At 70.0% G+C, this 56,035-nt stretch carries 55 protein-coding genes and 1 pseudogene (1 of these 56 only partly in view); 33 read left to right on the plus strand and 23 right to left on the minus strand.

All coding sequences use genetic code 11. The annotated features are described in order from the left end of the window. Nucleotides 1–38: 38 nt before the first annotated feature. The 5 genes from AB0D18_RS12400 to AB0D18_RS12420 are packed head-to-tail and all read right to left on the minus strand — an operon-like array spanning nt 39 to nt 6,564. Entirely contained in the window at nt 39–659 is a 621-nt protein-coding gene (locus AB0D18_RS12400) for an RraA family protein (protein WP_362415778.1), read from the minus strand. Continuing rightward, on the minus strand, nt 656–3,382 hold the full coding sequence (locus AB0D18_RS12405; protein WP_362415780.1) for a YCF48-related protein: 2,727 nt from the start codon (nt 3,380–3,382) through the stop codon (nt 656–658). The genes AB0D18_RS12400 and AB0D18_RS12405 overlap by 4 nt, the downstream gene beginning before the upstream one ends. 55 nt (nt 3,383–3,437) lie before the next feature. Then, on the minus strand, nt 3,438–5,102 hold the full coding sequence (locus AB0D18_RS12410) for an MFS transporter (RefSeq protein ID WP_362415782.1): 1,665 nt from the start codon (nt 5,100–5,102) through the stop codon (nt 3,438–3,440). Continuing rightward, on the minus strand, nt 5,102–5,779 hold the full coding sequence (locus AB0D18_RS12415) for a response regulator (protein WP_362415784.1): 678 nt from the start codon (nt 5,777–5,779) through the stop codon (nt 5,102–5,104). Before AB0D18_RS12415 ends, AB0D18_RS12410 begins: the two co-directional genes overlap by 1 nt. Then, on the minus strand, nt 5,776–6,564 hold the full coding sequence (locus AB0D18_RS12420) for an ATP-binding protein (RefSeq protein ID WP_362415786.1): 789 nt from the start codon (nt 6,562–6,564) through the stop codon (nt 5,776–5,778). Before AB0D18_RS12420 ends, AB0D18_RS12415 begins: the two co-directional genes overlap by 4 nt. Nucleotides 6,565–6,896: 332 nt before the next feature. On the opposite strand from AB0D18_RS12420, the gene AB0D18_RS12425 reads away from it, so the two are divergent. Next, nucleotides 6,897–7,607, plus strand: coding sequence for a lysophospholipid acyltransferase family protein (locus AB0D18_RS12425; RefSeq protein ID WP_362415788.1), 711 nt, complete (start codon nt 6,897–6,899; stop codon nt 7,605–7,607). A gap of 107 nt (nt 7,608–7,714) precedes the next feature. Here the strand turns inward: AB0D18_RS12425 and AB0D18_RS12430 are convergent, their stop codons facing one another. From AB0D18_RS12430 to AB0D18_RS12465, 8 genes are all read right to left on the minus strand, one after another. Continuing rightward, complete coding sequence (locus tag AB0D18_RS12430) at nt 7,715–9,322, minus strand: alpha/beta hydrolase (protein ID WP_362415790.1); 1,608 nt, start codon at nt 9,320–9,322, stop codon at nt 7,715–7,717. A gap of 150 nt (nt 9,323–9,472) precedes the next feature. Beyond that, nucleotides 9,473–10,237, minus strand: a complete 765-nt coding sequence (locus AB0D18_RS12435; RefSeq protein ID WP_362415792.1) for an urease accessory protein UreD — start codon at nt 10,235–10,237, stop codon at nt 9,473–9,475. Continuing rightward, nucleotides 10,234–10,956 (minus strand): urease accessory protein UreG, encoded by a 723-nt coding sequence (gene ureG / locus AB0D18_RS12440; RefSeq protein ID WP_362415794.1) that lies wholly within the window; start codon nt 10,954–10,956, stop codon nt 10,234–10,236. Before ureG ends, AB0D18_RS12435 begins: the two co-directional genes overlap by 4 nt. 72 nt (nt 10,957–11,028) lie before the next feature. Beyond that, nucleotides 11,029–11,676 (minus strand): urease accessory UreF family protein, encoded by a 648-nt coding sequence (locus AB0D18_RS12445; RefSeq protein WP_362415964.1) that lies wholly within the window; start codon nt 11,674–11,676, stop codon nt 11,029–11,031. Between the two features lie 514 nt (nt 11,677–12,190). Further along, the gene (locus tag AB0D18_RS12450; protein WP_362415796.1) at nt 12,191–13,957 is read right to left on the minus strand and encodes an urease subunit alpha; all 1,767 of its coding nucleotides are present in this window, start codon (nt 13,955–13,957) and stop codon (nt 12,191–12,193) included. After that, on the minus strand, nt 13,950–14,261 hold the full coding sequence (locus AB0D18_RS12455; RefSeq protein ID WP_362415797.1) for an urease subunit beta: 312 nt from the start codon (nt 14,259–14,261) through the stop codon (nt 13,950–13,952). Before AB0D18_RS12455 ends, AB0D18_RS12450 begins: the two co-directional genes overlap by 8 nt. Before the next feature lie 17 nt (nt 14,262–14,278). Further along, nucleotides 14,279–14,581 carry an urease subunit gamma gene (locus AB0D18_RS12460; RefSeq protein ID WP_362415799.1) on the minus strand — a complete coding sequence of 101 codons (303 nt, stop codon included), beginning with the start codon at nt 14,579–14,581 and terminating at the stop codon, nt 14,279–14,281. Nucleotides 14,582–14,736: 155 nt separating this feature from the next. Next, on the minus strand, nt 14,737–15,048 hold the full coding sequence (locus AB0D18_RS12465; protein WP_362415801.1) for a type II toxin-antitoxin system Phd/YefM family antitoxin: 312 nt from the start codon (nt 15,046–15,048) through the stop codon (nt 14,737–14,739). A gap of 85 nt (nt 15,049–15,133) precedes the next feature. Here AB0D18_RS12465 and AB0D18_RS12470 point away from each other — a divergent pair, with 85 nt between their 5' ends. From AB0D18_RS12470 to AB0D18_RS12480, 3 genes are all read left to right on the plus strand, one after another. Further along, the gene (locus tag AB0D18_RS12470; RefSeq protein ID WP_362415803.1) at nt 15,134–15,766 is read left to right on the plus strand and encodes an ATP-dependent Clp protease proteolytic subunit; all 633 of its coding nucleotides are present in this window, start codon (nt 15,134–15,136) and stop codon (nt 15,764–15,766) included. Nucleotides 15,767–15,774: 8 nt separating this feature from the next. Continuing rightward, entirely contained in the window at nt 15,775–16,080 is a 306-nt protein-coding gene (locus tag AB0D18_RS12475) for a hypothetical protein (protein ID WP_362415805.1), read from the plus strand. A gap of 365 nt (nt 16,081–16,445) precedes the next feature. After that, entirely contained in the window at nt 16,446–16,925 is a 480-nt protein-coding gene (locus AB0D18_RS12480) for a C40 family peptidase (RefSeq protein WP_362415807.1), read from the plus strand. 74 nt (nt 16,926–16,999) lie between these two features. Here AB0D18_RS12480 and AB0D18_RS12485 read toward each other — a convergent pair whose 3' ends face one another. Further along, complete coding sequence (locus AB0D18_RS12485; protein ID WP_362415809.1) at nt 17,000–17,431, minus strand: ATP-binding protein; 432 nt, start codon at nt 17,429–17,431, stop codon at nt 17,000–17,002. A gap of 238 nt (nt 17,432–17,669) precedes the next feature. On the opposite strand from AB0D18_RS12485, the gene AB0D18_RS12490 reads away from it, so the two are divergent. After that, complete coding sequence (locus tag AB0D18_RS12490) at nt 17,670–18,518, plus strand: helix-turn-helix transcriptional regulator (protein WP_362415811.1); 849 nt, start codon at nt 17,670–17,672, stop codon at nt 18,516–18,518. A gap of 34 nt (nt 18,519–18,552) precedes the next feature. Then, entirely contained in the window at nt 18,553–18,777 is a 225-nt protein-coding gene (locus AB0D18_RS12495) for a DUF397 domain-containing protein (RefSeq protein WP_362415813.1), read from the plus strand. Nucleotides 18,778–18,827: 50 nt separating this feature from the next. Here AB0D18_RS12495 and AB0D18_RS12500 read toward each other — a convergent pair whose 3' ends face one another. Next, nucleotides 18,828–20,045 (minus strand): 8-amino-7-oxononanoate synthase, encoded by a 1,218-nt coding sequence (locus AB0D18_RS12500; protein WP_362415815.1) that lies wholly within the window; start codon nt 20,043–20,045, stop codon nt 18,828–18,830. Between the two features lie 158 nt (nt 20,046–20,203). On the opposite strand from AB0D18_RS12500, the gene bioB reads away from it, so the two are divergent. From bioB to AB0D18_RS12525, 5 genes are all read left to right on the plus strand, one after another. Next, nucleotides 20,204–21,361: a biotin synthase BioB gene (gene bioB / locus AB0D18_RS12505; protein ID WP_362415817.1), complete on the plus strand. Its 1,158-nt coding sequence runs from the start codon at nt 20,204–20,206 to the stop codon at nt 21,359–21,361. Then, nucleotides 21,354–22,661, plus strand: coding sequence for an adenosylmethionine--8-amino-7-oxononanoate transaminase (locus AB0D18_RS12510; protein WP_362415819.1), 1,308 nt, complete (start codon nt 21,354–21,356; stop codon nt 22,659–22,661). Before bioB ends, AB0D18_RS12510 begins: the two co-directional genes overlap by 8 nt. 120 nt (nt 22,662–22,781) lie before the next feature. Beyond that, complete coding sequence (gene bioD, locus AB0D18_RS12515) at nt 22,782–23,546, plus strand: dethiobiotin synthase (RefSeq protein ID WP_362415821.1); 765 nt, start codon at nt 22,782–22,784, stop codon at nt 23,544–23,546. A 5-nt stretch (nt 23,547–23,551) separates the two neighbouring features. Next, nucleotides 23,552–23,917, plus strand: a complete 366-nt coding sequence (locus AB0D18_RS12520; RefSeq protein ID WP_362415823.1) for a VOC family protein — start codon at nt 23,552–23,554, stop codon at nt 23,915–23,917. A 69-nt stretch (nt 23,918–23,986) separates the two neighbouring features. Further along, nucleotides 23,987–24,670 (plus strand): class I SAM-dependent methyltransferase, encoded by a 684-nt coding sequence (locus AB0D18_RS12525; protein ID WP_362415825.1) that lies wholly within the window; start codon nt 23,987–23,989, stop codon nt 24,668–24,670. Between the two features lie 36 nt (nt 24,671–24,706). Here AB0D18_RS12525 and AB0D18_RS12530 read toward each other — a convergent pair whose 3' ends face one another. Together AB0D18_RS12530 and AB0D18_RS12535 are read right to left on the minus strand one after the other, a co-directional pair. Further along, nucleotides 24,707–25,078 (minus strand): fic family toxin-antitoxin system, toxin component, encoded by a 372-nt coding sequence (locus AB0D18_RS12530; protein ID WP_362415827.1) that lies wholly within the window; start codon nt 25,076–25,078, stop codon nt 24,707–24,709. Next, nucleotides 25,075–25,311 (minus strand): antitoxin, encoded by a 237-nt coding sequence (locus AB0D18_RS12535; protein WP_362415829.1) that lies wholly within the window; start codon nt 25,309–25,311, stop codon nt 25,075–25,077. The genes AB0D18_RS12530 and AB0D18_RS12535 overlap by 4 nt, the downstream gene beginning before the upstream one ends. Before the next feature lie 177 nt (nt 25,312–25,488). Between AB0D18_RS12535 and AB0D18_RS12540 the strand changes: the two genes are divergently transcribed. From AB0D18_RS12540 to AB0D18_RS12575, 8 genes are all read left to right on the plus strand, one after another. Beyond that, on the plus strand, nt 25,489–26,283 hold the full coding sequence (locus tag AB0D18_RS12540; protein WP_362415831.1) for an ABC transporter ATP-binding protein: 795 nt from the start codon (nt 25,489–25,491) through the stop codon (nt 26,281–26,283). Between the two features lie 54 nt (nt 26,284–26,337). After that, complete coding sequence (locus tag AB0D18_RS12545) at nt 26,338–26,772, plus strand: GNAT family N-acetyltransferase (protein WP_362415833.1); 435 nt, start codon at nt 26,338–26,340, stop codon at nt 26,770–26,772. 207 nt (nt 26,773–26,979) lie between these two features. Continuing rightward, nucleotides 26,980–28,326 carry a hemolysin family protein gene (locus AB0D18_RS12550; RefSeq protein ID WP_362415835.1) on the plus strand — a complete coding sequence of 449 codons (1,347 nt, stop codon included), beginning with the start codon at nt 26,980–26,982 and terminating at the stop codon, nt 28,324–28,326. After that, nucleotides 28,323–29,342, plus strand: coding sequence for a hemolysin family protein (locus tag AB0D18_RS12555; RefSeq protein WP_362415837.1), 1,020 nt, complete (start codon nt 28,323–28,325; stop codon nt 29,340–29,342). Before AB0D18_RS12550 ends, AB0D18_RS12555 begins: the two co-directional genes overlap by 4 nt. A gap of 91 nt (nt 29,343–29,433) precedes the next feature. Next, the gene (locus AB0D18_RS12560) at nt 29,434–30,213 is read left to right on the plus strand and encodes an SGNH/GDSL hydrolase family protein (RefSeq protein WP_362415839.1); all 780 of its coding nucleotides are present in this window, start codon (nt 29,434–29,436) and stop codon (nt 30,211–30,213) included. Between the two features lie 59 nt (nt 30,214–30,272). After that, entirely contained in the window at nt 30,273–31,715 is a 1,443-nt protein-coding gene (purB, locus tag AB0D18_RS12565; RefSeq protein WP_362415841.1) for an adenylosuccinate lyase, read from the plus strand. 19 nt (nt 31,716–31,734) lie between these two features. Continuing rightward, entirely contained in the window at nt 31,735–32,322 is a 588-nt protein-coding gene (gene mug / locus AB0D18_RS12570; protein WP_362415966.1) for a G/U mismatch-specific DNA glycosylase, read from the plus strand. A 102-nt stretch (nt 32,323–32,424) separates the two neighbouring features. Then, nucleotides 32,425–33,591, plus strand: a complete 1,167-nt coding sequence (locus tag AB0D18_RS12575) for an ROK family protein (RefSeq protein WP_362415843.1) — start codon at nt 32,425–32,427, stop codon at nt 33,589–33,591. A 154-nt stretch (nt 33,592–33,745) separates the two neighbouring features. Here AB0D18_RS12575 and AB0D18_RS12580 read toward each other — a convergent pair whose 3' ends face one another. Both AB0D18_RS12580 and AB0D18_RS12585 read right to left on the minus strand, forming a co-directional pair. Further along, the gene (locus AB0D18_RS12580; RefSeq protein ID WP_362415845.1) at nt 33,746–34,510 is read right to left on the minus strand and encodes a GntR family transcriptional regulator; all 765 of its coding nucleotides are present in this window, start codon (nt 34,508–34,510) and stop codon (nt 33,746–33,748) included. A gap of 203 nt (nt 34,511–34,713) precedes the next feature. After that, complete coding sequence (locus AB0D18_RS12585; RefSeq protein WP_362415847.1) at nt 34,714–35,616, minus strand: RNA polymerase sigma-70 factor; 903 nt, start codon at nt 35,614–35,616, stop codon at nt 34,714–34,716. Between the two features lie 149 nt (nt 35,617–35,765). Between AB0D18_RS12585 and AB0D18_RS12590 the strand changes: the two genes are divergently transcribed. From AB0D18_RS12590 to AB0D18_RS12605, 4 genes are all read left to right on the plus strand, one after another. Beyond that, nucleotides 35,766–36,596: an alpha/beta fold hydrolase gene (locus AB0D18_RS12590; protein WP_362415849.1), complete on the plus strand. Its 831-nt coding sequence runs from the start codon at nt 35,766–35,768 to the stop codon at nt 36,594–36,596. A 116-nt stretch (nt 36,597–36,712) separates the two neighbouring features. After that, nucleotides 36,713–37,132, plus strand: a complete 420-nt coding sequence (locus AB0D18_RS12595) for a hypothetical protein (RefSeq protein WP_362415851.1) — start codon at nt 36,713–36,715, stop codon at nt 37,130–37,132. Further along, complete coding sequence (locus AB0D18_RS12600; protein ID WP_362415853.1) at nt 37,129–37,461, plus strand: transcriptional regulator; 333 nt, start codon at nt 37,129–37,131, stop codon at nt 37,459–37,461. Before AB0D18_RS12595 ends, AB0D18_RS12600 begins: the two co-directional genes overlap by 4 nt. 144 nt (nt 37,462–37,605) lie before the next feature. Continuing rightward, nucleotides 37,606–39,063, plus strand: coding sequence for a GNAT family N-acetyltransferase (locus tag AB0D18_RS12605; protein WP_362415855.1), 1,458 nt, complete (start codon nt 37,606–37,608; stop codon nt 39,061–39,063). On the opposite strand, the gene AB0D18_RS12610 is transcribed toward AB0D18_RS12605, so the two are convergent. Continuing rightward, nucleotides 38,981–40,240 (minus strand): PLP-dependent transferase, encoded by a 1,260-nt coding sequence (locus AB0D18_RS12610; protein ID WP_362415857.1) that lies wholly within the window; start codon nt 40,238–40,240, stop codon nt 38,981–38,983. The genes AB0D18_RS12605 and AB0D18_RS12610 overlap by 83 nt on opposite strands. A 59-nt stretch (nt 40,241–40,299) precedes the next feature. Here AB0D18_RS12610 and AB0D18_RS12615 point away from each other — a divergent pair, with 59 nt between their 5' ends. The 3 genes from AB0D18_RS12615 to AB0D18_RS12625 all read left to right on the plus strand — a co-directional run bounded on the left by AB0D18_RS12615 (nt 40,300) and on the right by AB0D18_RS12625 (nt 43,643). Beyond that, nucleotides 40,300–40,899 (plus strand): Lrp/AsnC family transcriptional regulator, encoded by a 600-nt coding sequence (locus AB0D18_RS12615; protein ID WP_362415859.1) that lies wholly within the window; start codon nt 40,300–40,302, stop codon nt 40,897–40,899. 35 nt (nt 40,900–40,934) lie between these two features. Next, nucleotides 40,935–42,617, plus strand: a complete 1,683-nt coding sequence (locus tag AB0D18_RS12620) for a DUF885 domain-containing protein (protein WP_362415861.1) — start codon at nt 40,935–40,937, stop codon at nt 42,615–42,617. A 129-nt stretch (nt 42,618–42,746) separates the two neighbouring features. After that, nucleotides 42,747–43,643, plus strand: a complete 897-nt coding sequence (locus AB0D18_RS12625; RefSeq protein WP_362415863.1) for an ATP-grasp domain-containing protein — start codon at nt 42,747–42,749, stop codon at nt 43,641–43,643. 26 nt (nt 43,644–43,669) lie between these two features. On the opposite strand, the gene AB0D18_RS12630 is transcribed toward AB0D18_RS12625, so the two are convergent. Beyond that, a complete protein-coding gene (locus tag AB0D18_RS12630; RefSeq protein ID WP_362415865.1) occupies nt 43,670–44,203 on the minus strand; it encodes a rhodanese-like domain-containing protein in 534 nt (177 codons plus the stop codon). Between the two features lie 93 nt (nt 44,204–44,296). On the opposite strand from AB0D18_RS12630, the gene AB0D18_RS12635 reads away from it, so the two are divergent. The 7 genes and pseudogenes from AB0D18_RS12635 to AB0D18_RS12665 all read left to right on the plus strand — a co-directional run bounded on the left by AB0D18_RS12635 (nt 44,297) and on the right by AB0D18_RS12665 (nt 48,865). Then, nucleotides 44,297–44,743: an Lrp/AsnC family transcriptional regulator gene (locus AB0D18_RS12635; protein WP_362415867.1), complete on the plus strand. Its 447-nt coding sequence runs from the start codon at nt 44,297–44,299 to the stop codon at nt 44,741–44,743. Between the two features lie 43 nt (nt 44,744–44,786). Then, nucleotides 44,787–45,638 carry an MBL fold metallo-hydrolase gene (locus tag AB0D18_RS12640; protein WP_362415869.1) on the plus strand — a complete coding sequence of 284 codons (852 nt, stop codon included), beginning with the start codon at nt 44,787–44,789 and terminating at the stop codon, nt 45,636–45,638. Continuing rightward, nucleotides 45,571–45,864, plus strand: a complete 294-nt coding sequence (locus AB0D18_RS12645) for a VRR-NUC domain-containing protein (protein ID WP_362415968.1) — start codon at nt 45,571–45,573, stop codon at nt 45,862–45,864. Before AB0D18_RS12640 ends, AB0D18_RS12645 begins: the two co-directional genes overlap by 68 nt. A gap of 133 nt (nt 45,865–45,997) precedes the next feature. After that, nucleotides 45,998–46,177 carry a hypothetical protein gene (locus AB0D18_RS12650; RefSeq protein ID WP_362415871.1) on the plus strand — a complete coding sequence of 60 codons (180 nt, stop codon included), beginning with the start codon at nt 45,998–46,000 and terminating at the stop codon, nt 46,175–46,177. A gap of 542 nt (nt 46,178–46,719) precedes the next feature. After that, a pseudogene (locus AB0D18_RS12655) lies at nt 46,720–47,258 on the plus strand (winged helix-turn-helix domain-containing protein). Further along, nucleotides 47,255–47,818 carry a transposase gene (locus AB0D18_RS12660; RefSeq protein WP_362415873.1) on the plus strand — a complete coding sequence of 188 codons (564 nt, stop codon included), beginning with the start codon at nt 47,255–47,257 and terminating at the stop codon, nt 47,816–47,818. The pseudogene AB0D18_RS12655 and the gene AB0D18_RS12660 overlap by 4 nt, the downstream one beginning before the upstream one ends. A gap of 117 nt (nt 47,819–47,935) precedes the next feature. Beyond that, nucleotides 47,936–48,865: a ParB N-terminal domain-containing protein gene (locus AB0D18_RS12665; RefSeq protein WP_362415875.1), complete on the plus strand. Its 930-nt coding sequence runs from the start codon at nt 47,936–47,938 to the stop codon at nt 48,863–48,865. Nucleotides 48,866–49,073: 208 nt separating this feature from the next. On the opposite strand, the gene AB0D18_RS12670 is transcribed toward AB0D18_RS12665, so the two are convergent. Next, complete coding sequence (locus AB0D18_RS12670; protein ID WP_362415877.1) at nt 49,074–49,514, minus strand: DUF5959 family protein; 441 nt, start codon at nt 49,512–49,514, stop codon at nt 49,074–49,076. A 201-nt stretch (nt 49,515–49,715) separates the two neighbouring features. Further along, on the minus strand, nt 49,716–56,035 hold the 3' portion of the coding sequence (locus AB0D18_RS12675; RefSeq protein ID WP_362415879.1) for a DNRLRE domain-containing protein. It continues 2,239 nt past the right edge of the window; only the last 6,320 of its 8,559 coding nucleotides appear in the window; the start codon falls outside the window, past its right edge; the stop codon is at nt 49,716–49,718.

The following is a 56,035-nucleotide window of genomic DNA, read 5'->3' on the forward strand; positions in this document are numbered from 1 at the left end:
CGGCCGCCCGTTCGCGGCTCGTCGGCTCGCTGCGGGCCTCAGCCCGTGAAGCCCTGTTCGCCCAGTGCCTTCTCGATCCGTGCCCGGTGGTTCTCCCCCCAGGCGTCCAGCGTCTCTCCGGCCTCCTTCACGAGCTTCGCCCGCGCCGCTTCGAGTACCTTCTGCGCGTCGGCGGACGGTGTGACGACCACGCCCTCCTCGTCCGCGACCACCACGTCACCCGGGTGGATCAGCACCCCGCCCACCCGTACGGCGGTCCCCAGTTCGCCCAGCTTCTTCTTCGTACCGGGGATCGGGATCACCCCGCGTGAGAACACCGGGAAGCCCGCCTCGCGGACCTCCGCGAGGTCGCGGATCACTCCCTCCACCACGAACCCCACGATGCCCCGGCGCTGCGCCACCGCGCACACGTTGCCGCCGGCCAGCGCGTGGTCCAGGTCTCCCGATTCGACGACGATGACCGCGCCGGGCTCCGCCCGGTAGATCGCCGCGTGCAGCATCAGGTTGTCGCCGGGCACGCACTTCACCGTGTAGGCGGGGCCCGCGATCCGGGGCGAGTCCCACAGCGGGCGGATTCCCGTGTCCATCACCTGGGCCCGGCCCAGCAGGTCCGCCAGGGTGGTGGGGGGAACGTCCTCGAACGTCTTGATCTCGGTCATCGTCTGTCCTTCTCCGGGCTGTAGAAGTGCTGGTTCCATGTCGTGCCGCCGTCCACGGTCGAGAGCACATGGCCCTCGTCACCGACGATCCAGAATTCCAGGCCGGTGAACACCTGGACGTTCCACAGGGACATTCCCGAGCCGGTGAAGGCCGTCCGCCACGTGTCGCCGCCGTCCCGGGTCGTGATCACCGTGTCGCTGCGGCCCACCGCACTGCCGGTCGTGCCGTCCGGCGTGAAGTGGACCGCGGTGAAGTTCTGGCTGGTGGGGCTCGTGCAGCGGTGCCAGTTGCGGCCGCCGTCGCGGGTCCGCAGGATCGTGCCGCGGTGTCCCACCGCCCAGGCCGTCCGGGTGTCGACGGCGTGCACGTCGATCAGGTCGTCCTCGCCTCCGCTGTCCTGGGTCCGCCAGGTCCTACCGCCGTCGGTGGTGGCGAACACGGTGCCGCCGGTGCCCACCGCCCAGCCCGTGGAAGCGTCCGCGAAGTCCACCGCCCACAGGCCGCAGTCCGGGTAAGGGCTCGGCTGGTGCTGCCAGGTCGCGCCGCCGTCGGTGGTCGCGAGGATCGTGCCCCGGTCGCCCACCGCCCAGGCCGTCAACGCGTCCGGGCGTACGTGGACTTCGAGGAGATCCTTGGTGCTGCCGCTGTCCTGCTGGCGCCACGTGGTGCCCGCGTCGCGGGTGTGGAGGATCGTACCGGCCCGGCCCACCGCCCAGGCGACGCAGGAGCCGGCCGGTGAGACCGAATACAGGTTTGCCGGTGTGCCGCTCGGCTGCGGTGCGAAGCGGCCGCCGTCGCGGAGGGCGAGCACGGTGCCGCCGTCGCCCACCACCCAGCCGTTCATGCCGCCGGGGAAGCTCTCCTCCCCGGCGGGAGTGTGGTCGGGGGCACGGGCCGGGACTCCGTCGGGGGCGCCGCCCTGCCCGCCGGGGAAGAGGTGGACCCCGTACAGGTTGCGGCCGGTGCTCGCCACCTCCAGGGACCAGGTCTCGCCCTGGTCGCGGGTGGCGACGACCGAACTGCCGTCCCCGACCGCATGGACCTGTCGGCCGTCCGGGTGCACCCAGACCGCCTTCAGGTTGTCGACGACTCCGCTGTCCTGGGCGGACCAGGAGCGGCCGCCGTCCCGCGTCGCCAGGACCGTACCGCCGTCGCCCACCGCCCAGCCCCGCTCGCCCCGTTCCGCGAAGGCGACGCCCCACAGGCTGACGGCGGTGCCGCTGTCCCGAGGGGCCCAGGTCGTACCGCCGTCCCGCGTGACGAGCAGGGTGCCGGCCCGGCCCACCGCGGTGGCACGGCCTGCGGGGCCTGCGTGGACGTGGCTCAACGTCTCCCGGATTGTGGCCTGTTGGCGCTGCCAGGTGGTGCCGCCGTCGTCGGTGGCCAGGACGGTTCCTTCACTGCCGACCGCCCAGCCCTGCTTACCCTCAGCCTCGAAGTGAACACCGAACAGGGGCAGTTGTACGCCGCTGTCCCGAGGTGTCCAGGTGGTGCCGCCGTCCTGTGTGGCCAGCAGCGTGCCGGCTTCGCCCACCGCCCAGCCCCGCTCGCCGCCCGACTCGAAGTGCACGCCGAAGAGCGGGAGTCCGACCCCGCTGTCCGCCGGTGTCCAGTGCGTACCGCCGTCTCTGGTGCGCAGGACGGTGCCCGCGTCTCCGACCGCCCAGCCGTGCTTGCCACCCGCCGCGAAGTGGACGTCCCAGATCAGCGCGCCGGTGCCGGTGGCGCCGATCTGCCAGGTCCTACCTCCGTCCGCACTGGTGGCCAGTACACCGTCCTGGCCGACCGCCCAGCGGGAGTCGCCTTCGCCGTACACCCCGGTCAAGTCCTTGTGGATTCCGGCAAGTTGAGGGGTCCAGGTCTCGCCGCCGTCCCCGGTGCGCAGGACGAGGCCGTTGTCGCCGACCGTCCAGCCGTGCCGGGCGTCCGGCATCAGCGCCAGGGAGACCACGTCCGCCGTAGTACCGCTGGACTGCGGCGTCCAGGTGCGGCCGCCGTCCTGCGAGGCGAAGATGGCGCCGTCGTCGCCCGACGTGCGGAGCACCAGGCCGTCCGGCGCCGCCCACAGTCCGTACAGGTCGAGACCGGTCCCCGCGTCCTCACGGAACCACGTGCCGCCGCCGTCCGCGGAGCGCAGTACGGTGCCCGCCCGGCCCACCGCCCAGCACAGTTCGCGGGAGACCGCGTAGATGCCGCGCAGGTCGACCTCCGCGTTGCTCCGCTGGACGGTCCAGGTCGCGCCGCCGTCGACGGTGGCGTGGATGTTTCCGTGCTTGCCGATCGCCCAGACCGTCTTCGCGTCGAGCGTGAAGCAGCGGGTGAAGTGGGTGTCGTCGGAGTACTGGCGCTGCCAGGTGAGGCCGCCGTCCACGGTCGCGAGGATCACGCCGCTGTCGCCGACCGCCCAGCCGGCCAGGCCCGAGGGCTCGAAGGAGATGCCGTACAGATTGCGGTCGGTGCCCGGCTCGCGCCGCTCCCAGGTCCGGCCGCCGTCCGTGGTGTGCAGGAGGGTGCCGTCCCGGCCGGCCGTCCAGCCGCGCCGGGTGTCGGCGAAGCAGACGGCGCGCAGGTCCTTGTCGGTGTCGCCCTGGGACTCCCAGCGCCGGCCGCCGTCGACGGTCGCGAGGATCATGCCTCCGTCGCCGACGGCCCAGCCGTGCGCCTCGTCCACCAGGCAGACGCCCTGGAGGTTCACGCTCCGTGGGGCGATGGTGCAGTTCATGGGTACCTCGTCGATTCTGTGGATCGGTGGGGGTCGGGCCAAGGCGGCCCTGAGGTCACCCGGCGGTGGCTGCCGCCGGATCCTTGCCTGCGGCCGCTGCCCGCGCGCGGCTGCGGGTGCCGCGCGCCACGACCGCCGGCATCGCGGCGCCCAGGACCGCGTACGACACCCCGAGGACGACCCAGCCGCCGGCGCCGTGGTCGACGATCAGCCAGGCGAAGAGCGCGGGGGCGAACATCTTGCCGATGTCGCCGCCCATCTTGTACGTGCCCTGGTACTGGCCCTGGGCGTGATCGGGAGCGAGATCGAAGGCGATGGTCCAGCTGCCCGCCGCCTGCCGGATCTCCCCCAGCGCGTGCAGCAGTGCGCCGACGACCAGCAGGAGGCACGCTTCGAGCAGTCCCCTGCCGCCGGACATGGCGAACACCAGGCAGGCCACCGCGACGCAGCAGGCGCCCTGCAGGCTCGCCCACGAGGCGGCCCTGGGGGTGTCGGTGCCGCGCGCCGCCCTCGTCTGGAAGGCCACCACGAACCCGGTGTTGACCAGCAGGATGACCGCGCTCATCCAGCGCGGCGCCTCCGTGCGGTGGATCACCCACAGCGGCAGTACGAGATCGAGCAGCAGAGCATGGGTGACGAGCAGCCCGTCCAGGGCGGTGAACAGCAGGAACGGCATGTCGCGAAGGACCGCGAACGCGGCGCCCGCGGAGGCCGGCACCGGCGGAACAGGAGGCTCCTTCAGCGTGAGCAGCCCCGTCGCGAGGAAGCAGAGGGCGGTGAACACAACGGCGGCCTGATAGCCCTCGCGCGCCCCCCAGGCGAGTACGAGACCGGACAGACAGGCGCCGATCGCCATCGTCGCGTTGAGGGATGCGCGGATGTACGCCATCACGTGCGCACGGTTCTCCCGCGGCACGTTCGCCGCGATCATCGCCTTGCGGGCGTTGTTGCCGGCCCGGTAGGCGAAGCCCTGGACGGACGTGACGATCAGATACGACCAGAAGCCGTCCACGAACAGCAGGGCGGCCGTCAGCGGCGCCAGCGCCAGGAAGGACCACATCTGTACGGTCCGGGGTCCGGCCCGGTCCGCGAGGTGCCCGAGCGGGATGCTCGACACCAGTACGAGCGCGGCCGATATTCCTATGCTGAGGCCGAGTTGCCCCGGCGTGAGACGGATCACCGTCACCGCGTAGATCGCGTTGATGGCCATCCACAGGCCCTGTCCGAGGGCCATCACCATGGTGATGACGGTGAGCATCCGGGCAGGTCCTGGCGGAGGGAGGATACGGGTCAGCACGATGGTCTTCCTGTCCTGGCGGATTCCCTGCGGGTGCCTGGCTGTTGGTGTGGAGGCTAGGTGCCCGGCGGGCTCGCGCGATCGCTTGTGGGCGCAAACCGACTTGACGGCGAAAAGCCCGCTCTGCTCATAAATCCAGTACGTCCGACGGTGCGTGCTGCGGCCGGCCGTGCGTGCCGGGTTCCGGTGGGAGCCGTGCCCCGCCGGGGGTCCGGGAGGTCGTGGCGTCCCGCGCGGGCGGCTGAGCCGCAGCGCGCCCGCGATCAGCAGCGGTGGGCAGAAGATGCCGACCAGCCCGATGCCGACGCCGAAGAGCAGCGCGGGGGCCGCCCGGTGGCGCCCGGTGGCCACGATGTCCTGCCGGAACCAGGCCTCGCACCAGACGGGGAGCCGGAGGGGCAGCCCGTATCTGTCCGGCTCCATCAGCCGCTCGTGTACAGGTGCTCGGGGCGTCCGCTGTCGCCGTAGCGCAGCGAGAGCCTCAACTTTCCCGCTTCGGCGAGGTACTTGAGGTAGCGCTGCGCGGTGGACCGGCTGATCCGGGCCCGTTCGGCCACTTCCTGGGCGGAGATCTGCCGGCCCGTCCCGTGCTCCCCGACGATCCGCTTGACCAGCTCGGCGGTGCGCTCCGAGAAGCCCTTCGGCAGCGCGTGCTCGCTCTCGGGGGTGCGCAGTGCGCCCAGCATGCGGTCGATGCGGGCCTGGTCCATCTCGGCGCCGTCCTCGATGATGCTGCGCAGCTGGACGTACGCCTCCAGTTTGGCGCGCAGCCCTTCGCAGGTGAACGGTTTGACGATGTACTGCAGGACGCCGACGCGCAGGGCTTCGCGCACGGAGGCGGCGCGGCGGTCCGCGGTGACCATGATGACGTCGATGTCGTACCCGAGCCCGCGCATCCTGCGGACGAGGGACAGTCCGCTCTCATGGGGCAGATGCTGGTCGAGCAGGATCAGATCGATGCCGCCGCGCTCCACGGCGGCGAGCGCGGGCGCGGCGTCGTGAGCGATGCCGGCGACGCGGAAGCCCGGCACTTCCGACACGTAATGGGCGTTGATCTTCGCCACGTAGAAGTCGTCGTCCACGACCAGGACTTCGATCACCGAAGGCTCCCGACGGCTCCCCGCGGGGCTGCTTCTCGCACAGCGGCTCCTCGTGCGGCCGCTCCTCGTGCGGCGGGTCTTCGCAGGGCGTCTCCTCGCGGCCCGGCCGCCATGCGTACGGTGAACACCGCACCGCGCCCGCCGTCGTCCCGGTCGGCGACGGTGACCGTCCCGCCGCCCTGCAGCGTGACGGCCCGTATCAGCGCGAGGCCAAGTCCCCTGGCCCGTACGCCAGTTCGGGGCTTGGTGGAGAACCCCGGAACGAAGATCCGCCGGCGCAGGTCCGGGGGGACACCGGGGCCGTTGTCGGCGACCGCGAGTTCGACGCACTCCTCGTCCTCGCGCAGCGAGATCTCGACGCGGGGGTCCACGATCCCGCCGCCCGTCACGGCGTCGAGGGCGTTGTCGACGAGGTTGCCGAGCACGGTGACGATGTCCTCGGCCTGGCCGGGCCGCCCGCTCAGCACGGACTGCGGGCTCAGCCTGAGGGCCACCCCCCGCTGTTCGGCGACCATGGCCTTGCCGATCAACTGGGCCAGTACCAGGGGTACTTCGATGCGGCTCCCAGCATCCAGGATCTCGGCGAACGGCGGCCCCGGCGAGGCCGCGCCCGACCCGGGGTGCCTCTTCGCGTGCTCGGCGAGCTCCATCAGGCCGTACAGGATGTGCAGGGCATTGCGCCGCTCGTGACTGCGGACCGCGAGGGTGTCCCGACTGCACCGCGCAGCTTGTGACTGCGGGGCGTCCGACGGCCGCAGGACATCCGGAAGTGTGCGAGGAATCACGGGTAACAGCCCTCCTGTGGCATGCACCTGGTGGGTGCAGCTCATTGGAACCAAGAGGCTCCCCAAGCAACAGGATCGACAGGGCAAAGAGATTCCTTGACCAGACCACGCACGACCCGAAACCTGCGAAGAAGTATGAATTTTCCACATCCGCACCCCGCCCGGCGAGATCGATCCGGCACCGGATCAGGACTGATCGTCGAGCGGGCACCGGCACGGCCGGGCGTGGTTACGCGGGACGGGGCCTGCCCCTACACTGAGCGCCCCCGAAACAAGCCCTGACCAGCAGAGGACAGCTCACGAGGCGGTCCGCCACCAAAGGGAGCAGCCGGGTGTTCTACTACATCCTCAAACACGTCGTCCTGGGACCGCTGTTGAGACTTCTGTTCCGGCCCCGGATCGAAGGGCTGAGCCACATTCCGGCGGACGGGGCGGCGATCGTCGCGGGCAATCACCTGTCGTTCTCGGACCACTTCCTGATGCCCGCCGTACTGAAGCGGAGGATCACCTTCCTGGCCAAGGCGGAGTACTTCACCGGGCCCGGGGTGAAGGGGCGGCTGACGGCCGCGTTCTTCCGCAGTGCGGGCCAGATTCCGGTGGACCGCTCAGGCAAGGAGGCCGGGAAGGCGGCCGTGCGGGAGGGGCTCGGGGTGCTCGCGAAGGACGAGCTGCTGGGCATCTACCCGGAGGGGACGCGGTCGCACGACGGGCGGCTGTACAAGGGCAAGGTCGGGGTCGCGGTGATGGCGATCAGGGCGGGCGCGCCGGTGGTGCCGTGCGCGATGGTCGGGACGTTCGAGATCCAGCCGCCGGGGCGGAAGATCCCGAAGGTCAAGCGGGTGACGATCCGGTTCGGGGAGCCGCTGGACTTCTCGCGGTTCGCCGGCATGGAGGACGAGAAGGCGGCTCTGCGGGCCGTCACCGACGAGATCATGTACGCGATCCTGAACCTGTCGGGGCAGGAGTACGTCGACCGGTACGCGGCCGACGTGAAGGCCGAACAGGCCGCTCAGGGGCGGAAGTTCCCGCGGCTTCGGCACTGAGCAGGAGCGCGCCGACGTACCCGGGCAGGTGCGTACGGACGGGCAGGGGCGGCCGGTGGGAGAGCACCGGCCGCCCCCGGTTCGAGCGGCAAATCGCCTGCCGTCGGTTACGGCTTGGGCGTGGCGTGCGGGGCGCACGTCACGTCACGGCTGTCCAGCTTGCCGCTGAGCAGGTAGGCCTCGACCTTGCCGTTGAGGCAGGGGTTCTCCAGGTTGGTGATGCCGTGCGAGCCCGCGTCGCGCTCGGTGATCAGGCGCGAGCCCTTGAACCGCTTGTGCAGCTCCACCGCACCGGCGTACGGCGTGGCCGCGTCCCGGGTGGACTGGGTGATCAGCACCGGCGGCAGCCCCTTGCCGGTCTTCACCTCCATGGCGTGCTGCTGCGGGGCGCCCCAGGTGGCACAGGGCAGGTTCATCCAGGCGTTGGACCAGGTGAAGAAGGGGTACTTCTCGTGCAGCCGGGTGTTGTCCCGGTCCCACTTGTTCCAACTGGTCGGCCACTTGGCGTCCGCGCACTCGACCGCCGTGTAGACGGCGTTGAAGTTCTCCGAGGCGATGTTGCCCGCGGTGTCCTCCGGGTGCGGACCGGCCTTGTCGACGAGGGGCGCGGCGTCACCCGCGACGTACTTGCTCCAGACGCCGGCGACCGTCGGCCAGTAGGAGTCGTAGTACGGCGCGTTCTGGAAGTAGTTGTTCAGTTCCTGCGGGCCGACCACCTTGCCGATGGGGTTCTTCTTGGCGGTGGCGCGCAGCTCGGCCCACTGCTTCTGGACCTTCTCGACGGTGTCGCCGAGGTGGTAGGTCGCGTCGTTCTTGGCGACCCACTTCATCCAGTCCTTCCAGCGGCCCTCGAAGGCGATGTCCTGGTCGACGTTGACCTCGTACCAGATCTTCTTCGTGGACGGGTTGACGACGCTGTCCAGGACCATGCGGCGCACGTGCGACGGGAAGAGCGTGCCGTAGACGGCGCCCAGGTAGGTGCCGTACGAGACGCCCAGGTAGTTGAGCAACTTGTCGCCCAGCGCGGCCCGGAGGACGTCCAGGTCACGTGCCGTGTTGGGGGTGGTCATGTGCGGCAGCATCCAGCCGCTGCGCTCCTTGCAGCCGGCCGCGTATTCGGCGGCGAGCTTGCGCTGGGCGCGCTTGTCGGCCTCGCCGTCGGGCACCGGGTCGGCCTTCGGGGCCTTGACGAACTCCTGCGGGTCGACGCAGGAGATCGGGGTCGACCTTCCGACTCCGCGCGGGTCAAAGCCCACCAGGTCGTACGCCTTGGCGGCGCCTGCCCAGATGGCGTTCTTGGTGACGACCCGGCGCGGGAACTTGAGGCCGGAGCCGCCGGGACCGCCCGGGTTGTAGAGCAGGGAGCCCTGCCGGTCCTTCGGGGAGCCGGTGTGGGCGATTTTGTCGACGGCAATCCGGATCTGCTTGCCGTACGGCTTCTTGTAGTCCAGCGGGACCGTGACGTAGCCGCACTTGATGGGCTTCTCCAGGCCCCAGTCGGCCGGGCAGTCCTGCCAGTCGATGCCGCGCGCGGCGGCCAGGCCGGCCGCCACCTGCACCCCGTGGGCCTCCGAACCTCCGCCCTGGTACCGGCTGTTGGAGCTCTGCTTCGGCTGTGCCGCGTCGGCGGTCGCGGCCGGTGCGGCCATCGCGCCGGCTATGAGCGTGCCCGCGAGCAGCGTGCCGGCCGAGCCGAGCACTGCGGTGCGTCGCAAGTGGACCTCCCCCTGTGAGTTTCCTTCACGTCCCCGGAAACGGGTGTGGGCGGCATCCTTCCGCCCGGAGGGATGCCGCGACCAGACCGTACTGGTGTTTCTTTGCCGAACCAATAACCGGTGCAGGATGTCCCGCTCAGCGGTACGGCTTCAGCAGGCGGTCGGGCAGAGGGCCGTCTGCGACTCCAGTACGTCGTCCAGGATCAGGCGCAGTTCCCTGGCATCCGCCGCCACCGCCGTCACGAGGACGGCGGGCCCCGCGAGCGGCGTCAGCACCGCGGTCGGGCCGAGCAGCCGGGCCTGTGCTGCGGAGTGAGCCAACTGCTCGTCCACCACCAGGAGTTGGCCGACCGCCCGGTGTCCGCCGAGGACCGCGCCGCCGTCCCAGCCACCCGGTGCGCCCGGACCGTACGAGAGCTCCTGGTCGAAGAGGGGGCGTCCGCCGCGGTGGACGGTGAGGCGGGTGGTGAGGGTGCCGGTGGACTCGCCGTGCCGGCCCAGGACCTGTTCCTCGCGGAGCACCAGGCGGGCGGTGGGGGCCAGTTCGACCCGGGTGGTCATCCGCAGGTCGCTGCCGCACGCGGAGATCAGCTGCTCCGGCAACCAGCGCAGCTCCGCTCCCTGACCCACCGTCAGCCGGACGTCGTAGTGGGCGGGTTCCGGGGTGCGTCCGGGCAGCGCGACGGTGGCGGCCGCCGCGTCGACGGTGAGCCGGGCGCCGTCCAGCACCTCGGCCTCGATGGCGAGGCGGTCACCGCCGAGCGGTGCGCTCATGGCGCCGACGACGGTGACCCTGCTGCTGCCGGGTCCTTCGGCGGATCTCGTACGGCGCAGGGCGAGCGGGCCGTCGCTCTCCAGGACCGGGAGCCGGCCCCCGGGGGCGGCGACGATCCGGGCGGTGGCGCGCAGGCTCATACCGTACGGGCGGCTGCGGCGCCGGCGGGTGCCGTACGGGCGGACCCGGTCCAGGCGGCGAGCTCAGCGCGCACCCAGTCCGCGATCGGCTTGACACCCTCGCCGGAGGTCAACGACGTGAACGCGACGGGGAGTTCACCGCGCTGCTCCTTCGCGTCGCGGGCCATCCGCTCCAGGTCGGAGCCGACGTACGGCGCGAGGTCCGTCTTGTTGATGACGAGGAGGTCGGCGGTGGTGACGCCGGGCCCGCCCTTGCGGGGGATGTCGTCGCCGCCCGCCACGTCGATGACGAAGACCTGTGCGTCGACGAGGCCCTTGGAGAAGGTGGCGGTGAGGTTGTCGCCGCCGGACTCGACGAGGATCAGGTCGAGCGGCCCGACCGCGTCCTCCAGGTCCTCCACGGCTTCGAGGTTCGCGGAGATGTCGTCGCGGATCGCGGTGTGCGGGCAGGCTCCGGTCTCGACGGCCTGGATGCGCTCGGGCGGCAACACCGCGTTGCGCAGCAGGAATTCGGCGTCCTCGCGGGTGTAGATGTCGTTGGTGACGACGGCCAGGGAGAACATGTCGCGCAGCTCGCGGCAGAGCGCGGCGACGGTCGCCGTCTTGCCGGACCCGACGGGCCCGCCGAGCCCGATACGCAGGGCACGCCGGGTGCCGTCGGGGCGGTGGGCGTCGGCGCTGACGGCGGTGGCGGCGGAGTGGTCGTGGTCGAGATGCATGGTCCGGCTCCTAGTTTTCTTGCGTTCTTGCGTTCCTGCGGTTCCTGCGATTCCTGCAAGCGGGTACGAGTGCTACGACGCGAAGAGGCGTACGGGCCAGGCCGCGTGTGCCTCCGCCGTGATGTCGAGCAGGGGGGCCGAGGCGGCGGGCAGGGCGTCGATGCCCTCGTACGCCGCCAGCGCCGCCCGCTCGGCGACCAGGTCGAGCTCGGGGGCGAGCCGCGCGAGAACGCCCGTCGCTTCGAAGGGGTCCAGGCTCAGCAGCCGTACGACCGCGGTCGCGGCCCCGCTGACGCTTTCGTACGCGGCACAGTGCGCGGCGTCCTCGGGCCCGAGTCCGGCGGAACGGGCGGCGAGACCGAGCACGACGGGCTGGTGCGCGCCGCGCGGCCGGGCGGCGGCGAGCGCGTCCAGTTCGGGGCAGGGCCAGGCGGCGCGGGCGGCCCGCATCATCTGCCGGCCGAGCTTGCGGGCGGTGGTCCGCAGCGCGGGCGACGGAGTCCGGGCGTCGGCGGCCTCGTCGAGGGCGAGCGGGTCGAGCCCGAGCGCGGCCGCTGCCGCCAGAGCGGCGGCGGTGAGTCCCGCGGTGTGCAGCCGCCCGCGACAGAACGCGGCAAGGTCCCGGTGGTCCCGGATCCGCCCGGCCTTGACCGCGGCCTCCGCCCCACCGGAGTGCGCATGCCCCCCGGCGGGAAACCGCCCGTCGGCCAGCACGAGCAGCGCGGCACGGGCCCCGGGAACGGGACGACGGGAAGCGGCGGCCCCACTGACGCCGGGCCCGCCCTGCACCTGCGCAGTGCCGTGATCCACCACGTCGCGACCACCACCCACAGGCCCAACCTGCACGGTGCCGTACTCCTCCACCCCAAGGCCGCTCCCTACAGCCCCACCCCGCGCAACGCTGCGGCCCGTCACCCCGGCAGCCGGGGCACCCCCGGGCCGCCCCGTCGCCGGACCGACCGGCTGAGGCCGACCGGTCACAGGCTTACCCGGCCCCGGCCCGGTGTCCGCACCGGGGGCAACACCGGAACCCGGCACACCCTCCACACACGGACCAGCGGTCGCCGCAGCTGGGAGTCCGACGGACGCCAGGGCCTCCGCAGGGGAGGCAGGGCCGGAGCCCCGTACGCCCTCCCTGCGCGGCCCCTCGGTCGCCGGGGCGGCCTCAGCCGGGAGTACGGTCCCGCCCGGGGGCGTACGCACAGACGTCAGTCGGTCCATTTTCTGACGCCCCTCAGAAGAGGAAGTAGCGCTGGGCCATGGGCAGTTCGGCCGCCGGGGCCGGGTCCACCGGGTCGCCGTCGATGGTCACCGTGAAGGTGTCCGCGTCGACCTCGACGCGCGGCATCGCGTCGTTCTCCCGCATGTCCGCCTTGGTGACCCCCCGCGTGCTGGTGATCGGCACGAAGGACTTCCCGATGCCGAACCGGCTCCCGAGTCGCTCGGCGATCTTGTCCTCGATCGCCGCCTCGGCCACGAAGTTGAAGGAGTTCGCGGCCGGGGCGCGGCCGATCGCGCCGAACATCGGCCGGGGCAGGATCGGCTGCGGGGTGGGGATCGACGCGTTGGCGTCGCCCATCTGCGCGTACGCGATCTGGCCACCCTTGATCACGAGCAGCGGCTTGACGCCGAAGAAGGCGGGCTCCCAGAGGACGAGGTCGGCGAGTTTGCCGGTCTCGACCGAGCCGATCTCGTGGGCGAGACCCTGTGCGACGGCCGGGTTGATCGTGTACTTGGCGACATAGCGACGTGCCCGGTGGTTGTCGGCGCGCCCGTCGCCCGGCAGCGAGCCGCGGCGCTTCTTCATCACGTGGGCGGTCTGCCAGGTCCGCAGGATCACCTCGCCGACCCGGCCCATCGCCTGCGAGTCCGAGGAGATGATCGAGATCGCGCCGAGGTCGTGCAGGATGTCCTCGGCCGCGATGGTGGAGGGCCGGATGCGGGATTCCGCGAACGCCAGGTCCTCCGGCACCGCCGGGTTGAGGTGGTGGCAGACCATCAGCATGTCGAGGTGTTCGTCGAGGGTGTTGAGGGTGTGCGGCCGGGTGGGGTTGGTCGAGCTGGGCAGGACGTACGGCTCGGAGACGACCGTGATGATGTCCGGTGCGTGCCCGCCGCCCGCGCCCTCGGTGTGGTACGCGTGGATGGTGCGGCCCGCGATGGCGGCGAGGGTGTCGCCGACGAACCCGGCCTCGTTCAACGTGTCGGTGTGGATGGCGAGTTGGGCACCGGTCTCGTCGCAGACGCTCAGGCATGCGTCGATGACGGCGGGGGTCGCGCCCCAGTCCTCGTGGATCTTGAACCCGAGCGCGCCGCCCCTGAGCTGGGCGTGCATGGCCTCGCGGGACATGGTGTTGCCCTTGCCGAGCAGCCCGATGTTCACCGGGTAGTGCTCCAGCGCGGCGAACATCCGGGCCAGGTGCCAGCCGCCGGGTGTGACGGTGGTGGCCTTGGAGCCCTCGGCGGGTCCGGTGCCGCCGCCGACAAGGGTGGTGATGCCGGAGGAGAGCGCCGACTCGACGACGGTCGGCGAGATGAAGTGGACGTGCGCGTCGATGGCGCCGGCGGTGACGATCCGGCCGTTGCCGGCGATGATCTCGGTCTCGGGGCCGATGACGAGGTCGGGGTGGACGCCGTCCATCGTGTCCGGGTTTCCGGCCTTGCCGATGCCGGTGATGCGGCCGTCGCGGATACCGAGGTCGGCCTTGACGATGCCCCAGTGGTCGAGGATGACGACGCCGGTGATGACGGTGTCGGGTGCGCCTTCGGCCCTGGTCGTACGGGCCTGGCCCATGGATTCGCGGATGACCTTGCCGCCGCCGAACACCGCCTCGTCGCCCGCGAGTCCCGGCCCGCCGGAGCGGTCCTCCTCGATCTCTACGAGCAGATCGGTGTCGGCGAGCCGGATGCGGTCGCCGGTGGTGGGGCCGAAGAGGTCGGCGTACACGGCGCGGGAGATCCCGGGGTGCGCGGAGCCCCCGGTGCGTACGGACTCAGCCATCGAGGGCACCTCCGGTCTCCCCGCGCAGTCCGGCGACGATGCGCAGGCCGCCGATGGGAACGAGTTCGACGTCGACGGGGATGCCGGGCTCGAAGCGCACGGCCGTACCGGCGGCGATGTTCAGCCGCAGGCCACGGGCTGCGACTCGGTCGAAGTCAAGACCGGGGTTGGCCTCGGCGAAGTGGTAGTGGGAGCCGACCTGGACGGGCCGGTCGGCGGCGTTGAGGACGCGGAGGCGGGTGACGGGGCGGCCCTCGTTGAGGAGGACGGGCGCGTCTGCGAAGAGAATCTCGCCGGGGATCATCGGTGTCCGTGTCCCCGCTACTGGATCGGCTCGTGGACGGTGACGAGCTTGGTGCCGTCCGGGAAGGTCGCCTCGACCTGTACGTCGTGGATCATCTCGGGGATGCCGTCCATGACCTCGTCGCGGTGCAGCACCTTGCGGCCCGAGGACATGAGCTGGGCGACGGTGTGACCGTCGCGGGCGCCTTCGAGGATGTGCGAGGTGATGAGGGCGACCGCCTCTGGGTGGTTGAGCCTCACCCCGCGCGCCCTGCGCTTCTCGGCCACGTCCGCGGCCACATGGATGAGTAGCCGTTCCTGCTCGTGCGGGGTCAGTTGCACGGGTCCACACCTCACAGTCCTCGCGCCGGGCCGCCCGGCCCGGCTGTCGCGGTCACCACGACGGACATAGGTGTACCACCCACCCAGCAAAGGGCATGCAAAGCCTCGGTAAGGGGTGTCACCAGGACTTTCCGTCAGGTGCCGTCATCACGAGGCTAGTTGTGCGGGGTTTCCGTCGCGTTAACTCCACCGTCCCCGTGCTCGCCCCGGTATTCGGCGGCGATGCCGAACCGGCGGCGTTCGCCCGGAGCGGACGTGATCGAGCCGACCGACGAGAGAGAACTGATCACCTGCTCCTCCGCCACCTCCGGCTCGTTCTCCAATCGCTCCAGGTCAGCGGCGGAGACCAGCGCGACGAGCGGCTTCCCGTGACGCGTCACGACCACCCGCTCCCCGCCGTACACGACGCGGTTGATCAGGTCGGCGAGCTCTGCACGGGCTTGCGTCACCGGAATCTCGTAGGTCATGCTCACCATCGTACTGAACGTACGTCCTGTACATTTTTTACAGAGGCGGCAGCGCTTCCGCTGCCGCGGTCAGAGGGAGCGCGCCATGATCCAGCCGTCCGCCCGATACGTTCTGCCCCAGTTCCACGAGCGCACCAGCACCGGGACCCGCACGCTCGATCCGTACTCGAAGCTGCTCGCCGAGCGGATCGTGTTCCTCGGGACGCCCGTCGACGACGCCGCGGCCAACGACATCGCCGCGCAGTTCATGTACCTGGAGCACGACGCCCCCGACCGGGACATCTCGCTCTACATCAACTCCCCCGGCGGCTCGTACACCGCGATGGCGGCGATCTACGACACGCTCCAGTTCGTCACCTGCGACGTGGAGACGACCTGTCTCGGCCAGGCCCTCGACGCCGCGGCCGTACTGCTCGCCGCCGGCACCCCCGGCAAGCGGCTCGCACTGCCAGGCGCCCGGATCGCCCTCAGCCAGCCCTCGCTGGACGAGCCCGCCCAGGGGCAGCCGTCCGACCTGGAGATCCAGGCGCAGGAGCTGGTGCGGCTGCGCACGATGACGGCGGGGATGCTGGCCCGGCACACGGGCAGGACCGCCGAGCAGGTCGAGACCGACTTCGACCGCACTCAGGTCCTCGACGCCGAGGCCGCCCTCGCGTACGGACTGGTGGACCAGATCGTCGCGAGCCGCAAGGGCGGCACCACCCCCGCGCCCCGGTGAGCGGGCGGATGCTGCCCGAGCTGCCGCCGCTGCCCGCGCTGACCCGGGCCGAGTGCGACTTCCTGGACAGCTATCTGGAGGTCGTCGACTCGCTGGGACGCATCAACCCGTCCCGCAGCACGGACACTTACGGCGCTCTGCGCGCCGCACAGGCACTCGTCGGCCGGGCGAGCGCACTGCGCGACGCACTGACCCTGATGTACGAGCGGGGCGAGACCGGTATCCACCCGGCCACGCTCGCACAGGCGCTGCGCGTGCTGGACGGGGAGCGGCGGGCCAAACGCCTCACCGTGCCGCCGGAACAGGCGAGTTGATCACCGGGCACTGCCACCCGGGGTGGGCACACCGGCACCAGGACTCCTCCCCCGTTCGGCCCAGTCACGTCTACCCCGTCCGCACTGATCGAGTTGCACAGTTCGTCCGGAGCAAGATCGGAATGATCTGTTCCGGTGCTGGTGCGGGCCTCCTCGGGGGCCGACACCTTGGAGCGGAACCGCCCTTGTCCACCCGAACGGGTCAGTGGTGAGGAGCCTCACAAACACCCCTCTCCGCTCGGAAACCAGACGTTCACCGGGTCAAGATCCCTGGGACGACAAGCCCCCGCCGTCGTGGCGGGGCGGTCCTGACGGGCGCCGCACCTCGGGCGCCGCCGGGACGTCTGGTCGACGAAGGGTTGCGCATGACTGCGCACGTTCACGCACTTGTCCCGTCGCTGATCGCCAGGGCCTCCATCGCATCGGCCCTCACCCTCGCCGTGGCGGGCGCCCCGCTCCTGATCCCCGGAGCCGCGCCCGAGGCCGAGGCCGCGACGCTCGCGACGAAGGCGCTGCAGATCGCCGCCTCGAAGCGCGGTTCGCCGTACAAGTACGGGGCCAGCGGACCGAACCGCTTCGACTGCTCGGGCCTGACGCTGTACTCGTATCGGAAGGCGGGCAAGAATCTGCCGCGCTCGGCCCAGTCGCAGTACAACAAGACCCGGCACATCTCCGCCTCGGTGCGCAAGCGCGGGGACCTGGTCTTCTTCCACCAGGGACGCAGCGTCTACCACGTCGGCATCTACGCGGGCAGCAACAAGATCTGGCACTCGCCGAGGCGGGGCACGGTGGTGCGGCTGGAGCGGATCTGGTCGAAGAGCGTGTGGTACGGGCGGGTGAACTGACGGCCAGTCACTTCACCTCTTCCGGCGGCGCGTTGGGCAACTCTCCGGCACGCCGCCGCCTTCACCCCGTACGCCTACCTCTGCACCGGCACGACCCAGGGCAGCGCGATCCACACCGTCTTGCCGCCCTCCGCGGTGGGCGTGACCGACAGCCGGCCCCCGCACTCCGCGGTGAGGGAACGGATGATGACCATGCCGCGCCCGTTGTCCTGCTGGACGGCGGCGGGCAGCCGCTGGGGCCAGCGCGGATGGCTGTCGGTGACGCCGATGCGCAACTGCTCGTCCCGGTCCAGCTGGACGTCCACCGTGAAGGTGGGGGACTGGCCGAAGGTGTGCTGTACGGCGTTGGTCGCCAGCTCCGAGACGATCAGCCGGATGACGTCGGCCGCCTCCGAATCCGCCGGAAGCCCCCATTCGGCCAGTACTTCGGCCACGTATCTCCTGGCGGCGGGCACCGAAGCTGGATCGCTCGGCAGGGTGACGGATACTTCCTGGTGGTCAGCCATGGCGACGTTGTCCCTTTCCCACCGGGGCCGAATCGGAACTCGGACGCGGATCCGTGCGGGAGCGGCCCCGGACTCGTTCCGCGCCAGAGTGCCACTCATCGTGCCGCCACCTACGACGTTCCTCCCAGACATACATATATCTACCACTCGAAGTAGTGAACTCTGGTACGCGGAAAGGCAAGTGACGGGCAGACTGGCCCTCGGCGGGGAGGCCTGGAACGCGCGAGAGGAGTCGGTAATGCGACACGGCCCCGCGGTACGCCGGCGCAAGCTCGGAGAAGAATTGCGCAGACTGCGCGACAGGGCAGGGCTCACCAGCCCGGAGGCCGCGCGTCTGGTCGGCTGGCACCAGTCGAAGGTCAGCCGGATCGAAACCGGACACAGCGGCGCGAAGCCCGAGGACGTGGCACTGCTGCTCTCGGTGTACGACGTCCAGGAGCCCCAACTGCGGCTGCTCCTGGAGGCGTTGGCGGAGACGTCCGGGGAGTCGGGCACCCAGTGGTGGCACGCCTACCGGGGTCTGCTGCCGCCCCAGTACCGGGACTTCATCAGTCTGGAGTCGCAGGCGTGCACGGCGCGCACGCTCGAAACCTCTGTGGTTCCAGGGCTGTTGCAGACGCCGGACTACGCACGGACGGTCACGAGGGCAACGTTGTCCGGGCTGCCTGTGCGGAAGATCGACTCACTGGTGGAGGTGCGCCTCGCCCGGCAGGAGGTCCTGCGGGCTGCCTCACCGCTGACCCTGAGTGCCGTACTGGACGAGGCGGTACTGCACAGGGCGGTGGGCGGCGAGCGGGTGATGAAGGAGCAGATGCGGCATCTGCTGGAGATGGCGGAGCTGCCTCATGTGCAGTTACAGGTGTTGCCATTTGGGGCGGGTGCGCACACGGGTCTCACCGGGGCTTTCGTTATTTTCTCCTTTCCGAACATTGCAGATCTGGATGTGGTTGTTATTGACCACCTGGCGAGTAGCCTCTATCTGGAACGGAAAGAAGACCTTGCCCAGTACTCGGCCGCTTTCCAGCGGATCCAGGCACAGGCCCTTCCGCACGGGGACTCCCTGGATCTGATCGCGGGCGTCCGGTGAATCCCCCATTGGTGACGACGCGCAGGGAGGAACCATGTCCCCACACCTCGCGAACGTACCTTCCAGCCTGCAGTTGCACGGCGCAGCGTGGCGCCGCAGCAGCCGCAGCACCGGCATGAACAACTGCGTCGAGACGGCAACGGCCCTCGGTGGCCTGCTGGCCGTCCGTGACTCGAAGCGCGTGAGCCGCCCCGCCCTCCTCTTCAGCGCCGACGCCTGGTCCCGCTTCGTCGGCGCGGTACGCACGGAGGCACTGTGACGCACCACCGCACCATGAACCGCACCACCGCACCATGAACTGACAGATCATCAAGACGCGGGTGCGGTACGGACAATGACGTCCACCGCACCCGCGATCTGTGCGTCCGTGAGGTCTGCCCTGGCCGTCAGCCGCAGCCGGGAGATGCCGTCCGGGACGGACGGCGGCCGGAAGCAGCCGACACCAAGGCCCTCGGTGCGGCAGTCGGCCGCCCACTGCAGGGCCGCCTCCGCCGACGGGGCGCGGACGGAGACCACGGCCGCGTCCGGGCGTACCGCGGCGAGTCCGGCAGCGGTCAACTGCCGGTGCAGGGCGGCCGATACGTCGCGCGCACGGGCGGCGCGGCCCGGCTCGCGGCGCAGCAGCCGCAGGCTCGCGAGGGCAGCTCCGGCGGCTGCGGGGGCGAGTCCGGTGTCGAAGATGAACGTACGAGCCGCGTTGACCAGGTGGTCGATGACGTGTGCCGGGCCGAGGACCGCACCGCCCTGGCTGCCGAGGGACTTCGACAGGGTGACCGTCGCGACGACGTCCGGCGCACCCGCGAGGCCCGCGGCGTGCAGGGCGCCGCGCCCGCCGTCACCGAGGACACCGAGGCCGTGTGCGTCGTCGACGACCAGTCCCGCACCGAACTCCCTTGCCACGGCTGCGAGTTCGGCGAGCGGGGCGGCGTCTCCGTCGACCGAGAAGACGGAGTCCGTGACCACGAGCGCCCGTCCGTCGCGCCCGTCGGGGGCGTGCCCGTCAGGGGCATGTCCGCGGGGGACGTGTCCGTGGGGGACGTACCCGTCCAAAACCTTGCGCACTGCCTGCGGGTCGGCGTGCGGGACCACGGCCGTCTCGGCGCGGGACAGCCGGCAGCCGTCGACGATCGAGGCGTGGTTGCCGGCGTCGGAAACGATCAGGGAGCCGCGGGCGGTCAGTGCGGTGAGTGCGGCCAGGTTGGCCGCGTAGCCGGAGGACAGTACGAGGGCGGCCTCGAAGCCGGTGAAATCGGCGAGTTCCCGCTCCAGTTCGGCGTGCAGGGCGGTGCTGCCGGTGACGAGCCGGGACCCGGTCGCGCCCGCCCCCCAGCGCTGCGCCGCTTCGGCCGCGGCCCCGACCGTCTCCGGGTGGCGGGTCAGGCCGAGGTAGTCGTTGCTCGCGAGGTCGAGGACGGGGCTGTCCGCGGGGCGCGGGCGCAGCGTCCTGACGAGCCCGGCGCGGGCACGGCGGGCGGCCTCTTCCCCGATCCAGCCGAAGGGGTTCGCGGGCGTGGGACGATCGGGCATGGCGGGAACCCTCCGGTGGGGCAGCACTTTGTAGGCAGCCCACAGACACTAGCCGGACCGGATCCCCGTCAGGGTGTGGCAATACCCACACCTCGAACCCGCGCTCTTGTCCGGATCCTCCTTGGCCCGGGGCGGTGCCGTAGGTCAGGATCATGCTCATGGACCTGCTGAACACACTGGTGGAGAAGGGGCTTCGGCGCGAGCTGCCGACCCGCGAAGAAGCGCTCGCCGTCCTGGCGACGACCGACGACGAACTGCTCGACGTGGTGGCCGCGGCCGGCAAGGTGCGCCGCCAGTGGTTCGGGCGGCGGGTGAAGCTCAACTACCTCGTCAACCTCAAGTCGGGGCTCTGCCCGGAGGACTGCTCGTACTGCTCGCAGCGGCTCGGTTCCAAGGCCGAGATCCTGAAGTACACCTGGCTGAAGGCGGACGAGGCGTCGCAGGCAGCGGCCGCCGGTGTCGCGGGCGGCGCGAAGCGGGTCTGCCTGGTGGCGAGCGGGCGCGGTCCCACCGACCGGGACGTGGACCGGGTCTCGAAGACCATCGAGGCGATCAAGGAAGCGAACGAGGGCGTCGAGGTCTGCGCCTGCCTCGGCCTGCTGTCGGACGGCCAGGCGGAGCGGCTGCGGTCCGCGGGCGCGGACGCGTACAACCACAACCTCAACACGTCGGAGTCGACGTACGGGGACATCACCACCACGCACACCTACGCGGACCGCGTCGAGACCGTCCAGCAGGCGCAGGCCGCGGGCCTGTCCGCCTGCTCGGGCCTGATCGCGGGCATGGGCGAGTCCGACGCGGACCTGGTCGACGTCGTCTTCTCGCTGCGCGAGCTCGACCCGGACTCGGTGCCGGTCAACTTCCTCATCCCGTTCGAGGGGACGCCGCTCGCCAAGGAGTGGAACCTCACGCCGCAGCGGGCGCTGCGCATCCTGGCGATGGTGCGGTTCGTCTGCCCGGACGTCGAGGTACGGCTGGCCGGAGGCCGCGAGGTGCACCTGCGGACGATGCAGCCGCTCGCCCTGCACCTGGTCAACTCGATCTTCCTGGGCGACTACCTGACCAGCGAGGGCCAGGCGGGCCAGGCCGACCTGGAGATGATCGCGGACGCGGGCTTCGAGGTGGAGGGCACGGACACGACGACGCTGCCGGAGCACCGGGCGGGCGGCGGCTGCGGATCGGTGTGCGGCGGTGACGAGGCGTCGGCATGCGGTACGGACGAGACGGCCGTGCCCGCCGCGCGCGAGGAGGCACGTACGGATCTGGTGGCGGTGCGCCGGCGCGGGGCGGGAACGGACCTCGCGCCCAATGCCTGACCTCTCCGCTAAGCACCCTCTCTCCCCCGCCGAGCTCCTGCGCCTGGACCGGGAGCACGTCTGGCATCCGTACGGTCCGATGCCGGGCCGCGCCGAGCCGCTCGTCGTGGAGTCCGCGTCGGGGGTGCGGCTGCGGCTCGCCGGGCCCGCGCACGGCCACACCGAGCTGATCGACGGCATGTCGTCGTGGTGGTCGGCGGTGCACGGCTACAACCACCCCGTCCTCAACGAGGCGGCGACGGAGCAGCTGGGCCGGATGAGCCATGTGATGTTCGGCGGGCTCACCCACGAACCCGCGGTGCGGCTGGCGGCCAGGCTCGTGGAGATCACCCCGGAGCCGCTGCGGCACGTGTTCCTCTCGGACTCGGGGTCGGTGGCCGTCGAGGTCGCGGTGAAGATGTGCCTCCAGTACTGGCGCTCGGTGGGCCGCCCGGCCAAGCAGCGCCTGCTGACCTGGCGCGGCGGTTACCACGGCGACACCTGGCAGCCGATGGCGGTGTGCGACCCCGAGGGCGGTATGCACCAGCTGTGGCAGGGGGTCCTGCCCCGCCAGCTCTTCGTACGGGAACCACCGGTGGAGTACGAGGAGGCGTACGCGGACGAGCTGCGGGCCGCCGTCGCACGGCACGCGGACGAGCTGGCGGCGGTGATCGTCGAGCCGGTGGTGCAGGGCGCGGGCGGCATGCGCTTTCACTCCCCCGCGTACCTGCGGGTGCTGCGCGAGGCGTGCGACGCACACGACGTACTGCTGGTCTTCGACGAGATCGCGACGGGCTTCGGCAGGACCGGGACCCTCTTCGCGGCCGACCAGGCGTCCGTCTCCCCGGACGTGATGTGCCTCGGCAAGGCGCTGACCGGCGGCTATCTGACGATGGCGGCCACCCTGTGTACGTCGCGGGTGGCGGACGGCATCTCGCAGGGCGAGGTCCCCGTGCTCGCCCACGGCCCGACCTTCATGGCCAACCCCCTGGCGGCGGCGGTCGCCTGCGCATCGATCGACCTGCTGCTCGGCCAGAACTGGCAGCAGGAGGTGAAACGGCTGGAGACGGGCCTGCGGGACGGCCTGGCGGAGGCCGGGTCGCTGCCCGGCGTACGGGAGGTACGTGTCCTCGGCGGCATCGGAGTCGTACAGCTCGACCACGCGGTCGACATGGCTGCGGCGACGGAGGCGGCGGTACGGGAGGGCGTGTGGCTGCGACCGTTCAGGGACCTCATCTACACCATGCCGCCGTACGTCACCGACAACGAGGACCTGTCCCGCATCTGCCGAGCGGTCACCGCGGCAGCGGCAGCGGGCTGAGGGGGCGGGGCACGAACCGGCCCCTTCAGGGGCGCGGGGCAGCATCGATCTGCGGCTCCGCCGCGTGGGCGCGACCAGCCACGACGCACCCGCAGAATGCACACGAGAAGGACACCACGTATGAGCATCATCGTCGTCACCGGCACCAACACCGACATCGGCAAGACCGTCGTCACCGCCGCCCTCGCCGCCCTCGCCCATGCCAAGGGCCAACGCGTCGTCGTGCTGAAGCCCGCGCAGACCGGCGTCGGTCCCGGTGAGGACGGCGACGCGCACGTCGCAGCCAGGCTGGCCGGCGAGGGCAACAGCCACGGCACCGGCACCGGCGTCGACACCCTCGAACTCGCCCGCTTCCCCGAACCCCTCGCCCCCGCCACCGCCGCCCGCCGCGCCGGCCTCCCCCCGGTGACCCCCCAGGACGTGGCCGATGCCGCGCGCAAACTGGCGACCGAGTACGACCTCGTACTGATCGAGGGAGCAGGCGGACTCCTCGTACGCCTGGACGGCAACGGCGGTACCCTCGCCGACGCCGCCCGCCTGCTCGGCGCCCCCGTGCTCGTCGTCGCCGCTCCCGCCCTCGGCACGCTCAACTGTGTGCAGCTGACCGGAGAGGCCCTGCGGGCCAGGGGTCTGGAGACGCTCGGCGTGGTCATCGGCTGCTGGCCCGACGCCCCCGGACTCGCCGAACGGTGCAACGTCGGCGAGCTCGCCGAGATGGCAGGAGCCCCGCTGCTGGGGGCCGTGCCCGAGGGTTCCGGCGGGCTGGATCCCGTACGGTTCCGGGCGCAGGCCTGCCAGTGGCTCGCGCCGGAGCTGGGTGGGGAATGGGACGCGACCGCGTTCGAGTCCGCGTTCGCGGCGGCCACCCCGCCTTCCGTAGGCTGAGCGGCATGCGTGCACGAATCGACGAGATCGTTTTCGACTGTGCCGATCCGGCGGCCCTGGCGCGGTTCTGGGCCGGCCTGGTGGGCGGCGAACCGGTGCGCCGGAGTCCGGACTGGTCGTACATCGACCTTCCCGCCGACGAACCCGGAAAATTCAGCAACCGGCTGGCGTTCCAGCGCGTACCGGAGGGCAAGGCCGTCAAGAACCGGCTGCACCTCGACCTGCTCGCCGAGGACATCCCTGCCTTCAGCGCGGAGGCGGTGGCGCTCGGGGCGACGCTCAGCGGCTCCGTCGTGACGGACGAAGCCGGTTCGTTCCAGGTGCTGCTCGACCCCGAGGGCAACGAGTTCTGCTTCGTTTCCGGCGCGTGACTGGCCGACTCTTCTCCGCAACGGGCACACTCGCGGTATCCGCCCGTCCCCCCACGGAGGAGATTCGTGATGGTCCGACCCCGGTCGCAGCGCGTCAGGATCCCGCACGACGCCGTCCACCATCCGCTGTTCGCCCGCTTCTACGCCCGGCAGAGCGTCTTCGCGGACCTGCACGCCGGTATCGCCGCCCACCGGAAGGAACTGCTGGCCGGGCTGTCCGGCCGGGTCCTTGAGGTCGGCGCAGGCAACGGCCTCAACTTCGCGTACTACCCGTCGGCCGTCTCCGAGGTCGTCGCCATCGAACCCGAACGCACCCTGCGGGAGCTGGCGCTGCGCGCGGCGGTCAGGGCCGAGGTCCCGGTGGACGTGGTGCCCGGCGCGGCGGAGGCGCTCCCGGTGAAGAGCGAGGCGTACGACGCGGTGGTGTTCTCGCTGGTGCTCTGCACCGTACGGAACGTGGAGCGGGCCCTCGCGGAGGCCAGGCGGGTGCTGCGTCCCGGCGGTGAGCTGCGGTTCTTCGAGCACGGGCGGGACGAGGGGCGGTGGATGGCGCGGTCCCAGCGGGCCCTGGACCGCACCGTGTGGCCGCTGCTGTTCGGGAACTGCCACACCTCGCGGGATCCGCTGGCCGCGATCACGGCCGCCGGGTTCGCACTCGGCCCGTACCGGCGGCTGAACGTACCGGAGAAGGGGATTCGGCTGCCGTCGTCGGCGTGCGTACTGGGCACGGCACGGCGACCGGACGCCGACTGAGCACCGCAACAGCCGTTCTGGTCCGCCCGGTTCGTCTCACTCCGTCCAGCGGCGCAGTTCGCCCGCGAGGGCGGTGACGTCCGCCCTGCCGTCCTTCACGAGCTGCGCCAGGTCCCGTACCTGCTCGGCCGACGGCTCGACCTTCAGCCCGCAGGCGACGAGGTAGCCGTACGCCACGGAGGAGGCGTACAGGGCGTTCGAGTGCTCCAACGCCGGTACGTGGAGGAGGAGTTGGAGGAGCGCCGCAGCGCGGGTGTGCGGGTCGTCGTAGACCGGGACGCCGAAGATCTCCGCCTCGTGGCGGGCGACCGCGGCCACGAGGGCGCCCCAGTCGACGACCCGGGGGTCGCCCGGGGTGCGGTGCTCGGCGATCATGAGGAGCCAGGCTAGGTCGATGCGCAGGGTCACCGCGCCGCTTCGCCCCGGATCCCTCTCGATCCGGACTCCTCCGCGAACACGGATTCGTAACTCCGCATGAAGTCGGCGGCGGCGTCGACGAAGGTGCGCCCCACCTCCCCCGCGTCCTGTTTGACGAGTTCCTCGATGTACCGGTTGACGCTCACGCCGCGCTGGAGGGCGCGGGCACGGGCGGCTTCGGCGGTGGAGGTGTCCACGCGTACGTTCAGCTGGGTCTTGGCCACACGTCGACGCTAGCGGGCGGATGCTAGCGCACGCAAGAGCGAACAGCTCGGGCATTTCGGCTGCCCCTTACAGATACCCCGGGCACCCGACCTCCGGGGGATGTGCACCCCCGGCAGCAGCCTCTACTCTCCTTGTTCCCAAGGGAGTTGGGGCGACCGCAACCCGGGGAGGCCGTCGTGTCCACGCCTGCTGCCGAATCTGCCGCCACGCCTGCCGCCGCACCTGCCGCCGCCCGTGCCCGCAGCCTGACCAAGGCGTACGGGAGCGGCGAGACCACCGTCCTCGCGCTGGACGCCGTCGACGTCGACATCGAGCGCGGGCGGTTCACCGCGGTGATGGGCCCCTCCGGCTCGGGAAAGTCGACGCTGATGCACTGCCTGGCCGGTCTCGACACTGTCTCGGCGGGGCAGGTGTGGCTGGGCGGGACCGAGATCACCGGGCTGCGCGAGCGAGAGCTGACGCGGCTGCGGCGGGACCGGATCGGCTTCATGTTCCAGTCCTTCAACCTGCTGCCCACGCTGTCGGCGGCGGAGAACATCACGCTGCCGATGGACATCGCGGGGCGTCGGCCCGACCGGGAGTGGGTGGACCGGGTGATCGACACGCTGGGACTGCGCGACCGGCTCGGGCACCGGCCCTCCCAGCTCTCCGGCGGGCAGCAGCAACGGGTGGCCTGCGCACGGGCGTTGGCCTCCCGGCCGGAGCTGATCTTCGCGGACGAGCCGACCGGCAACCTCGACTCGCGGTCGGGCGCCGAAGTGCTCTCGTTCCTGCGCGAGGCGGTCGACTCCCTGGAGCAGACGGTGGTAATGGTCACGCACGACCCCGGCGCGGCGGCCTACGCGGACCTGGTGGTCTTCCTGGGAGACGGCCGGATCGTGGACACCATGTCCGGACCCACGGCCGAGAAAGTACTGGAGCGGATGAAACGCTTCGACGGCATCGCCCGCATCCGCAAGGGCTGTGGCTGACCGCATCGCGGAATTCTCTCGACACCGCCGTCGGGGCGATGGTGGGATGCACCCATGGACGATCCAGGAAGCGCGCGCCTGCGGAGCGCGACCGCCGCCGACCTCGACGCCGTGCTCGCCTTCTGGAAGACGGCCGCCGAGGGCACCAGCATCAGCGACGACCGGGAGGGCGTGGAGCGCCTGGTCGCCCGCGACCCGGAGGCGCTGATCCTGGCGGAGCGGGACGGGGCACTGGTCGGCACCGTCATCGCCGGGTTCGACGGCTGGCGCTGCTCGCTCTACCGGCTGGCGGTCCATCCGGACCACCGGCGGCGGGGGATCTCCGGCGCGCTCCTCGCCGCCGCCGAGGAGCGTTTCGTCACTCTCGGCGGGCGGCGCGGGGACGCCATGGTGCTGGACGAGAACGCGCTCGCACACCCCGCCTGGCGGTCGGCGGGGTACGCACCCCAGCCGCAGTGGAGCCGATGGGTCAAGCCGCTCGGGCAGTGACGGCGAGCCGCTCGGGCGGTGACCACGGCCGGCGGCGATCGAACAGCTTTGCCTGTCCTTTACTATGGGTGCTTCATTCTGGGACTTCCAGGATCTTCCGACTTCCCGACATGAAAGGTGTGAGCGTCCGTCCATGGGCGAGCCTCCCAGTAGCCGACATCGCGCATTCCTCCTGACCCTGCTCGATCATGGGACGGAGGTGAACCGATGATTGAAGTGCTTCTGCTCCTCGTGGCCGTGCTGCTCTCGCTGATCTGCGGTGCCTTCGTCGCAGCCGAGTTCTCGCTGACGACCATCGAGCGCGGGGACCTCGAACGGGCCGTCGAGCGCGGTGAGCGGGGCGCGGACAGCGCCCTGAAGGCCGTACGCAGCCTCACCTTCCAGCTGTCGGGCGCCCAGCTCGGCATCACTGTCACCAACCTCCTCGTCGGCATGCTCGCCGAGCCGTCGGTCTCCAAGCTGCTCCGGGGCCCGGCCGAAGCGGTCGGTCTGTCCCCCGCCGTGGCCTCCTCGGTGGCGCTCGTCATCGGTACGGCGCTGTCGACCGTCGTCCTGATGGTCGTCGGCGAGCTGGTCCCCAAGAACTGGGCGATCTCCTCGCCGCTGGCCGTCGCGAAGGTCGTGGCCACCCCGCAGCGGATGTTCACGGCCGCGTTCAAGCCGCTGATCAGCCACCTCAACAACACGGCCAACCGCATCCTGCGCCGCTTCGGCATGGAGCCCGCCGAGGAGCTGGCGTCCGCACGCAGCCCGCAGGAGCTGGTCGCGCTGGCCCGGCACTCCGCCAAGGAGGGCGCGCTGGAGGCCGACACGGCCGAGCTGTTCGTCCGTACGCTCAACCTGGCCAAGCTCACCGCGGAGAACGTGATGACGCCGCGCGTGCAGGTCACCGCGCTGGACGTACAGGCCACCGCCGAGGACGTCGCGAACGCCACCCGGGCGACCGGGCTGTCCCGCTTCCCCGTGTACCGGGGCAGCCTGGACTCGGTGGTCGGCCTGGTGCACATCAAGGACGTACTGGCCGTGCCCGCCGGGCGCAGGCCCCGGCACCCGGTCACCGAGCTGGTCCGCGAGCCGCTGCTCGTCCCCGAGACGCTGACCGTGGACAAGCTCCTGGACCGGCTGTCCGGCAAGCGGACGATGGCCGTCGTCATCGACGAGTACGGCGGCACGGCCGGTGTGGTCACCCTGGAGGACATCGTCGAGGAAGTCGTCGGCGAGGTCCGCGACGAGCACGACCCGCACGAGACCCCCGACCTCGCCCGCGCGGGCGAGGACACCGACGGCCGCGACCTGTGGTCGGCGGACGGCGCCGCCCGCACCGACCAGCTGGAGCGGATCGGGCTGCGCGTGCCGGAGGGCCCGTACGAAACCCTGGCCGGACTCATCGCCAACGAGCTGGGACGGATCCCCGAGGTGGGCGACTGCGTGGAGCTGTCGGGCTGGAAACTGGACGTGGTGGACGCGGGCGGACGACGCGCGGCGAGGGTGCTGATGCACGTGCCGCCGACGTCGGAGAACATCCGTGCCGAAGAGACGGAGGCCGGACGATGACCGCGATACAGCTCCTCATCGGCCTGCTCACGCTGGTCGTCAACGCCTTCTTCGTCGGCGCGGAATTCGCGCTGATCTCGGTGCGCCGCTCGCAGATCGAGCCGGAGGCCGAGGCCGGGAACCGCAGGGCGCGCAGCGTCATCTGGGGCCTGGAGCACGTCTCGGCGCTGCTGGCCGCCGCCCAGCTGGGCATCACGCTGTGCACCCTGGTGCTGGGCATCGTCGCCGAGCCCGCCATCGCGCACCTGCTGGAGCCCCTGTTCCACGCGGTGGGCGTGCCGGACGCCCTGACGCACCCGATCTCGTTCGTCATCGCGCTGGCCGTGGCCACGTACCTGCACATGCTGCTGGGCGAGATGGTGCCGAAGAACATCGCGCTGGCCGAGCCGACGAAGACCGCGCTGCTGCTCGGTCCGCCGCTGGTGGCACTGGCCCGCGCGCTGCGCCCGGTGATCTTCACGATCAACTCCTTCGCCAACCTGCTGCTCAAGCTGCTGAAGGTGGAGGTGAAGGGCGAGGTGTCGGCGACGTTCTCGGACGACGAGCTGGCCCGCCTGGTGAAGGACGCCGGGGACGCCGGGCTCCTGGACGACCGGGCCGCCGAGCGGCTGCGGGACGCCCTGGAGCTGGGCCGCCGTCCGGTGGGGGACGTCGTGATGCCGGTGGAGCGCGTGGTGTACGCGCAGGTAGGGACCACTCCGGAGGAGTTGGAACGGCTGGCCTCCGAGTCCGGCTTCTCGCGCTTCCCCGTCCTCGACTCGACGCGGCGCATCCTGGGCTACCTCCATGTGAAGGACGCCCTGGACGCGACGCCGCGCGATCTGCCGTTCCCGGTCACCGCGATGCGGCCGATCGCCCGGGTGCGGGCCCAGACGCCGCTGGACGACGTGCTGACGGCGATGCGCCGCAGCCGTACGCACCTGGCGGCCGTGGCCGACGTGGACGGCCGGCCCGCGGGTCTGGTCACCATGGAGGACGTGCTGCGGGAACTGGTCGGACCACCGCAGCAGGCCTGACGCACACTGCCCGGCCCCTCACCCGAGGGGCCGGGCAGTGTCGTTTCCCGACCGCGCGCGTCCACAAGCGATTGGGTACGATCACTCCGCCATGGAGATGAATGCCACCTACACCAGCTTTGTCGCGGTCGGCGACTCCTTCACCGAGGGAATGTCCGACGCCCTGCCCGACGGCTCGTACCGCGGCTGGGCCGATCTGCTCGCCGCCCGCCTGGCGGCCCGTACGCCCGGATTCCGGTACGCCAATCTCGCGGTGCGCGGCAAGCTCATCGGCCAGATCGCCGACGAGCAGGCACCGCTCGCCGCCGCGATGAAGGCGGACGTGGTGACACTGGTGGGCGGCCTCAACGACGCCCTGCGCCCCAAGGTGGACATGGGCCGGGTACGCGCGAAGCTGACCGAGGCCGTCGAGCAACTGGCGCCGTCCTGCAAGCAGTTGGTACTGATGCGCAGCCCGGGCCGCAACGGTCCGGTCATGGAGCGGTTCCGGCCGCGCATGGAGGAGCTGTTCACCGTCGTCGACGACCTGGCGGCGAAGCACGGCGCGGTGGTCGTGGACCTGTACGGAGCCGCCGTCCTGGGCGACCGGCGGATGTGGGACGTGGACCGGCTGCACCTGACCGCCGAGGGGCACCGCAGGGTCGCCGAAGCGGTCTGGCAGGCGCTCGGCCAAGAGGCCGAGGACGACTGGCTGTCCCCGCTGCCGGCCACGGCGCCGCCGGGCTGGAGTGCGCGCAGGGTGAGCGACGCACGGTTCGCGCGCGAGCACCTGGTGCCGTGGATCGGACGGCGGATCACCGGCCGTTCCTCGGGGGACGGGAGGCCCGCGAAGAGGCCCGAGCTGCTTCCGTACGACGAGCCGCTCTCGTAGCAACGTACGAACGAACCCATGGCCCTGGCCTGCAGAAAGCGCCAGTAGAATCTGTTTACGTGACTGCTGCAAGTGCGAAGCCTCGCATTCCCAATGTCCTGGCCGGCCGCTACGCCTCCGCGGAGCTTGCCGTCCTGTGGTCCCCCGAGCAGAAGGTCAGGCTGGAGCGCCAGCTGTGGCTGGCCGTACTGCGTGCACAGAAGGACCTCGGGATCGAGGTTCCGGACGAGGCCCTCGCCGACTACGAGCGCGTACTCGACCAGGTCGACCTCGCCTCCATCGCCGAGCGCGAGAAGGTCACGCGGCACGACGTGAAGGCGCGGATCGAGGAGTTCAACGCCCTCGCCGGGCACGAGCAGGTCCACAAGGGCATGACGTCCCGCGACCTCACCGAGAACGTCGAGCAGCTCCAGATCCGGCTCTCCCTGGAGCTGATGCGCGACCGCACGGTCTCCGTCCTCGCCCGGCTGGGCAAGCTGTCCGGCGAGTACGCCGAGCTGGTCATGGCGGGCCGCTCGCACAACGTGGCCGCGCAGGCCACCACCCTCGGCAAGCGCTTCGCGACCGCCGCCGACGAGCTGCTCGTCGCGTACGGCCGGCTTGAGGAGCTGCTCGGCCGTTACCCGCTGCGCGGCATCAAGGGCCCGGTCGGCACCGCCCAGGACATGCTCGACCTGCTGGGCGGCGACGCCGGGAAGCTGGCGGACCTGGAGCAGCGCATCGCGGGCCACCTCGGCTTCGCGCACGCCTTCACCTCGGTCGGCCAGGTCTACCCGCGCTCGCTGGACTACGAGGTGGTGACCGCGCTGGTGCAGCTGGCCGGCGCCCCGTCCTCGGTCGCGAAGACGATCCGCCTGATGGCGGGCCACGAGCTGGTCACCGAGGGCTTCAAGCCCGGCCAGGTCGGCTCCTCCGCGATGCCGCACAAGATGAACACCCGCTCCTGCGAGCGCGTCAACGGCCTGATGGTCATCCTGCGCGGCTACGCGTCGATGACCGGCGAGCTGGCGGGCGACCAGTGGAACGAGGGCGACGTGTCCTGCTCCGTGGTCCGCCGGGTGGCGCTGCCGGACGCGTTCTTCGCGTTCGACGGCCTCCTTGAGACCTTCCTGACGGTGCTCGACGAGTTCGGCGCGTTCCCGGCGGTCGTCGCCCGCGAGCTGGACCGCTACCTGCCGTTCCTCGCCACGACGAAGGTCCTGATGGCGGCCGTACGGGCGGGTGTCGGCCGGGAGGCCGCGCACGAGGTCATCAAGGAGCACGCGGTGGCCTCCGCGCTGGCCATGCGCGAGCAGGGCGCCGAGCGCAACGAGCTGCTCGACAAGCTCGCGGCGGACGACCGGATGCCGCTGGACCGCGCGCAGCTCGACGAGCTGATGGCGGACAAGCTCTCCTTCACGGGTGCCGCAGGTCAGCAGGTGGCCGCGCTGGTCGCCCGTATCGAGGAGATCACCAAGCAGCACCCCGAGGCGGCGGGCTACACCCCCGGCTCGATCCTCTGAGGGACGTCCACGACCCGTGCTGAGTCCCGAGGAACTCCAGGCCGCCCGCGACCACGTCATTCCCGACGTGATCGCGGGCGGTCTGCGTGTGCTGTTCTGCGGGATCAACCCGAGCCTGATGTCGGGCGCGACCGGCCACCACTTCGCCCGCCCCGGCAACCGCTTCTGGCCGGTGCTGCACCGGTCGGGCTTCACTCCGAGGCAGCTCAAGCCGTACGAGCAGGACGAGTTGCTCGTGTACGGGCTCGGCATCACCAACGTGGTGGCGCGGGCCACCGCGCGCGCCGACGAGCTGGCCGCGGAGGAGTTCCGGGAGGGCGGGCGGCTGCTCACCGAGAAGGTGGAACGGCTGCGGCCCCAGTGGCTGGCGGTGGTCGGCGTGACCGCGTACCGGACGGCCTTCGGGGAGCGGAAGGCGCAGATCGGACCGCAGGAGCGGACGATCGGCGGCGCCCGTCTCTGGGCGCTGCCCAATCCCAGCGGCCTCAACGCGCACTGGAGCGTGCAGGCGATGGCGCAGGAGTACGGGCGGCTGCGGGCGGCTGCGGAGGACAGCGCGGGAAAGCAGCGGCGGAAGGCAGCGCCGGAAGGTGGCGCCGAGAGGTAGCGGCCTGCAACGATCCGGTTCCGCTTTGTACCGCCCGGCTCGCCCTGGCACCTCGCCTGCTAGTACGATCCGGCAGACAAGCGTACGAGCTGGGAGGACACGTTGGGGCGGCTGACCGGCGGGGACCCTTCTCTGTTGCGGCGGATCAACTCCGCGGTGGTCCTGCACGCCCTGCGCGGTGCGGACTCCGTGGACTCCCCCACCCTCACCGACCTGACCCGGATCACCGGCCTGTCCAGGCCCACCGTCGAGGGTGTCGTCGAGGGGCTCATCGAGACCGGTCTGGTCGTGGAGACGGTGGCCGATGAGGGCAGCGCGAAGCGCCAGGGGCGGCCCGCGCGGCGGTTCCGCTTCCGGGCCGAGGCGGGGCATCTGCTGGGCATCGAGATCGGCCCGCACCGCATTTCCGCGCTGCTGTCGGGTCTTGACGGGCGGATCGTGGGCGCCGGATCCCGGGAGGTCGACGAGTCGGCCGGTGCGGACGACCGGCTGGAGCGGGTGCGCCAGGTGGTCGCCGACGTACTGCGCCGGGCCGGAGTGCCGCGCAGCTCGCTGCGGGCGGTCGGCATCGGCAGCCCCGGCATCGTCGAGGCGGACGGCACGGTGCGGCTCTGTACGGCACTGCCCGGCTGGACCGGCCTGCCACTGGGCGAGCGGCTGCGCCGGTCGTTCAGGTGCCCGGTGCTGGTGGAGAACGACGCCAACACCGCTGCGGTGGCCGAGCACTGGAAGGGCGTCGGGCAGGACACCGACGACCTTGTGTTCGTGCTGGCGGGGCTGAGCCCCGGCGCCGGTTCACTGATCGGCGGGCGGCTGCACCGGGGGTACGGCGGCGCGGCGGGCGAGATCGGCGCACTGCATCTGCTGGGGCGCGAGGCCCGGCCGGAAAAGCTCCTCTCGACGACCGACGAGCCGCTGCATCCGCTGGACGAGCATGCGGTGGCGGTGGTCTTCGCCGAGGCCAAGCGTGGTGACGTACAGGCGCAGGCAGCGGTGGAACGGTTCATTCAGCGGCTGGTGCACGACGTCGCGGCGCTGGTCCTGGCACTCGACCCGGAGCTGGTCGTGATCGGCGGGTGGGCGGCCGGCATCGACGGCGTGCTGGATCCGCTGCGCGGTGAGCTGGAGCGGTACTGCCTGCGTCCGCCACGGGTGGCGCTGTCGCTGCTCGGCGAGGCGTCGGTGGCGACGGGTGCGCTGCGCCTCGCGCTGGATCACGTCGAGGAGCAGCTGTTCGCGGTGGAGACCACGGTGACGGCCCGCCGCTAGACGGCGCAGAGCGGTCCATGCGTACGGCCTGCCGGTGTTCGCCGGGAAGCGTCACCTGCGTACGGCCTGCCGGTGTTCGGCGGGAAGCGGCACCTGCGTAAGGCCCGCCGGTGACGAGGTCGGCGGCGGGCCGTACGTACGAAAAGAGCCGAGGTCAGGACGCGTGGGCGGCCGGGCCGTGGTGGCTGATCTCCAGGTCGCCCGAGTCGCCGAAGGTCAGCCGGCAGGTGTCCGCCCGGTACGTCGCGACGGAGACGGCGGCGGTGCGGCCCTGGGCGAAGTAGCGGGTGGTGACGACCAGGACGGGCGCGCCCGGCAGCCGGTCGAGCTCCTTGGCGTCGTCGGCGCGGGCTGAGCCCAGTTCGACGGCGCGGTCCTGGCCGTCCAGGCCGAGGCGCTGGAGTTCGCGCAGCACGCTGCGGGCGCGGACCGGGCCCGACGGGGCCTCTATGGCCGGGAGTTCGGGCACCGAGGCCGCCGGGACGTACAGCAGCTCGGCGGCGACCGGCTGGCCGTGCGTCGTGCGGGTGCGTCGCACGGTGTGCAGTTCGCCCTCGACGCCGGTGAACATCCGGGTCACCGCGGCCGGGGCGGCGGCGATCGTTGCGGTCGTGCAGTCGGCAGGCTGCCAGACGTCGTCGGCCGCGCCCGGCCAGGTGTGCTGCGAGGTGGAGACGTCGACCCGGGGCGGGGCGACCGTGGTGCCCACGCCGCGGCGGCGGTGCAGGCGGCCCTCCAGCTCCAGCTGTTCGAGCGCCTGGCGGAGCGTGGCGCGGGCGACGCCGAAGCGGGCCGCCAGATCACGCTCGTTGGGGAGGATCTCGCCGACCGAGAAGTCGGTGTCGAGTGCCTCGCTGAGCACGGTCTTGAGGTGCCAGTACTTCGGCTCCGGCACCGTTTCGAGCTGCGTGGTCCCCACCCTGATCCTCCGCAATCGCCGCGTCCCCCGCGGCGTTCCGTGTTCCGCGCCTTTGTTTATTAAAGGTCCTTGCACTAACTCTGCGACCATAGGACGGCACATCTGGTTGGTCAAGACCAATACCTCGCGGGATGGCGCAGGACAGCAGACCGCCCCGCATCCGACGGGCGGACGCGGGGCGGGGGGTAGGGGGGCGCGGACGGCTACTCCACTGCGAGTGCGGTGAGTTTGTCCGGGTTGCGCACGATGTAGACGCACTGGATGAGTCCGTCGGCCACATCCAGCTGGAAGACGCCGTCCGGCTCCCCGTTCGCCAGGATCAGCACCGCGGGCCCGCCGTTGAGCTCGGTGAGGCGGACCTCCATGCCCGGGATCGCCTTCTGCGCCACGCCGATCAGGAAGCGCGCCACCTTGTCCGCGCTCTCCACGATCCGCAGCGGCACCTTCGACTTGCCGCCGCCGTCGCCGATCAGCCTGGCATCGGGGGCCAGCAGCGACAGCAGTTCACCGAGGTCGCCGCCGGTGGCCGCGGCGAGGAACCGTTCGGTGAGGTCGCGCTGCTGCACCGGGTCCACGTCGTAGCGCGGCTTGCGCTCGTCGACGTGCTTGCGGGCCCGGCCGGCGAGCTGGCGCACCGCCGCGTCCGACTTGTCGAGCGCGGTGGCGATCTCTCCGTACGGGAAGCCGAAAGCCTCGCGCAGGACGAACACGGCGCGCTCCAGCGGCGAGAGCGATTCGAGCACGACGAGGACGGCGAGGGAGACCGACTCGGCGAGGACGGCCTGTTCCGCGGTGTCGGGGGCGGTCACGCCGAAGTCCGTCTCGAAGGGCTCGGGAAGCCACGGCCCGACGTACGCCTCGCGGCGCGACTGCACGTGCCGCAGCCGGTCGATGGCGAGGCGGGTGGTGATCCGTACGAGATACGCGCGCGGGGCGCGGACATCCTCGCGGCCCTCGGCCGACCAGCGCAGCCAGGCCTCCTGAACGACGTCCTCCGCATCGGCCACGCGGCCGAGCATGCGGTAGGCGACTCCGGTCAGGACATGGCGGTGCTCTTCGAAGAGGGCGGACAGGTCATTCGGGTCGGTCACGGTATCGGCAGTCACGGGTCCATCCCAGCTCACGGGCCTGGCACTGTCCAGCATCGACCGCACTCTTGAACTCCATCCTACTGAAGGGTAGTTATTACTGACAGACCGTCTAAGGCCGTAGCCCGGGGACACAGCGGCCCAGGGATCCGAGGGAGCTGCACACCATGACCGCCAGCATCGAGTTCACCGTCGAGTCCCCCGGGGGCCCGCGCACCGCTTCCGTCTCGTACGAGCGGGTGGGGCGGGGCGCGCCGCTGCTTCTGCTGCACGGCATCGGGCACCACTGGCAGGCCTGGGAGCCGGTGCTGTCCGCGCTGTCGGCGGAGCGGGACGTCATCGCCGTCGACCTGCCGGGGTTCGGGGCCTCGCCCGCCCTCCCCGACGGCATGTCGTACGACCTGGGTGCGGTGGTGCCCGTACTGGCCGCGCTGTGCGAGGAGCTCGGCGTCGACCGCCCGCACGTGGCGGGGAACTCGCTCGGCGGGCTGCTCGCCCTGGAGCTGGGCCGCGAGAAGCTCGTGCGGTCGGTGACGGCGCTGTCCCCCGCCGGGTTCTGGACGCAGGCCGAGCGGCGGTACGCGTTTACGACACTGCGCGGGATGCGGGCGACGGCGAGGGCCATGCCGTTGCCGCTGATCGAGCGGCTGTCGAGGAGCGAGGCGGGGCGATTCGCGCTGACCAGCACCATCTACGCAAAGCCGGGGCGGCGCACGCCGGAGGCCGTCGTCGCGGAGACCCTCGCACTGCGGGAGGGCTCCGGGTTCGGGCCGACGCTGGCCACCGGGCGCGCCGTCCAGTTCCGGGACGATGTGCCGGACATCCCGGTGACGGTGGCATGGGGGACGAAGGACCGGCTGCTGGTGCGGCGGCAGGGGGTGCGGGCGAAGGACGTCATTCCGGGGGCGCGGCTGGTCCGGCTGCCGGGGTGCGGGCATGTGCCGATGAACGACGATCCGGCGCTGGTGGCGCGGGTCATTCTGGACACGAGTCGCTGACAGCCCGCCCTGGGGCGTCCACCCTTTCGAGTACTTGCCAGGTTGGAAAGTAGGTGCCAACCTGGAAAGCACGAGCAGTGCACGCGATGCTGCACGGATCGCTCCGAGGGGGAGAAATGTCTGAACACACCCATGCCGCAGAGGCGTTGAGGCAGGCCGACAGAGTGGAGAGCGCGGCCTGGCAGGGCAGCAGCTGGTATCTGCGCTTCCTGCTGGTGTTCGGGCTGGCCCAACTCGTGATCGCGCCGACGCTGGTCCTGTGGCGGGGCCCGGCGAGCACCTTCGTCGCCATCGGCGTCAACACGGCGGTGGTGATCGCCATGAGCGTGTACGCGGCACGCCAGCGCACCCTCCGCCGGGGGTTCGGGATACGACACGGTGCGGTGATCGGCGGGTGGGGAGTGGCCTTCGGGCTCACGGCCGCTCTCGGGACCACCTTCCTCCACGGCAATACACTCTTCGCCGCGGTGGCCACCCTCGCCTGCGCCCTGCCCTTCGCTGTCGGGGCCTGGTTCGAGATACGGAGGCCGGCATGACCGGCAAGGAGCCCGGGACGCACCCCCGGCACGCACTCGCCCCCTTGCTGACCTCACCGGTGCGGCTGTCGGTGGTGGCGGCTCTCTCCCCCTTGGAAAAGGCGGAGTTCAGCTTCGTACGAGACCTGGTGGAGGTGTCCGACTCCGTACTGTCCAAGCAGGTGGCCGCGCTGGAGGAGGCCGGCTGGATCACCGTGCAGAAGGGGCGCGTCGAGCGGCGGCCCCGGACCTGGCTCTCACTCACGAAAGAGGGGCGGGCCGCGTACCGGCAGCATCTGGACGCACTGCGGGCCATCGCCGGGGGCCAAGGGCTTGACTCCCCGGCGTGACCTGGGCGAACGTACCTCGTCACGGGGGCGGTCAGCGCCAGTCACCCCTCGTCGGAAATCGCAGCGAAACGACCAGAAGCACGCTTAACCCATCAGTCACAGAGCGTTCGTGATCACGCAACACCGTTCGGCAAGAGTGCTGCCATGACCCACACGACTGGAATCAAGAATTCGGGCACCAAGGCCGGCGGCCGCCGTCACCACTGGCGCCGCGACCTCGTCGAGCTCGCCGCGCTCTTCACGGCGGTGGCGGTCGCCGACTCGATCGCGAACATGATCGTGCACGGCCCCGAGGGGCCCGTACTGCTCATCGCCTCGGCGGTGGCTCTCGCCGCCACCGCCGGGTTCCACACCTGGTGGGCACGACGGCACAGTCACGCGCCCCCGCCGCCGACCACCTCCGATACCGCCGGTCCCGCCAGTACCGCCCGTACCGCCGATCACGCACCGGCCCCGGCCCCGGCGGCCGACGAGGTGCGGGAGACCTCGCTGTGGCGGATGCGGACCACCGTGCAGGACGAGCCCGGCTCGCTGGCCGCGCTGTGCACCGTGCTCGCCCGGCTGCACGTGGACATCCTGACCCTCCAGACGCACCCGCTGGGCGACAGCACGGTGGACGAACTCCTGCTCCGCAGCCCCGCCGGCCTCCAGGCGCGGGACCTCTCCCGCGAGGTCGCGGCGATCGGCGCCCGGGACACCTGGCTGGAGCGGGCTGACGCGCACGACCTGGTCGACGCCCCCACCCGGGTGCTCGGCCTGGCCACCCGGACCGCACTCGACGCGGCCGAACTGCCTCTCGCGCTGCGGCAGTTGCTCGGCCGGTGCACGATTCACTCGCTGCCCGCCACCACCCTGACCGGGCGGCCGACCGGGCAGAGCACCCCGGTGGAGGGCGTACTGGAAGGGACCGTGATGCGGCTGGGGGATCCGTCGGGCGGGTCGATCACCGTGGAGCGACCGTATCTGCCGTTCACCCCGACCGAGTTCGCGCGGGCGCGGGCGCTGGTGGAGCTGGACGCCCGGCTCGGCCCCCGGGTACCGCGCAGCCAGGACGTGCTCACGCTGCCCGAGGGCAACACGATCACCGTGCGCAGGGCCGGGCCCGACGACATCGAGGCGGCGCTCGCCATGCACGAGCGCTGCTCCGAGCGGACCCTCAACCTCCGTTACCACGGGCCGGTCGGCGACGCCGACCGCTACCTCAACCACCTGCTGAGCCCGCGCTACGGCCGCACCCTCGCCGTGCAGACCGCGTCCGGCCGGCTCGTCGCCCTCGGCCACCTGCTGTGGGACGGCGACGAGACCGAGGTCGCACTGCTCGTGGAGGACGACTGGCAGCGGCGCGGCATCGGCTCCATGCTGCTGTCGCGGCTGGTGTCGATGGCGGAGGAGGCCGACTGCGGCAGCGTCTACGCGGTGACCCAGGCGTCCAACACCGGGATGGTCGCCGCGATGCGCGGTCTTGAACTGCCCCTCGACTATCAGATCGAGGAGGGCACGCTCGTCGTCACCGCCCGGCTCAGCGCGCAGCAGGCTCCGGTACAGCTGCCGGTTCCGCTCCACGAGGCGACTCCGTACGGACAGCAGGCCGACCGGAACTGACCAAGCCTGTGCCGGGGTTGGCCCCTCCGGCCGCGGCGAGGGCCTCGCACAGGTCGCGCCACAGGTCCTCGACGTCCTCCAGACCGACCGACATCCGCAGCAGCCGGTCGCTGACACCGGCCGACCTGCGGTCTCCCTCGGCCACGATGCGGTGGCTGATGGAGGCCGGGTGCTGGATCAGCGTGTCGACGCTGCCGAGGCTGACGGCCGGGGTGATGAGCCGCACGCCGCCGATGACGGCGTGCGGGTCTCCGTACACCTCGAAGGCGACCATCGCACCGCCGAGGCGCGGGTAGTGGACGCGGGCCACGCGCGGATCGGCGGCCAGGCGGCGGGCCAGTTCGGCGGCGTTGGCCGAGGCGGCACGCATGCGTACCGGCAGCGTGGAGAGGCCGCGCAGCAGCAGGTATCCGGCCAGCGGATGGAGCACTCCGCCGGTCGCGAACCGCACTTGGCGCAGAGCGCGCGCGAACTCCTCGTCGCAGGCCACCACCCCGGCCAGCACGTCGCCGTGCCCGCCCAGGTACTTGGTCGCGCTGTGCAGCACCAGCCGCGCCCCGTGTTCGGCGGGCCGCTGGAGGACCGGTGTCGCGAAAGTGCTGTCGACGAGCAGCGGCACCGATCCGCAGGCGTCCGCGACGGCGGCAATGTCGATCTCCGCGAGGGTGGGGTTGGCCGGGGTCTCGACCATGACGAGCCCGGTGTCCGGGCGTGTCGCCGCCGCGATGCCCGCCGGGTCGCTCCGGTCGACCCAGGTGACCTCGGTGCCCAGCAGCCCGGCGCCCAGCAGGTGGTCGCTGCACCCGTAGAGCGGGCGCACCGCCACCACGTGCCGCAGGCCCATGGACGACCGTACGAGAAGGACGGCGGTCAGCGCCGCCATGCCGCTGGCGAACGCGACGGCGCTGTCGGTGCCTTCGAGCTGTGCGAGGGCGTCCTCGAAGCGGGCGGTGGTCGGGTTGTCCAGGCGGGCGTAGACGGGCGGGCCGTCCAGGCGGGCGCCGGTGGCGGCGAATTCGTCGATGCGTGCGGCCTCGGCGCGGCTGTCGTACGAGGGGTACGTCGTCGACAGGTCCAGCGGGACCGCGTGCACGCCCAGCGCGGCGAGGTCTTCGCGGCCTGCGTGCACGGCGTGGGTGGCGAGGGCCCGGGGTACGGGCGCGGTGTCGGTGCTCATGGGGGCAGTCTGAACATCCGGCGGGCCGTGCGGGAAAAACCCCGTGCTACGTTCGACAGATGGCTGATTCTGTCGCGCTGGATCCGGTCGACCTTCACATTCTGCGGCTGTTGCAGAACGACGCCCGGACGACGTACCGCGAGCTGGCCGCCGAGGTCGGCGTCGCACCCTCCACCTGCCTGGACCGGGTGGGCAGGCTGCGCCGCTCCGGGGTGATCCTCGGGCACCAGCTGCGGCTCGATCCGGCCAAGCTCGGGCGCGGCCTCGAAGCGCTGCTCTCCGTACAGGTGCGGCCGCACCGGCGGGAACTGATCGGCCCGTTCGTGGAGCGGATCACGGCATTGCCGGAGTCCCGGGCGCTGTTCCACCTCACCGGGCCGGACGACTACCTGGTGCAGGTGGCGGTGGCGGACACGGCCGACCTCCAGCGCCTCGTACTGGACGAGTTCACGTCGCGGCCCGAAGTGGCCAGGGTGGAGACGCGGCTGATCTTCCAGCAGTGGGACTGCGGGCCGCTGCTGCCCCCGGCCGCGCCGCCGGGAAGCGGCCGGCAGGTCTCCGAATACGGGCGCCAAGTCTCCGAGCAGGGGCGGCAGGTCTCCGACCACGGCCGACAGGTCTCCGAGCAGGGCCGACAGGTCTCCGAGCCAGGACGCTAGTGACGCGGGGTGCCTTTCCGTACGAGGATGTCCGCATGTCAGACACCAGCATCCCCCTGCCCCGTCAGGTCGCCGACGCGTACGTCGACGCCCTGGTCACCCTCGAACCCATCATGGGCACCCTCCTCGGGGTGAAGGAGAGCGCCCGTTCGCTCCCCGACTACTCCCCCGAGGGCCGTCAGGCCGTCGCCGAACTCGCCCGCCACACCCTCGCCGTGCTGGACGAGTCGGAGCGGCAGCCGGGCGCGCGAACCGATGCCGAGCGGCGCTGCGGGCGGCTGCTGCGCGAGCGGCTGACCGCCGAACTCGCGGTGCACGCGGCGCAGGAGGACCTGCGCGCCGTCAGCAATATCCACGCCCCCGCGCACAGCGTGCGCGAGGTCTTCGCGCTCGCCCCGACGGAAACCCTCGACGACTGGGCGGACGTCGCGGAGCGGCTGCGCGGTGTCCCCGCCGCCCTCGACGGCTATCGGAAGTCGCTCGAACTCGGCCTAGAGAAGGGCCTGTTGGGCGGTCCGCGGCCGACCGCGACGTTCATCGAGCAGCTCACCGAGTGGGCGGGCGAGAAGCAGGGCTGGTTCGATGAGTTCGCGGCCGGCGGCCCTGACGCGCTGCGCGCGGAGCTGGACGCGGCGGGCCGCGACGCCACCGCGGCGGTCGTGGCACTGCGCGACTGGATGCGCGACGTGTACGCCCCTGCCGTCAAGGACGCGCCCGAGGCCGTGGGCCGCGAGCGGTACGCACGGTGGTCGCGCGCGTTCAACGGCACCGACCTCGACCTGGACGAGGCGTACGCGTACGGCTGGGCGGAGTACCACCGGCTGCTCGGCGAGATGAAGGCGGAGGCCGAGAAGATCCTGCCCGGGGCTGCCACCCCGTGGGAGGCGCTGGCCTGGCTGGACGAGCACGGCACCCACATCGAGGGCGTCGAGGAGGTCCGCGTCTGGCTCCAGTCCGTGATGGACGAGGCGATCGAGGCCCTCGACGGCACCCACTTCGAACTCGCCGAGCGGGTCCGCAAGGTGGAGTCCCGCATCGCCCCGCCCGGCGGCGCGGCAGCCCCGTACTACACGAATCCCTCCGAGGACTTCTCCCGCCCCGGCATCACCTGGCTGCCGACGATGGGCGAGACCCGTTTCCCGGTGTACGACCTGCTGTCGACCTGGTACCACGAGGGCGTGCCCGGCCACCACCTGCAGCTCGCGCAGTGGACGCACGTCGCCGACCAGCTGTCGCGCTACCAGGCGTCGGTGGGCATCGTCAGCGCCAACGCGGAGGGCTGGGCGCTGTACGCGGAGCGGCTGATGGACGAGCTGGGCTTCCTGCCGGACGCCGAGCGGCGGATCGGCTACCTGGACGCGCAGATGATGCGCTCGACGCGGATCATCGTCGACATCGGCATGCACCTGGGCCTGGAGATCCCGGCGGACTCCCCGTTCCACCCGGGCGAGCGGTGGACGGTGGAGCTGGCGGAGGAGTTCTTCGGCATGCACAGCGGCCGTCCGGCGGACTTCGTGGAGAGTGAGATCACCCGCTACCTGTCCATGCCGGGCCAGGCCATCGGCTACAAGCTGGGCGAGCGGGCCTGGCTCCTCGGCCGGGAGAACGCCCGCGCCGCGCACGGCGATTCCTTCGACCTGAAGGCGTGGCACATGGCGGCGCTCTCGCAGGGGTCGCTGGGCCTCGACGACCTGGTGGACGAGCTTTCGAAGCTCTGACCTGCGGGTGACCACGGGGGCGGCCGGCAACCGGCCGCCCTTCTTCTTCAAGACCTTCAGGGTCTTCAGGTCCTTCCAGAGCTTCAGGCCCTCAGGCCCTCAGACCCTCAGGCCCTCAACGGGGAGACCATGAACGCGAGTTGGCTGCTGTGCTCCGATCCGCTGCGCGGCCGCCGCCCCGACCCGGCGTTCGCCGGGGATGCGGCAGCTGTGCACGGCGCGGGCGGGGCGGTGGCGCTCCTCGATCACGACGCCCTGCTCGCCGGTGACGTCCCGGCGGCGCTGGCGCGGGTGCCGCGCGACTCGGGACCGTACTGGTACCGGGGGTGGATGATCCCGGTGTCCCGGTACGAGGAGCTGGCGCGCGGCATGCGCGAGCGCGGCTGCGACCTGCTGACCGACCCGGGTGCGTACCGCCGGGCGCATGAACTGCCGGGCTGGTACGAGGTGTTCGCCGAGCTCACTCCGCGCAGCGTCTGGCGTGAGCTGCCGCCCGGGAGCCCGCCCGCCGCTGCCGATCTGGCCGTACTCGCCGCCCCGCTGGGGTCCGGTCCCGCCGTGGTGAAGGACTACGTGAAGTCCCGCAAGCACGAGTGGCACGAGGCCTGCTTCGTGCCCGAACTCGGCGACACGGCAGCCCTGTCGGCCGTGGTGGGCCGCTTCTTCGCGCTCCAGGAGGGCACCCTCGCGGGAGGTCTCGTGGTGCGGACGTACGAGCACTTCGTGTCTGGCGGTGAGGCCCGGGTGTGGTGGGTGGACGGGGAGGCCGTACTGGTCTCCGCGCATCCGGACGCACCCGGGCAGCTGCCGGAGCCCGACCTCACGGCGGTGGGTCCCGCCGTGCGGGAGCTCGGCTGCCGGTGGGTGACGACCGATCTCGCGCTGCGCGACGACGGGGTGTGGCGGGTCGTGGAGGTGGGCGACGGGCAAGTCAGCGGGCTGCCTGAGGGAGCGGACGCCGCACCCCTCTTCGCGTCGCTGGCCCAAACGGACGACCCCGGCACCACCGGTACCGCGCGTCGGTGACCCGTCTCGTTCCGCGCTCTTCCCGCTCAGCAGCCGCAGTTCTCCGCGCCGACCGGTGCCGTCAGCGGGTCCGCCTCGCGGGTCTCGCGGGCCTCCCAGGTCTCGAACTCGAAGCCTTCCCTGATCCAGTACTCCATGCCGCCGAGCATCTCCTTGACCTGGTAGCCGAGTTGGGCGAGGGCGAGGGCCGCGCGGGTGGCGCCGTTGCAGCCGGGGCCCCAGCAGTACGTGACGACCGGAACGCGTCTGTCGAGGAGGCGTTCGGCCTGCTCGGGGATGAGGGCGGTCGGCAGGTGGACGGCGCCGGGGACGTGGCCCTGGTTCCAGGATTCGGTGGAGCGCGAGTCGATCACCACGAAGCCGGGGTCCTCGCCGGAGGCGAGCGCGGCGGCGACGTCGGAGACGTCCGCGTGGAAGGCGAGGCTGGCACCGAAGTACGCGGCGGCGGCTGCGGGGGACGCGGGCGGGACCCGCAGGACGGAGTTGACGGCGGGGGCCTGGGGCTGCGTGGCGAGGGCCTGAGCGGCAGGAGCCTGGGGCTGCGAAGCGGTGTGGGTCATGGCCTGAAATCTACGTTCGATGATCATCCGGCTGAAGTGAATTCCCCCTGAGCTTCTCTTGATCTGCCGGTGATTCCCCTGTTGTCTGTCCCCATGACCGGATATTCACCGGACGCCACGGACTGGCGCATTCTGGAAGCCCTGCAGCGTGAGGGGCGGGCCTCGTTCGCCGAGCTGGCGCGGACCGTCTCGATGTCGTCGAGCGCGGTGACCGAGCGGGTCCGCAGGCTGGAGGAGGCGGGCGTGATCTCCGGGTACTCCGCCGTGGTCGAGCCGGAGCGGCTCGGCATCCCCATTCTGGCGTTCGTACGGCTGCGGTATCCGCACGGCAACTACAAGCCGTTCCACGACCTGCTCGACGCGACGCCCGAGGTCCTGGAGGCGCACCACGTGACGGGCGACGACTGCTTCGTGCTGAAGGTCGCCGCGCGGTCGATGCAGCACCTGGAGGAGGTGGCGGGGCGGATCGGGGCGCTCGGGTCGGTGACGACCAGCGTCGTGTACTCGTCGCCGTTGCCACGCCGCGCGATCGGCCACTGAGCGGCCGCCCCTGCGCCTGCGGACGGCGGGCCTACAGGTGGTGGTGGACCGCAGAGCCGTCGCGCTGTTTGACGACTTCGAGCCGGGTGCCAATCCGCTGCCGCAGGTCGGAGACATGGCCGCGATAGACACTGCGGCCCCCGGCGCTGAGATCACCACTGTGGTCAACTCCCAGGGCAACGGTGACCACACCTGGGGCAACCAGTTGATACCGGACGCCGAGTTCATCACCTCGGTTTCGTCCGGTGCCAATCTGTGTCACGAGATGAGCCCCGTGCAGCTCACCGCACTGAGCCAGTCACCGCCGACGACGCCCGTTGCCGCCTACGCGGCTGAGCACTTCGGGATGGTCGGCTTCGCCGGCCTGGGGCTGGGCCACAGCCACGGCGACGTCGCCGTGCACGTCCCCGACGATGGCGTGGTCTTCGCCGGGGACGCTCTCTTCAACGGCGCCCACATGGTGGTGTGGTCCCCGTCCCTACGCGCCTGCATCACCGCATGCGACACCCTTCTGGACACGGGGGCCGCGGTCTTCGTCCCCGGACACGGGAAAATCACCGACCGGTCCGGGGTCACGGCCATCCGTGATCTGCTGGCCCGTACCTTCGACGCGTCCGCCGCGCTCGCCACCGCCGGGATGGACCTGCACGAAGCTACCCGCCACGGTGCAGGCAGCTCATGGTGGGACCCTCACCCACCCCGAGCGGCTGTTCACTGCCGTGGCCGCCGCCTACCAGGACGCAGGAGTCGGGGGCGCCCCCCGCAGGGACGCTTCCGCTTGTCGAAGGCATGGCCGCGCTGGCCGCCGTCCCCTCGGGTGGGCACGGCTGAGGAAAGGCAGCGGCCCAGGCGACGCCGCCCTTTCTCACCACACCCACAACTCGCAACGCAGTGATGCCGGTTGGCCCGACGAGGTCTACGGGCACCCCACAGCGATCCGGACCCTGTTTGTGGAACTCAAAACGAACACAGGACTCATCCGGCCCGCGCAACGCAACTGGCTCAAGCACCTCGCCGGCTGCGGCTTCGAGGTCGCCCTGTGGCGGCCCCGCGACCTCGGCCTGATCGTCAACACCCTCGCCCCCGGCGGACCCCGCGCCCAGCTCCCCGACAACCTCTGAACCGAGAGATCACCATGACCGGCAGCGAAAGCACCACCCACAGCACGCCCCCGGGCTCCATGTGGTGCTCCAGCTGCGACAGCTGGTTCAAAATCGTCACCAACACCTGCCACTGCAACAACCGTTGACATCGATGCCCCACCTGCTTTCGCACACCGGGCACGGCCAGGACCTCAGCACCGACGAGGCCCTGGCCGCAATCGCAGACCTCGCGAACTTCCTGTGCGAACACCTCACCAACCACCAATGGCGCACAGCGGACCGCATCCGCCACCTCGCCGAGACCGCCAGCACCTCGAACGGAGCCTCCTGATGCACGTACGGTTCGACACCCTGCCCGCCCCGCACCGCAGCCAGACCGCACAGGCGTTGCGTGAATGCCCCGGCTCCTGGGCGCACGTGGATACCCACGACAACATCAACCGGGCGTCCAACCAGTCCCACCGCATCCGTACCGGCAAACTTGCCGCGTTCCGGCCAGCGGGGACCTTCGAGGCGAAGGCGCACAGCACCCGCGCGGGAACCGCACAGGTCCCTGCTACACCATTCCCACCGGAGAATCTGCAAGTCCCACACCGTGACAGGTGCGCATGTACCTACACCAACCACACTCAGAGTGCTGCGCTCGGATAATCGCCTGGCGCATAAAAATTTGCCACGCGAGACCAGAAAGCACACTAATAAGAGAAATAGCTACACCGAACTCCTCAATCACCCAGTGATCTGAACATAAAATCCCGAGCCAGCGAAGAACAACACTGAACCCAAAGAAGATCGAGAGAAGAGAGTTACTGCGGTTGAACTCGTGTTGTCGTAGGTGCTGACAGTCCTTGATCCTCACGGCATGCCGTTGTCATGAGGTACGCGCAGGGTGGTGGGCTGACAGGTGAGCGTCGGGAGTTCCGCGAGGGCGTCCGTCTGTTGGCGGCCGAGCGGTTCGCCCGGGATGAGGCGAGTTCGGCGATCGCCAAGGATCTGCGTGTCAGCGTCCGGTCGGTGCAGCGATGGCGCCGCATCTGATCCAAGGGAGGTCCTCGTGCGCTGTGTTCGCCCGGCTCCGCCTCGTTGCCGCGGTTTAGTGAAGCCCAGTTCGCTGCCCTGGAGGCGGAGTTGGCCCGGGGCCTGTGGCGCATGGGTGGACGGATCAGCGGTGGACCCTGCTTCGGGTCAAAACCGTGATCGGTCAGCGCTTCCACAAGAGCTACACAGTCCAGGGGGTGCGCAAGCTGCTGATCCGGCACGGGTTCTCCTGCCAGGTCCCGGCCAGACGGGCCATCGAGCGGGACGACGATGCGGTGACCGGCTGGGTGAAGGAGACCTGACCCCAGGCGGAAGCACCACGGCGGCGCTCGATGCCTGGATCCTCTTCGAGGACGAGGCCGGGTTCTCGATGACGCCGCCGATCTCCCGCACCTGGGCCAGGCGCGGATGCACCCCTGTCGTCCGGGTGCGGGGACGCTCACGGAGGCGTGTCTCGATTGCAGCCCTGACCTGCTACAAACCGGGTGAGCGGTCCCGATTGACCTACCGGCCGAGACGGGACGACGGCCGGCGCGACGGGCGCAAAAGCTTCAGCTGGCGCGACTACCGCGGCTTGCTCCAGGCCGCTCACCAGCAACTGGGCGGCCCGATCGTGCTCATCTGGGACAATCTCAATGTCCATCTGGCCGCCGGGATACGGCAGTTCATTGACGTCCGGGACTGGTTGACCGTCTACCAGTTGCCCTCATACGCCCCGGACCTGAATCCGGTGGAGGGCGCCTGGTCCCTGTTGCGGCGCGGCTGGCTGAGCAACACCGCGCTTGCCACACCTGAGCACCTCATCCAGACCGTCCGGCACGGCCTGCACGTCATCCAGTACCGCAGCGACCTCATCGACGGATTCCTCACCGGGACCGGCCTCACCCTCACCGCAACGACTCCACGAGTTCAACCGCAGTCCGTCGAACGATGAGGGCTGGAAGTTCCAGCTCCAGTACCAGGGGGCCATGGGCCAGCACACGCTGGCCGAGGCTCTGACCATGTGGGCGAAGCGGTGGGGTGCCCCGATGACGAAGACGGGAGTCTGACCATGGAGGAGACCAACCGGCTTGCCCCGCCGCAGATGGTGGAGGGCGATCCGCGAATGCTGACGCTGCTGGACGTGAACGCGCGGTTCCTGCCGCATGAGCAGTTCCGGCAGCTTGTGGCGAACATGGAGCGTGACGGGCACCTGACTTCTACGCCGCTGGTGTGGAACGACCGCGAGTCGGGGCGGCTGGTGGTCCTGTCGGGGAATCACCGCGTGCTCGCTGCGATCGAGGCCGGCCTGCCGACGATCTGGTGGATGCAGATAGACGAGCCGCTGGCCCGTCAGCGGCAGATCGCGCTCCAGCTGTCGCACAACGCGATTGCAGGTCAGGACGATCCGGCGATCCTGAAGGAGCTGTACGACGAGCTGGAGAACGTGGAGTGGCGGCAGTACACGGGCCTGGACGACAGAGTCCTGGATCTGCTGAAGAAGGTCGACGTCGCCTCCTTGGGCGAGGCGAACCTCGACTTCGCCAGCGTGCAGTTCATGTTCCTGCCCGATGAGCTGGAGCGGGCCGAGGCCGCGTTCGACGCGGCGCGGTCGGCGGCGACAGCGGACGAGCGGTGGGTGGCGGGGCTGAAGCAGTACGAGCCGGTGCTCGATGCGCTGGAGACGTCCCGGGCCGCGTACAAGATCGGGAACAGTGCGACGGCGCTCGGCGTGATCCTGGCGGTGTTCGAGCGGCACTTGTCCGAGCTTGCCGAGGGTTGGTTCGACGCGGCCACAGGGGCGGCGATCCGGAAGGGCATGGCCCCGTTGGAGACGGTGTTCGGTGTACGGGACATCCCAGTGGAGACCGCGGCCGCGGTGAGGGCGGCGGTCGACCGGCTCGTGCGTGAGGGCAGGGTGCCGGGGAACGAGCCGTGGCGGGCGCTGGACGTGCTTGTGAGTGGAGAGTCATACGTAGGGACAGGTGTGGTTATCACCTGACGGCGAGCAGCTCCGAACGTCACTCGTTCGTGGGCATGCTGCTGTTGGCCTGCTCGGTGGTGGTGACCGGAGTGCGGCTTTTCGCCGAAACCAGGCCACCCACCATTCCGAACGGACGAATCGTCCCACCGGTCACGGCCCTACCGGGGCTCTTCAGCAAGATTGCGTTACGAGCTCGCGACTTGCTAAACCAAGAATCAATCAAAGACTACGCACTTCCGGAACTATGAGGAAAACTTTGAAGAACTCGATCCAGCTTTTCGTATGCGCCGTCGAACCAGGATTCATCCATGGAAACGGTCACTGTTACGGTGGTCAACGACATTGATAGGTCTTTAATTGTGATGTGCGCGCGGTCTTCTGGAACGTCCCTCTCGATGTACACCCATGGGAATGGCCCGTCGTCGTGCCACTCGACATGCTGACCAGCGTCGAGCGAATCAAGTGCCGCCTGCCAGGCCTCTACATGTTCCGTAAATAGCACGATGCTAATACTCCCTCGAACGAAGGGTGTAATGAGGATGATCTCACCAATCAGTGAATAGTCTGGTGCACCCACTTGAGCGATCTTCTTCACTCTGTCAATTCGTAGAGAGACGCTATTTTCCTCCCCTTCCAGGCGGAACAGTTCCATTGAATCAGCGGTCACTAGAATTCCTTTCAGGTTGACGATCTAAATAATAATTTCTGAAACTCTCGCGCAGCACGCTAGTTTGGGAATCCCCGAGAGGGTCGGGCCGGCCGGAGGAGATTGCAGCTCCGGCCGACCCTAGCGCGGTAAGTTGACGCGACACCCTAAATTTCAGCAGAGCTGAACTCTACCTCGTACCCTGTGCGGTCCGAAACTATTCTAGTTGTGGACTTCGCTTGGAACCCAAGTTTCCCCTTCCCCGCTATTGCTCTTCCAGTACATCCAGACCCCAATGGGCCGTATGGACGTTATGTCGTAATGGGGAATGGCTGTATAGAATATACGACCACTCCTCTGTAGCTCTGTTGCCGCAGAACGCTCGAATGTCGCCATTGCACCCTGGTTTGCGGAAATGCTGGTCGGCACGATGTTTTTCCGCTCATGTGTCCCGCCGAACCTCCTGGCGAGCAGATGCGACCTATTCATTCCCTTTCCTTGGACGTAGCCCACCGGGGTCTGGGCAGCCGTATCATTTTGCTTCTTAGCTGAGGAGGAATGGAGGCACCCCCAGGCTCCAGTAGCTCGCCCTTTGTCGTCAGGATTGTTGTAGAAGATGGTAGTTGTCGCCGACCTATCGGACAGGCAGTCCTTGCTCTGCGTATCGTAGTCAAGGTCCCAAGACTGCGGTTGTGGGCTACTGCCTCCCAGGAGCCCAAGTCCTCCGACGATGACGCCCAACCATCCGGGAATTTTTCCTCCCGTCGGCCTGGACATAACCCCTGGTGGAGCGGTCGACGGCGGCAGCACACGAAGCGAAGGTGCTACTGGTGGTGCCAGGAAGGCTTGCGACGGGGAACCACCACACTTCACGAGAGCCAACGGGCAGCTCGGCGATTCCTTCTTCGCGAGGTTGCTTTCTGCCTTCCAGCCAGTGTTGGTTTTTGTGCAGCTCATCCCTGCATCGGCGCACTCGATGGGCTTATGCCCGTCAAGTTCGACCAAGTTGATTGGGTTACCACCTGTGAACGCGTACCGGTTTCCTGTTACGGGGTCGTTACCGAGTCCCATATCGTCGAGGGCACCGTTGTACATGTCCCGGCTGGTGAACCGGTTCAGTCCCGGGCTGTAGTCGCGGAAGCCCATGTCGTACGTACCCGAAGCCGCGTCCCACCGCTTGGAGTTGAAGCGGTAGAGGTTGTAGGCGTCCTTCGTCGGGTTCGTCGCCGAGGGCTTGTCAATGCCGGTGAAATCGGACGTGTCGTCGGATCCGTAGGCGGTGTAGCCGTACGTGGCCTTCGCGTTGCCGTCCACGCCGGTCAGGGTTTCGACGTCGGTGTGGCTGTTGTAGCCGTAGTACGACTCGTCCGTCTTGCCGTCAGCGGCGTGCTTGATCTGGGAGAGGCGTTCGCCCCAGGGGCTGTACTGGTAGGAAGCCGTGAGTTTGCTGGCGACTTCCTCGGTGAGGACCTCGCTCGACATGCCCAGGTAGTTGTACTCGGTCTTCTTCCCGCCCTCGGTCTTGGAGGTGGTGCGGTCGAGCGGGTCGAAGGCGTATGTCGTGGACTTCAGGGCACCGGTGGCGTCGGCCTTGTCGTGCTTGACGACGTGGTCGAATCCGTCGTAGGTGTTCTTCTCGACGACCTGTGTGCCGGCCTTGACGGAGTCCTGGCGGCCGAAGGGGTCGTAGATGTGGTCTGCGACCGCCGTGCCGACGGTGGTCTTCAGCAGGCGGTTGCGGTCGTAGCCGAAGGTGGTCGTCTTGCCCTTGACCGTCTGGGAGATGACGTTGGCGTTGTCGTCGTGAACGTACGTCTCGACGCCTGCGCCGTTGCCTGTCTTGTCCGCCTTGGCGAGGCGGTCGGCCGGGTCGTAGGTGTACTGGGTGGTGGAGGACAGGAGCTTCGTCGCATCGTCGGCGTTGCGCTTCTGGGCGACGTCCTGTGCCTTGTTGCCGTTGGCGTCGTAGGCGTAGGTGTGGCTGGAGATGAGGGTGTTGTCGGGCTTCTTCTCCGTCTGGGTGCGCAGGGCACCGTCGAGGTAGTAGTCGTAGCCGACGACGTTCTTGTTGCCCTTGATCTCCTGCTTCTTCTGGCCTCGGTCGGTGTAGTCGTAGGTGGAGACCTTCGCCGCCGGGTCCGTCGCCGACTTGCCGACCGTCACCGTCTTGACCAGCTCGCGCAGGTCGTAGGTGTAGGAGGAGAACTGGTCGGGGTGGGTCTGGGTCTTGGGCTGGCCATTTTCGTCGTAGGTGTAGGCGGTCTTCTTCTTCTCCTGGCCGGCCAGGGCTTCGGTGACCGTCTCGACCTGGTTGAGGCCGGTGTAGGTGACGGTGTAGGCGTCGATGCGGCGGCCTGAGGAGGTGTCGTCGACCGAGGTCAGGTTGCCGTTGACGTCGTAGGCGTAGTCGAACTTCTTCTGCTCTACGTCCGCCTCGGCGGAGTTGTCGCGGACCAGCTTCACGCTGTCCGCGGCGACCGTGCCCGCACCGGATTCGGCGAGCTTGAGAGCTTCGGTGCCTTCCTTGAAGTCGTAGTCGCCGATCTTGACCCAGCCATCGGTGTTGGTGCGCTGGTCGACTTTGACGTTCGTGGAGCCCTTGGCGTGGGAGAGGGAGTACGTCGCGGTCGGGGAGGCCCCGGCGACCTTCGGGTACTTGACGTACGCCGCGTACTTTCCGTCCTTGGGGATGTTCAGCGTCCACTGGAAGGCGTCCGTGCCCGTGCCGGGTGCGTGGACGTGGTCGCGGTTAAGGGTGCTCTTCCACTCCGGAGCGCCGGTGGCCGCCACGTTCTGCTTGTCGGTGTTGTTGACGAGCACGACCGACTGGCCGACGGGGATGCCGCCGTCCTGGAGGGTCTTGAGCTTGCCGTCGGGGAAGTGGTCCCACGTCATCGTGCGCTTGGACGAGCCGCCCGCCGAGGTGAGGGTGCGCTTCGTCTGCTGGCCGAGGTTGTCGTAGGCGTACTCCGTGAGGATGTCCCACGGGTCCTTCGCGGACTTCACCCAGCCGGTGTCGTAGTAGTCGTAGGTGGTGTCGTTACGGGTGGTCTCGCCTGAGCTCGGCGGCATGGAGACCTTCGCGACGCGGCCGACCGCGTCGTAGGTGGTCTCGGTCCAGACCTGCTTGTTGTAGCGGGCGTCCGCCGGGTCGTACGGCTGGATCTGCCGCTTGGGGCGGTTGAGTTCGTCGTACGTGGTCTCGGAAACGAAGTCGGCGTCCGTGCCCGGGGTGTTGACGCCGCGCGGCGAGATGACCTTGATCGTGTTGCCGACCTGGTCGTAGCCGAACTTCGTCTCCCGCGTCACGTCTGCCGTGTGCGGGGACTTCACGACCGCGAGCTTTCCGCGCTCGTCGAAGTCACGGATGACCTTGTTGTTCTCGGCGTCGATCGCGGCGACCGGCAGCGAGTCCTTGTCGTACTCCTGGCGGCTGGTCTTGCCCGCCGCGTCCGTGGTCGCGACGACCCGGTGGTTGAAGTCGTAGTCGGTTTTAGAGGTGAAGTCGTCGGCAGGGGTTTTGTTCTTCTTCGGGTCGATGACCTTGACGGGGTTGCCGACGCCGTCGTAGACGTAACTGACCTTGTCACCCGCTGCGTTGGTGACGTCGGTGAGCTGGTAGATCTCGTCGTAGGTGTTGGTGGTGACGTAGTCCTTGGCGTCTGCGGCCGTTGCCGTGCCCTTGGGCTCGGTCGTCGACTTCAGGTTGCCGACCTTGTCGTAGGTGTACGTCGACTTACGCTCGCCGGAGGTGGCGGTGTCCTGGGGTGCGGTGGCCGCCACGATCTGGTCGGCCTTGTCGTACTCAGCGGTCGAGACCGCGTCGTTGATCGCCGTGGACTTGGTCACGTTGTCGTTGGCGTCGTACTCCGGCGCCTTCGTCGTGAGCCTGGTGGCCGCGTCCTTCGGGATCGTCGAGACCAGCGGACGCCCGTAGGTGTCGTACGTCTGCGTGGTCTTCTTCTGGAGCGCGTCGGTGACAGAGCGGACCTGCCCGCGTTCGTCGTACTCGGTCGAGGTGATGAAGCCCTTGGCGTCCTTGGTCTTGGCCGGGTAACCGACCGGAGAGAACTCCGAGTTGACCGTCGCATGCCCGTTGGCGTCCGTCGCCGTGATGAGCTGGCCGAAGCCGTCGTAGTCGTACTTCGTGGAGTAGTCACCGGCCGTGGCCGTCGCGACGCCCTTGGGGTCGGTGACCGTCTTCAGGTTGCCGAAGGCGTCGTAGCCGAACTGCCAGGCGCGGTTCTCCGCGGAAGTCTTCTTCCACAGGTCGGCCGCGTAGCCGTCCGCCCGGGTCTGGTACTCGTAGCGCACCGAGTGGGCCGGGAACTTGCCCGGACCCGCGCACTCCTCGGCCGCGGGGATGCCCGCCTTGTTGTCCTCCGCCGACCGCTGCCAGATCGGGAAGCCCGTCTTGCGGTCGTAGCAGTAGGCGGTCTTGGCGCCGTTGTTCTCCTCAATGAGGGTGACGTTGTGATCGTCGTCCCAACTCATCTTCGTCGTCTGCGACTTGGCGTTGGTGACCGTGGTGGCCCGGTCCAGACCGTCGGTGACGTACGACGAGGAGTGGTTCTCGGCGTCGGTGACCTTGGTGGTGCGGCCACTGCCGGTCGGGGTGTACGCGAAGGTGGTCGGGCCACCGAGGCGGTCGGTGAGCGTCTTGGTCGACCACCGGTACTCGGGGTCACGGTCGTAGGCGAGGGAGGTGGCGTTGCCGCGGGGGTCGGTGACCTTGGTCAGCTTGACGTTCTTGGCGCCCTGCGCCGTGTCGTAGCCGAATTTGAAGACCTTCTCTTGCGCGGATCCCGCGCCGTCGGTGAGGCGGCCGAGGGTGCCCTGGCGGGTGTAGTGGAAGGTGACCTTGCGGCCCGAGATGTCGGTGATCGACTTCACGTGGTCGTAGATCTTCGGGTCCCACAGCACAGAGCCCGGGACCTTGTCACCGTCCGCGTCGATGTATTCGTACGTCTTGTCGCCCGGCAGCCAGTAGTCCAGCTTCAGCGAGCTACGCGCGGCCGGGTCCTTGATCTCCTTGAGGAACTTGATCCAGCGGTTGCCGGAGTCGCGGACCTCGTAGAGGTAGGTCTGGGTGTTGCCGTTCTTGTCGATGACCGTGCGCAGGTAGCCGTCGCAGTCGATGGTGAAGCGGGTGCCGTCCGGGCGGGTCATCGTCCAGGCGTCGGTCACCTCGTCCATGCCGTCGGTGCAGGTCACACCCTGCTTCGGGGTGAGGAGGTAGTGGTAGCCCGCAGACGAGCGCCAGGTGCCGTCGCCCTGCTTCTTGAAGAGGTGCTGGGTGCCGTCACCGTCGGTGATGTAGACCTCGCCCGGTGCGCTGTCCGGGTGGAAGTCCAGCATCGTGCCCAGCCGCATGGGGCCTGCGGCCTGGGCGGACCAGCCGTGGCCGAGCTGGGTGTCGGAGGTGTCCTGCGCGTTGTACGACAGGCGCAGGAACGTGTTCAGGCCGCGGCCGGGGTTGTTGAACGCGTTGTAGGACCACACTCCGTTGCCGGAACCGAGGTTGGACATGAACGTCGAGCCGGCGCCGGTGTTCTTGCCGGTGTAGGAGTGGTACTTCTCCATCCCCAGCCGGTCGGCGGTCGGGTCCTCGACCGCGACGGGCTGCTCCAGGCCGCCGATCGCGTCGGTCTTGGAGAGCCAGGTGGAGGCCTTGGCGTTGAAGACGTCCCAGATGAGGGTGTGGCCCTCGCGCCGGTTGCCTTCCACCGGAGGGGACTTGACCGTCGCCTTGACGATCGCTTCCTCGCCGGGGAGGAGGGCGGGGACATCGGTGCGCAGGTTGAGGGTGGGGGTGTCGGTCAGCTCGGTGCCGTCCGGCAGGGCCCAGCGGTAGGAGAGCTTGCGCTCACCGGCGGGCCAGGCGCTGTCGCTGGTGTTGGTGAGGGTGACGTCGACCGGGTACGTGTTGTCCTCGGTCATACGGGTCGGGGTGTGCGGCGCGTAGTACGTGTTCCACGGCGTGGAGTCCACGTAGATCACGCGGAGTTGGGGACGCAGGCGCTCCTCGGTTGCTTCGCCGGAGAGGAACATGGTGCGTTCCTGCGGGGCGGTCGTCGCCTCGTTGGCCAGCTTGATGACCGTGCCCTTGTTCTCGGCCGGCTTCTCCACCCACTTCTGGGTCAGCGAGGTGGCGTCCCAGGTGTGGCGGCCGACCTCGCTGGTGATACCGCCGACCGAGTCGGAGACGGCCGCGCCGAAGTCGCCGCCGGGCTTGGTCCAGGCGGTGGTGGCGTTCGCCTTGTTCCACGTGGCGCCCGTCTCGGCGAAGTCCCGTGACAGGGGCGCGAGTTCGTACGTTGCGCCCTTGGTGCCGGTGGTGGTCTCCGCGCCCCACAGCTGCACCTGCGACTGCAACACGGTCGCGGTGTCGGGGATGGGGTCGACGACGGGGTCGGTCGGGAACGTGAAGGCGCTGCGAGTCGTGCCGTCGGTGGCGGAGTTGTTGCCCACGCTCAGCCACGCCTGGTCGCCGCCGTCGGCGGGAAGCTTGTCCAGGTTGGCGTCCGGCTTCAGCGACGACA

This window comes from Streptomyces sp. NPDC048442 (assembly GCF_040651475.1).
Taxonomy (GTDB): Bacteria; Actinomycetota; Actinomycetes; order Streptomycetales; family Streptomycetaceae; genus Streptomyces.

Coding starts and splice junctions, on each gene's coding strand:
- AB0D18_RS12620 (WP_362415861.1), top strand. CDS start 40,935: ATGTCAGACACCAGCATCCCCCTGCCCCGTCAGGTCGCCGACGCGTAC.
- AB0D18_RS12495 (WP_362415813.1), top strand. CDS start 18,553: ATGTCCCCACACCTCGCGAACGTACCTTCCAGCCTGCAGTTGCACGGC.
- AB0D18_RS12615 (WP_362415859.1), top strand. CDS start 40,300: ATGGCTGATTCTGTCGCGCTGGATCCGGTCGACCTTCACATTCTGCGG.
- AB0D18_RS12600 (WP_362415853.1), top strand. CDS start 37,129: ATGACCGGCAAGGAGCCCGGGACGCACCCCCGGCACGCACTCGCCCCC.
- AB0D18_RS12510 (WP_362415819.1), top strand. CDS start 21,354: ATGCCTGACCTCTCCGCTAAGCACCCTCTCTCCCCCGCCGAGCTCCTG.
- bioB (WP_362415817.1), top strand. CDS start 20,204: ATGGACCTGCTGAACACACTGGTGGAGAAGGGGCTTCGGCGCGAGCTG.
- AB0D18_RS12595 (WP_362415851.1), top strand. CDS start 36,713: ATGTCTGAACACACCCATGCCGCAGAGGCGTTGAGGCAGGCCGACAGA.
- AB0D18_RS12435 (WP_362415792.1), bottom strand. CDS start 10,237: ATGAGCCTGCGCGCCACCGCCCGGATCGTCGCCGCCCCCGGGGGCCGG.
- AB0D18_RS12605 (WP_362415855.1), top strand. CDS start 37,606: ATGACCCACACGACTGGAATCAAGAATTCGGGCACCAAGGCCGGCGGC.
- AB0D18_RS12490 (WP_362415811.1), top strand. CDS start 17,670: ATGCGACACGGCCCCGCGGTACGCCGGCGCAAGCTCGGAGAAGAATTG.
- AB0D18_RS12485 (WP_362415809.1), bottom strand. CDS start 17,431: ATGGCTGACCACCAGGAAGTATCCGTCACCCTGCCGAGCGATCCAGCT.
- AB0D18_RS12500 (WP_362415815.1), bottom strand. CDS start 20,045: ATGCCCGATCGTCCCACGCCCGCGAACCCCTTCGGCTGGATCGGGGAA.
- AB0D18_RS12545 (WP_362415833.1), top strand. CDS start 26,338: ATGGACGATCCAGGAAGCGCGCGCCTGCGGAGCGCGACCGCCGCCGAC.
- AB0D18_RS12630 (WP_362415865.1), bottom strand. CDS start 44,203: ATGACCCACACCGCTTCGCAGCCCCAGGCTCCTGCCGCTCAGGCCCTC.
- AB0D18_RS12400 (WP_362415778.1), bottom strand. CDS start 659: ATGACCGAGATCAAGACGTTCGAGGACGTTCCCCCCACCACCCTGGCG.
- AB0D18_RS12455 (WP_362415797.1), bottom strand. CDS start 14,261: ATGATCCCCGGCGAGATTCTCTTCGCAGACGCGCCCGTCCTCCTCAAC.
- AB0D18_RS12590 (WP_362415849.1), top strand. CDS start 35,766: ATGACCGCCAGCATCGAGTTCACCGTCGAGTCCCCCGGGGGCCCGCGC.
- AB0D18_RS12665 (WP_362415875.1), top strand. CDS start 47,936: ATGGAGGAGACCAACCGGCTTGCCCCGCCGCAGATGGTGGAGGGCGAT.
- AB0D18_RS12470 (WP_362415803.1), top strand. CDS start 15,134: ATGATCCAGCCGTCCGCCCGATACGTTCTGCCCCAGTTCCACGAGCGC.
- AB0D18_RS12520 (WP_362415823.1), top strand. CDS start 23,552: ATGCGTGCACGAATCGACGAGATCGTTTTCGACTGTGCCGATCCGGCG.
- AB0D18_RS12650 (WP_362415871.1), top strand. CDS start 45,998: ATGCCCCACCTGCTTTCGCACACCGGGCACGGCCAGGACCTCAGCACC.
- AB0D18_RS12450 (WP_362415796.1), bottom strand. CDS start 13,957: ATGGCTGAGTCCGTACGCACCGGGGGCTCCGCGCACCCCGGGATCTCC.
- AB0D18_RS12555 (WP_362415837.1), top strand. CDS start 28,323: ATGACCGCGATACAGCTCCTCATCGGCCTGCTCACGCTGGTCGTCAAC.
- AB0D18_RS12660 (WP_362415873.1), top strand. CDS start 47,255: ATGACGCCGCCGATCTCCCGCACCTGGGCCAGGCGCGGATGCACCCCT.
- AB0D18_RS12610 (WP_362415857.1), bottom strand. CDS start 40,240: ATGAGCACCGACACCGCGCCCGTACCCCGGGCCCTCGCCACCCACGCC.
- AB0D18_RS12410 (WP_362415782.1), bottom strand. CDS start 5,102: ATGGAGCCGGACAGATACGGGCTGCCCCTCCGGCTCCCCGTCTGGTGC.
- AB0D18_RS12405 (WP_362415780.1), bottom strand. CDS start 3,382: ATGAACTGCACCATCGCCCCACGGAGCGTGAACCTCCAGGGCGTCTGC.
- AB0D18_RS12560 (WP_362415839.1), top strand. CDS start 29,434: ATGGAGATGAATGCCACCTACACCAGCTTTGTCGCGGTCGGCGACTCC.
- ureG (WP_362415794.1), bottom strand. CDS start 10,956: ATGCATCTCGACCACGACCACTCCGCCGCCACCGCCGTCAGCGCCGAC.
- AB0D18_RS12550 (WP_362415835.1), top strand. CDS start 26,980: ATGATTGAAGTGCTTCTGCTCCTCGTGGCCGTGCTGCTCTCGCTGATC.
- AB0D18_RS12475 (WP_362415805.1), top strand. CDS start 15,775: ATGCTGCCCGAGCTGCCGCCGCTGCCCGCGCTGACCCGGGCCGAGTGC.
- AB0D18_RS12625 (WP_362415863.1), top strand. CDS start 42,747: ATGAACGCGAGTTGGCTGCTGTGCTCCGATCCGCTGCGCGGCCGCCGC.
- bioD (WP_362415821.1), top strand. CDS start 22,782: ATGAGCATCATCGTCGTCACCGGCACCAACACCGACATCGGCAAGACC.
- AB0D18_RS12525 (WP_362415825.1), top strand. CDS start 23,987: ATGGTCCGACCCCGGTCGCAGCGCGTCAGGATCCCGCACGACGCCGTC.
- AB0D18_RS12465 (WP_362415801.1), bottom strand. CDS start 15,048: ATGACCTACGAGATTCCGGTGACGCAAGCCCGTGCAGAGCTCGCCGAC.
- AB0D18_RS12480 (WP_362415807.1), top strand. CDS start 16,446: ATGACTGCGCACGTTCACGCACTTGTCCCGTCGCTGATCGCCAGGGCC.
- AB0D18_RS12635 (WP_362415867.1), top strand. CDS start 44,297: ATGACCGGATATTCACCGGACGCCACGGACTGGCGCATTCTGGAAGCC.